This is a genomic window from Hydrogenophaga sp. (genome assembly GCF_030158645.1).
Classification (GTDB): Bacteria; Pseudomonadota; Gammaproteobacteria; order Burkholderiales; family Burkholderiaceae_C; genus Hydrogenophaga.
The window spans coordinates 1-45095 of the sequence record NZ_JAOASO010000092.1 but is presented as its reverse complement, the minus strand read 5'-3'; the positions used below and the strand labels follow the sequence as shown (position 1 = coordinate 45095).

Genomic DNA, 45095 nt, shown 5'->3' with positions numbered 1-45095 from the left:
CGACCACGGTGGAGATGACGACCTTGCCGCTGCGGATGTCTTCGGCCATCACCAGGATTTCGGCGATGGTGGCCGGGCTCTCGCTGATGGCGGCCATCATGTCGTTCAAGCCACCTTCGATGCGCTTGGCGATTTCGATCTCGCCTTCGCGCGTCAGCAGCTCCACGGTGCCCATCTCGCGCATGTACATGCGCACGGGGTCGGTGGTGCGGCCGAATTCGCTGTCCACGGTGGACAGGGCGGCTTCGGCTTCTTCTTCGGCTTCTTCTTCAGTGGCGGCGGTGGGGCCGGTGTTGTTCAGCAGCAGGGTTTCGGCATCAGGCGTCTGTTCATACACCGCCACGCCCATGTCGTTGAGCAAGGACACCACCACTTCCAGCGTCTCGGCTTCCACCAGCTTGTCGGGCAGGTGGTCGTTGATCTCGCCGTGCGTGAGGTAGCCGCGCGTCTTGCCCAGCTTGATCAGGGTCTTGAGGCGTTCGCGGCGGTTGCGCGCTTCTTCTTCGGACAGGACGGTTTCGTCCAGACCGAATTCCTTCATCAGCGCGCGCTCTTTCGCCTTGCTGATCTTCATGCGCAGCGGCTTGACCTTCTCGGTCGTGGTCGACGTGGCGTCGACCGTTTCGGCTTCGACTTCACCCGCCAGGTCGTCTTCGATGTCGCTCAGGTCGGCGTCGTCCATGTCGCCACCGGACGATTTGCTGTCGGCTTTGGGCTTGCGGCCGCGTTTGGCGGCGGGCTTGTCGTCGCCAGCGGCTTTGGCCGGGCGACCAGGTTTTTTCTTGGCCGGTGCGTCGTCGAGCAGTTCGGTGTCGAGCGCTTCGGGCTTCGCCTTGGCAACGGTCTTTTTGGCGGGAGCGGCCTTGGCGGCGGCTTTGGCGGGGGTCTTGTCGGTCACTGCAGGGGCTTTCTTCGGAGGCAAAGCCGGGGCGGCACGTGTGGCGGCTTTCTTGGCGGGTTTTGTGCTGGACGAGACGGGCGTGCTGGATTTCTTCGCGGGCATGAGGACCTCAGAAAAATGTCGAACTGGAACCGGCAGAACACACAAAAAACGCCTGAAGGCCGCGCAACGCGGTCCACCCCGGTGATTTTGTTGGGCACAACGCCTGCACTACACCCGCTCTTCGCCGGAAAGGGCAGGCCTGCAAGCTGTTGGGGCGAACATTTGGTGTGCAGTCCTTGCGGGAGTTCCGTCAGGCCCAGGGCGGGTCGCTGAGGTGGCCAGGAGGAGTGTCCATGTAGCCCTTCTCAAAGGGCCGGGCCGGTGCCGGAGGTGCTGCTGTCGCGCTTGCGGTGCAAAGCCGTGGATTATACCGCGCTGCCCGTATTTCGCTAGGCCGCTGCGCTGGCCTTCAGGGCAGCGAGCTGGGCGCTGACGCGCTTGTAGTCGTCCATGGCGCCGGCGTCGCCCCGGGCCACGCCCTCGGCCAGCAGGCGCGCTTGTGCTTCCAGGCCGTCCCGGCGCAGGCGGTTCATCACATCGCTCAGCTCCGACAGCTCGGAGGCGGGGTCGTCGCTGGGTGGCACCTGTTCCACCTGCGTGCAGGCAAACACCTCGTGCTCGTGGCCGCGCAAGGCCTCGCGCAGGGCGGCCCACGGCTGTGCGCCGTGTTCGTGCAACTGCGCTTCCAGCCAGGCGAACAGCGGTCCGTGGGGCGCGGGCAGGTGGGCGAGCAGGCTGTGGTCGTCGGCCGAGAGGCTGTCCCAGGCCTGGGCGTTGGCCAGCAGCAGGCCCACGGCGCGGTCGGCGCGGCTGCCGCCCGCGCGGCGTGTGCCCAGCATGCGAGGCGGCGGTGGCGGGCCCTTGCGCCACTTGCTGTAGCCCTTTTTGCCGCTGCCGCTGCCGCTGTCGCTGCGGTAGCTGCCGGCGCTGGATTCGTAAGCGCTGCCCGACGACTCATAGGAGGTGCCGCCGTCGTAGCCCGCGTCGTGCGACGGCGGGGCGGGCGCTGTCCCCGCCGAGCGCGGCGCGCGCGATCCACCGGCCTGCTGCCACAGCTGCAGCAGGTCGGCGCTGCCGATGCCGATGCCGGTGGACAGTTCGCCGATCAGCTGGCGCTTCAAGGCGCCGTCGGGCAGGGCGCTCCAGAGCGGGCGCGCCTGGCTGGCCATGCGGGCGCGCCCTTCGGCGCTGGTGAGGTCGCAGTCGGCGCCGGCCGCTTCGATCAAAAAGCGCGACAGCGGCACGGCGTCCTTCACGCACTGGGCGAACGCGGCTTCGCCGTTGGCGCGGATGAAACTGTCGGGGTCGTGTTCGGCGGGCAAAAAGAGGAACTTCACGCTGCGTGTGTCGGTGGCCAGGGGCAGGGCGGCGTCCAGCGCCTTGCGCGCTGCGCGCCGCCCGGCGTTGTCGCCGTCGAAGCTGAAGACCACACTGTCGGTGAAGCGGAAGAGCTTTTGCACATGGTCGGGCGTGCAGGCTGTGCCCAGCGTGGCCACGGCGTTGGCAAAACCGAGCTGGGCCAGGGCCACCACGTCCATGTAGCCCTCGGTCACCAGCGCGTAGCCCGCCACGCGGATGGCGGTGCGGCCTTCGAACAGGCCGTAGAGTTCGCGGCCCTTGCTGAACACCGGCGTTTCGGGTGAGTTCAGGTACTTGGGTTCGCCCTTGTCGAGCACACGCCCGCCGAAGCCGATGCACTCGCCCTTGACGTTGCGGATCGGGAACATGATGCGGTCGCGGAAGCGGTCGTAGCGCTTGGACTGGCCATCCGCGCCTTTTTCGTCTTCGTGCTCGATCACCATGCCGGACTCGACCAGCAGAGGGTCCTGGTAGTCGGGGAACACGCTGGCCAGCGCGCGCCAGCCTTCGGGCGCGTAGCCCAGACCGAAGGTCTTGGCGATCTGGCCCGAGAGGCCGCGGCCCTTGAGGTAGTCAATAGCGCGGGGCGTTGCCTTGAGGTGTTTGGCGTAGGCCAGGGCGGCCTTCTCCAGCACGTCGGTGAGGGTGACCTGCTTTTGGCGCTGCTGCGCGGCGCGCTCGCGGTCCTGCGGCGAGGCGTCGTCTTCCGGGATCTGCATGCCGGTTTGTTGCGCCAGGTCTTTCACCGCCTCGATGAAGCTCATGCCGGCGTGTTCCATCAGGAAGCCGATGGCGTTGCCGTTGGCCCCGCAGCCGAAGCAGTGATAGAACTGTTTGGTCGGGCTGACGCTGAACGAAGGCGACTTCTCGCCATGGAACGGGCACAGGCCCATCAGGTTGGCACCGCCCTTCTTGAGCTGCACGTAGCGGCCCACCACGTCGACCACGTCCACGCGGTTGAGCAGTTCCTGGATGAAGGTCTGGGGGATGGCCACGGGGGTATTCTCTCGCACAGGCCCAAAGAGCCATTCCCACCAGGAGACAACCGCCATGACCAGCATCTTCGACCGGGACCTCCCGCGCACCGAGGCCAACTTCGCGCCTTTCTCACCGCTGTCGTTCATCGAGCGAACCGCCGAGGTCTACCCCGACCGGCTGGCGGTGGTGCATGGCGAGCTGCGCCAGACCTGGGGCGAGACCTACGCCCGCTGCCGGCGCCTGGCCAGTGCCTTGCAGCGCGCGGGCATCGGCAAGAACGACACGGTGGCGGTGATGCTCCCCAACACACCGCCGATGGTGGAGGCGCATTTCGGTGTGCCCATGGCCGGGGCGGTGCTCAACGCACTCAACACCCGGCTGGACCCGGAGGCCATCGCCTTCATGCTCGACCACGGCGAGGCCAAGGTGGTGATCGTGGACCCGGAGTTCTCACCCACGCTGAAGAAGGCGCTGGCGCTGCGACAGGCGGGCACGCCGCTGCTGGTGATCGATGTGGAAGACTCCATGTTCACCGGCACCACCGAGCGCATTGGCAGCGGCACTTACGAAGAGTTCCTGGCCGGTGGCGACCCGGCCTTTGCCTGGAGCCTGCCGGCCGACGAGTGGGACGCGATCGCGCTGAACTACACCAGTGGCACCACCGGCAACCCCAAGGGCGTGGTCTACCACCACCGGGGCGCCGCGATGAACGCGGTCTCCAACGTGATGGAGTGGGACATGCCCAAGCACGCGGTGTACCTGTGGACGCTGCCCATGTTTCACTGCAATGGCTGGTGTTTTCCCTGGACCGTGGCGGCTCGCGCGGGTGTGAACGTGTGCCTGCGCCGCGTGGAAGCGCAGGCGATCTTTGACGCCATGCGCAACCACGGCGTGACGCATTACTGCGGCGCACCCATCGTGCACGGCCTGCTGGTCAATTCATCCCCCGCCATGAAGGTGGGGCTGCCCGCGGGCGTGAAGGCCATGGTGGCGGGCGCGGCGCCGCCGGCGTCGATGATCGAAGGCATGGAGCAGATGGGCTTCGACCTCACGCACGTGTACGGTCTGACCGAGGTGTACGGCCCGGCCACGGTGTGTGCGAAACACGAAGCCTGGGACTCACTGGAGATCGGTGAACGCGCGCGCCTCAACGCGCGCCAGGGTGTGCGTTACCACCTGCAGCGCGACGTGCGCGTGCTCGACCCGGAGACCATGCTGCCCGTGCCGCAGGACGGCGAGACCATGGGCGAGATCATGTTCAAGGGCAACATCGCGATGAAGGGCTATCTGAAGAACCCGAAGGCCACCGCCGAGGCGTTTGCGGGCGGCTGGTTCCACAGCGGCGACCTCGCGGTGCAGTACGCCGACGGCTATTTCAAGATCAAGGACCGCAGCAAGGACATCATCATTTCGGGCGGCGAGAACATTTCGTCGATCGAGGTGGAGGACGTGCTGTACCGGCACCCCGCCGTGCTGGCCGCCGCGGTGGTGGCCAAGGCCGACGCGAAGTGGGGCGAGACGCCGTGTGCCTTCATTGAACTCAAGGCTGGGGCCGACACCACGGCCGAGGCCATCGTGGCGCATTGCAAGCAACACCTCGCCGGCTTCAAGGTGCCCCGTGCGGTGGTGTTTGGCGAACTGCCCAAGACCAGCACGGGGAAGATCCAGAAGTTCGAATTGCGCAAGCTGGCGGGCTCGGCCGCCGCCATCGACGTCTAGTCGCCCGCGACGATGCCCTCGCGCCGCGGGTCGGCGCCGCCCAGCCACGCGCCGCCGCTGCGCACCAGGGCTTGCGCGCCGCTCGTGAGTTCGCCCTGCTGCACGGTGTGGCCGCGTTGCTGCAGCGCTTGCACCGTCGCCAGCGGGAAGCGCCCTTGCTCCAGAACCAGCGGCCCGCCGAGCGTGCCGAAGTTGGGCAGGTCCACAGCGGCCTGCGGCGACAAGCCCCACTGCAGCACGCCGTGCAGCACCTTGGCCGTGTAGTGAACGATGAACGCGCCGCCCGGGCTGCCGGTGCTCATGAGCAGCTCGCCGGTGCTCTTGTCGAACACCAGCGTGGGCGACATCGACGAGCGCGGGCGCTTGCCGGGCTCGACCCGGTTCGCCACCGGTTGGCCTCGGGCATCGCGCGGCGCGAAGCTGAAGTCGGTGAGTTCGTTGTTGAGCAGGAAGCCGCCGGGCCGCCCCGGGTCGGTGCTGACCATGAGGCGCGATCCGAAGGCCGATTCGATGGTGGTGGTCATGGCCAGCGCGTTGCCGAAACCGTCCACGATGCTGATGTGGCTGGTGCCGTGCTCGGGCTGCTCGGGCATGGGTGCCCAACCGCTCTGCACGCCGCCCGGTTGGCCAGCGGGGGACTGGGGCATTCGGGTCGGGCCGATGAGGCGCGCGCGATCGTCGAGGTAGCGCGCATCCAGAAGGCTTGACCAACTTCCTGCGGGGGACGCCACGAAGTCCGGGTCGGCCAGGTATTGGGCGCGGTCGGCCATCGCCAGCCGCGACGCCTCGTTGTAGCTGTGCAGCCAGTCGGACGACGGCAGATCGTTGACCAGTGGCGCCGATGCCTGAAGCGTGCGCGCGAGCAAGCCCAAGGTCTGACCGATGGCGATGGCACCCGAGCTGGGCGGCGGAAAACCGCAGATGCGCAGCGCACGCAGTGCGGCCGTGTGATCAAAGCAGAGCGCCTCGCGTTCGCGCGGCTGGTATCGCTTCAGGTCTTCAAGGGTGAGCGCGCCGGGCAGGGCGGGGTGCTGGCGCACCTTGTTCACGATGGCGCGCGCTACCGGGCCTTCGTGCAAGGCGCTGGGACCCGCCGCAGCGATGTTGCGCAGCACCTGCGCCAGCTCGGGGTTGCGCAGCACATGGCCCACGGGGTGGGGCTGGCCATCGGCACGGTAGAAGTAGGCGGCGGCCACCGGGTCGGATTTGAGCGCCACGTCGGCCGCCAGCAGCGTGTGCAGGCGCGGGCTGATCGGGAAACCTTCTTCGGCGAGCTGGATGGCGGGATCGAACAACCGCGCCCAGGACAACTTGCCGTGTTGGCGGTGCGCCAGGGCCAGCATCATCACCGCGCCGGGGACACCCACGGAACGACCGCTGTTCACCGCCGTGGCGAAGGGCAGGGGTTCATCCTGCGCGTTCAAAAACAGCTTCTCGCCAACCGCCGCTGGCGCGGTTTCCCGGCCGTCAAACGCCTGCAGCTTGCGCCCGTCGTGGTGCAGCAAAAAGGCCCCGCCCCCAATGCCGCTGGACTGCGGCTCCACCAGCGTGAGCACCATCTGCACCGCGATCGCTGCGTCCACCGCGCTGCCGCCGGCACGCAAAATCTCCGCGCCCGCTTCGGTGGCCAGCGGGTTGGCAGCGGCCACCGCCTGGCGCTGGAAGGTCCAGCCGGGTTTGGCGGTGAAGCCCGATGCGGCTTCTGGCTGCACCAGCCCCGGCGGTGCGGCGCAGGCACCCAGCAGCCCCACACCCAGCCCGGCGAGCAGGTGCTTCAGGCCTTTCACGCGCGGACCTTTCGCAATCAGCGCGGCGCCAGGCGGATGGCGCCGTCGAGGCGGATCACCTCGCCATTGAGCATGTCGTTCTCAATGATGTGCTTGGCCAGCTTGGCGTAGTCGGCGGGCGTGCCCAGGCGGCTGGGGAAAGGCACGCTGGCGGCCAGCGCGTCCTGCACCTCCTGTGGCATGCCGAACAACATGGGCGTGCCGAAAATGCCGGGGGCAATCGTCATGTTGCGGATGCCGTTGCGCGAGAGGTCGCGCGCGATCGGCAGCGTCATGCCGACGATGCCACCCTTGCTCGCCGCGTAGGCCGCCTGGCCGATCTGGCCGTCGTAGGCGGCCACGCTGGCGGTGCTGATCATCACGCCGCGTTCGCCCGTGGACTCGGGCTCGTTCTTGCACATGGCGTCGGCCGCGAGACGGATCATGTTGAAGCTGCCCACCAGGTTGACCATGATGGTCTTGGTGTACACGCCCAGGTTGTGCGCGCCGTTCTTGCCCACGGTCTTTTCGGCGGGCGCGATGCCCGCGCAGTTCACCAGGCCCATGAGTTTGCCCATGGACAAGGCTTGCGCCACCACGGCCTGGCCGTCGGCTTCGCTGCTCACATCACACTTCACGAAGGCGCCACCGATCGCTTGGGCCACGGCTTCGCCTTTCTCCACCTGCATGTCGGCAATGACGACTTTGCCGCCGTTGGCCGCCAGCATGCGCGCCGTGCCTTCGCCCAGACCCGATGCGCCGCCGGTGACGATGAATACCTTGCCTTGAATGTCCATGGTGTGCTCCTGTGAGGTGAGGGGGTGTTTGACGTTGACGTAAACGTCAATCAGTGGGCGATTATGCGGCAGCGCGTCGTCACGGGGCTGTCACCGTCCGGGCATAGTCTGAAGGCTTTGCCCTCCGGAGTCTCCCCATGTTCGACAGTCAGGACGAGTTGCTGCGCCGCATTCACACCGATGTGATGGACGGTTACGACGAAGAGTTGGAAATGGAGATGGAGGACCGGGTCGACGAGTCGCAGGACGCCGAGGCCCTGAAGCAGCACAAGGCCGAACGTCAACAGTACTTTCGGGAATTGTTCCGCTTGCAGGCCGAGCTGGTGAAGCTGCAGGACTGGGTCGTGGCCACCGGGCACAAGGTGGTGATCGTCTTCGAGGGCCGCGATGCGGCGGGCAAGGGCGGCGTGATCAAACGCATCACCCAGCGCCTGAACCCGCGCGTGTGTCGCGTGGCTGCGCTGCCCGCGCCCAACGACCGCGAGCGCACGCAGTGGTACTTCCAGCGCTACGCGGCGCACTTGCCGGCCGCGGGCGAGATGGTCCTGTTTGACCGCAGCTGGTACAACCGCGCCGGCGTCGAGCGGGTCATGGGCTTCTGCAGCGACGAGCAGTACGAGGAGTTCTTCCGCTCGGTGCCCGAGTTCGAGAAGATGCTGGTGCGCTCGGGCATCCAGCTCATCAAGTACTGGTTCTCCATCTCCGACGAAGAGCAGCACCTGCGCTTTCTGGGTCGCATTCACGATCCACTCAAACAGTGGAAGCTCAGCCCCATGGACCTGGAAAGCCGCCGTCGCTGGGAGCTCTACACCAAGGCGAAAGAAGTGATGCTGGAGCGCACCCACATTCCCGAGTCACCGTGGTGGGTGGTGCAGGCCGACGACAAGAAAAAGGCGCGGCTGAACTGCATCCACCACCTGCTGCACCAGATGCCCTACGGCGAGGTGGAGCGCCCCACCATCACGCTGCCCGAGCGCGTGCGGCACGAAGGCTACCGACGCCACCAGGTGCCCGGCGAAATTCACGTGCCCCGGATTTACTGACACACCCAGCAAAAAGGCCCGCGATGGCGGGCCTTTGAGTTGAAGAGGCGGGGGTTACTTGTAGCCAACGCGGTCCAGCATCTGCTGAACTTTCGTCATGTTTTTTGCCACCACGCCCAGCGGCACGGTCTCGGCCTTGAAGTTGTCACCCCCCATGGCCTTGATGGCCGGGTTGGCCACTTTCAGCCCCTTGACGGCCGGGAACTCGTTGTTGCCGTTGGCAAAGTAGTCCTGCGCGAACGGGCTGGCCAGGAACTCCATGAACTGCACCGCGTTGTCTCGGTTCTTGGCGTGTTTGGCCACAGCCGCGCCAGCGATGTTCACGTGCGTGCCGGTGGTCGCCTGGTTGGGAAAGACGATGCGCACTTTCTCCATGACGGCGCGGTCCTCCGGCTTGTCGGACTTGATGAGACGGGCGATGTAATACGTGTTGCTCAGCGCCACGCCACATTCGCCGGAGGCCACGGCTTTGATCTGGTCGGTGTCGCCGCCCTTGGGTGCGCGCGCCATGTTGTCCACCACGCCTTTGAGCCAGGCTTCACCCTTCTGGTCGCCCAGTCGCTCGACCACCGTGGCGAACAACGAGAGGTTGTAGGGGTGCGAGCCTGAGCGCGTGCAGACCATGCCCTTGAGCTTGGGGTCGGCGAGTTGTTCGTAGGTCGCCACATCGGCGGCTTTCACGCGCATCGGGTCGTACACGATCACGCGGGCGCGGGTGGAGAAGCCGGTCCAGGTCACGCCGCCTTCGCTGGGTGTGGCGCGCAGGTTGGCGGGAATGGCCGCGTCGAGTTTGGCCGACTGGAACGGTTGGAAGAGGCCCTGGCTGTCGGCCGAAGCCATGCGGGCAGCGTCCACGAGCAGGATCACGTCGGCCGGTGAAGCCGCACCTTCGGCGCGCAGGCGCGCCACAATGCCGGCGTCGTCAGCGTCCACGCGGTTGATCTTGATGCCGGTTGTTTTGGTGAAGGTGTCGTACATCACCTCGTCGGTCTGGTAGTGGCGTGCGGAGTAGAGGTTGAGCACCTTCTCCTGGGCTTGCGCCTGTCCTTGCAGGCCGATCGTGGCGGCGATGGCGGCCACGGCAATCGAGAGTTTGCGGAACGGAGTCATGGAGATCCTCGGGAGTTGAAATGAAGGAAACAAGGTCGGTGGCTTCACAGGGCGCCTGCAGGGCTTGCCGGATAATGCACGTGATGCTAACACTAACGCGAATTGTTCTCAATAAGTATTGCAAGGCTTGGGGCTTTGTCTTTTGCCTGACCGCTCTGACAGCGTGTTCCACCGTGCAGGGGCCGGTGGCGGTCTCGCCGGTGCCGACGCCACAGGTTCAGCCGATGGGGGTGGCGCCGGTCATGCGAGCCCCACGGCTGGGGCTGGCGCTCGGTGGCGGCGCAGCGCGCGGATTCGCCCATGTGGGCGTGATCCAGGTGCTGGAGGAAAACGGCATCCGCCCCGATTTGCTGGCCGGTACCTCGGCCGGCAGCCTCGTCGCCGCGCTCTACGCCAGTGGCAAAACCCCCACCGAACTGGAGCGGGTCGCCATGAGCATGGATGAGGTCACGCTGACCGACTGGGCATTGCCTATCCTGGGCCGAGGCCTGTTGCGCGGCGACGCGCTGGCTCGTTACGTGAGCCAGGCGGTGGATGGGCGCACGATCGAAAGCATGGCGTTGCCCCTGGGCGTGCTGGCGACCGACCTGGGCACGGGGCAGGGGGTCTTGTTCCGGCGGGGCGACGTGGCGCAGGCGGTGCGCGCGTCGAGCGCGGTACCTGGGCTGTTTGCCCCGGTGGGCATCGCCGGGCGCGAGTATGTAGACGGTGGCCTGGTGGCACCCGTGCCGGTGCAGCAGGCGCGCGACATGGGGGCCGAGGTGGTGCTGGCGGTGGACATTTCCAGCGCGCCCGAGGGCAATCTGGCGGTGGGCAACATCCGCGTGCTGCTGCAGACCTTTGCCATCATGGGCCAGAGCATCAACCGGCACGAACTCGCCACCGCCGATGTCGTGGTGCGTCCGGCACTCACCGGTGTGGGCAGTGCCGATTTTGCGTCGCGCAAGCGCTCGATCGAGGCGGGCCGGGCAGCGATGCTCGCGGCTCTGCCGCAGCTCAAGACCCAGCTGGCCCGGTTGAAACCGGTGAACGGCACGCGCCCATAAAAAAAGCCCCTGCCTTGCGGCGGGGGCTTAAGGGGTCCGATGAAATCGAATTTCGAAAAGGACCCGAGGAGACAACCAGAGAAACGGGTTTGATCTGGAACCCGTTCCTGTGAAGGTCGGGCAGATCGTGGATTGATGCTAGTTTGCGGCCTGGATGAAAAATCCAAGACGCCGATCAACGGCACGATCAGCCGCTTGTTCAGCGCTTTTTGGCGACCGACTTCGAAGCGTTGACGGCGGAGGCCGTCACGGTGTTGAAGTTGGCTTCGGCCATTTCGGTGGCTTGCTTGACAGCCTTCTGCACCGATTCCATGGCGTTGTTGGCGGCGGACACGGCGCTCTTCATGACGGCCACGGCGGTTTCCGAACCGGCTGGGGCGTTCTTGGAGGCGTTGTCGACGACAGCCATGAATTTCTTCTGGGTGTCGCTGGCTTGCGCTTCCGCGGCCTTGCCGAATTCGGCGGTCGTGCCCTGGGCGATGTCGTACAGGTGGCGGCTGTAAGCCACGGTCTTTTCAGCCAGCGGCTGCATCAGGCTGGCTTGCAGCGTCAGCAGTTCCTGGGCGTCTTTGACGCTGAGGAGGGCCTGGGTGCTGTTGGCGGACTCGGACAGGGCGGCCTTGGTGGCTTGCACGTTGAGTTCAACCAGCTTTTCCACGCCTTCGAAGGCTTTCTGGGTCAGACCGAAAATGGTCTCGATGTTGGCTTTCTGGGCGGCAATCATTTGTTCGGCGGTCAGCATATTCGTACTCCTAAACTTGGTGAAACAGGGTTTAGTTGAAGGCTGCTGGGAACAGGGCGCTGTCTGGACGCTTTTGCTTTTTGTTCACATTGCTGCACTGCAACATAACCGCGATTATAGGGATAACCCGCAATGGCGCAAGCGGTTTTTGCTGCGCCGCACCATTCTAGGTGGGGTGACCTAAATGGGCGCATGCGCCCATTGAATACCCGAGCCGGACACAATCCCACGTCCCCCTTGACCACGGTGCGTGCCCCTTGCAAGCCTTCTACGCCGACCACTTCGTTCTCCCCTTGCCCACGGGCCACCGTTTCCCCATGGCCAAGTACGCCCGGTTGCGCGAGCGCCTCGCCGCGGAGCTGCCACAGGTGCTGCTGCGCGAGGCCCAGCCGGCCAGCGACGGTGAACTGGCGTTGGTGCACACCCCCGCCTACATCGAGGCGGTGCACACCGGCACCTTGTCGTCCGCCGCGCAGCGCGAGATCGGCTTCCCTTGGAGCCCTGCCATGGCAGAGCGGGCGCGCCGCTCGGTGGGTGCCACGGTTCAGGCGTGTCGCCAGGCGATGCATGGCGGCGGTCTGGCCGCCAACCTGGCCGGCGGCACCCACCACGCTTACGCCGACAAAGGCAGTGGCTTCTGCGTTTTCAATGACGCTGCGGTCGCTGCGCGCCTGATGCAGGCTGAGCACGCCCGTGCACACAGGGCGCGCGGCATGTTGCGGGTGGCCATCATCGACCTGGACGTGCACCAGGGCAATGGCACGGCGAAGATCTTTGCCCAAGACGATTCGGTGTTCACCCTGTCACTGCACGGCGCGAAGAACTTTCCGTTCCGCAAGGAGCCGAGCGACCTCGACGTGGAACTGGCCGACGGTTGCGGGGATGCAGAGTATCTGGAGTCCCTGGAATGGGCGCTGGAAGAGCTGGAGCGCCGCTTCGAGCCCGGCCTCGTGATCTACCTGGCCGGGGCCGATCCGCACGAAGGCGACCGGCTCGGGCGTCTCAAGCTCACGTTTGACGGCATGGAGGCGCGCGACCGCCGCGTGATGGACTGGGCCTGGAGCCGTCGCCTGCCGCTGGCCTTCGTGATGGCGGGTGGCTACGGCACCGACATGGAGGCGACGGTGCAGGTGCAGATGAACACCTACCGCACGGCGTTGGCGTACCAGGCGCGCTGGCAAGCCACGACCGCATTGGACGTGACAGCCGCGACAGCTCGCCCGGCCACCCGCTGGCACAATGCCGCGCCATGAGCAACCCAGCACCGGCCACACGCCCGCAACCTTTGCCGCGCAGCGCCTACCGGGTGCTGCGTTCCATCACCACCCGCTGGGCCGACAACGACGTCTACGGTCATGTGAACAACGTGGTGTACTACAGCTGGTTTGACACCGCCGTGAACGCCCACCTGATCGAGCAGGGTGCATTGGATATCCACCACGGTCCGGTGATCGGTCTCGTGATCGAGACGCAATGCAACTACTTCGCGCCCCTGGCCTTTCCACAAACCGTGTGGGCAGGCTTGCGCGTGGCGCACCTGGGCACGTCGAGCGTGCGCTACGAGGTGGGCCTGTTTGCCGATGGCGAAGACCTGGCCGCGGCGTGTGGGCACTTCGTGCACGTCTATGTGGATCGCCACACGCGCCGGCCCGTGCCCTTGCCCGAGCCTTTGAAGACAACCCTGGAGACCCTGCTATGAGCCACAACCCCACCGCGCCCGTGATCGATCCGGTCAGCGTGGACGCCGCGATCACCAGCCGAATGTCGGCTCGCGCCTTTTTGCCCCAACCGGTGCCGCGCGCCACGCTGGAGCACCTGCTGGAGGTGGCCAGCCGCGCGCCGTCGGGTACCAATACCCAGCCCTGGAAGGTGTATGTCTTGCAGGGTCAGAGCCGCGACACACTGGTGGACAAGGTCTGTGCCGCACACGACGCCTTGCGCGCCGACCCGGCGCTGGCCGCCGAGTACCGCGAGGAATACGACTATTACCCCGAGAAGTGGGTCAGCCCCTTCATCGACCGCCGGCGTGAAAACGGCTGGAGCCTGTACGGCCTGCTCGGCATCACCAAGGGCGACAAGGACAAGATGCACGCGCAGCACCAGCGCAACTTCCGCTTCTTCGATGCGCCGGTGGGCCTGATGTTCACGCTGGACCGCGTGATGGGCCGTGGCTCGCTGGTGGACTACGGCATGTTCCTGCAAAGCATCATGGTCGCCGCGCGCGGTCACGGCCTGCACACCTGCCCGCAGGCCGCGTGGAACGGTTTTGCCAAGATCATCCTGCCGCACATCGGCGCCGGTGAGAACGAAATGCTGGTCTGCGGCATGGCCCTGGGTTACGCCGATCCCGCCGACAAGGTCAATGGCTTTCACACGCCGCGCGAGACGGTCGAGTCGTTCACGACCTGGCTGGAATAATCGCGCCTCTTTTACTTTTTTCCCATCCATCACAGGAGACACCATGATCACCACCCCCAGCGGCCTGCAATACGAAGACACCGTGGTCGGCAACGGCGACATCGCCAAAGCCGGGCGCCCGGTTCAGGTGCACTACACCGGCTGGCTGTTCAACGACGGCGTGCAGGGTTCCAAGTTCGATTCGAGCAAGGACCGCGGCCAGCCGTTCGAGTTTCCGCTGGGTGCCGGCCACGTCATCAAGGGCTGGGACGAGGGCGTGCAGGGCATGGCCGTGGGTGGCACGCGCCGCCTGGTGATCCCGGCCGCGCTGGGTTACGGTGCCCGCGGTGCCGGTGGCGTGATTCCGCCCAACGCCACGCTGCTGTTCGAAGTCGACCTGCTCGCGGTCTGAGCAGCTTCGCTGCGGAGGCGCCCATGAACACAAGAAGCGTGCAGGCGCTGGCCTTGGCCAGCGCACTGCTGCCGGGCCTTGCGCACGCGGCCGAACTCGACGGCGCGCAGTTGTCCGTGCTGTGGGGCGTTCCGTTTGCGGGCGTGTTGTTGTCCATCGCGCTGATGCCCTTGGTGGCCCCGATTTTCTGGCACCACCACTTCGGCAAGGTGGCGGCGGCCTGGGGCCTGGCCTTCCTGATTCCGTTTGCCGTCACCTTCGGTCCGGCGGCCACGGGTGTGGCGGTGGCGCACGCAGCGCTGGCCGAGTACATCCCCTTCATCATCTTGCTCACCGCGCTGTTCACCGTGGCCGGCGGCATCTTCGTGCGGGGCAACCTGCACGGAGGCCCGGGGTTGAACACGGGTTTGCTGGCCATCGGTGCGGTGCTGGCCAGTTTCATGGGCACCACCGGTGCATCGATGCTGCTGATCCGCCCGCTGATCCGGGCCAACGACAACCGCAAGCACCAGGCGCACGTGGTGGTGTTCTTCATCTTCATCGTGTCCAACGCTGGCGGTGCGCTCACGCCGTTGGGGGATCCACCGTTGTTCCTGGGCTTCCTCAAGGGCGTGGACTTTTTCTGGACCGTCACCCACCTCTGGAGCCACACGCTGTTCCTGATCGGCACGTTGCTGGTGATCTTTTATGCCATCGATTGGTGGTACCACCACCGCCATGAGGAACTTCGCCCGGTGGACCCCACACCCGACACGCAGCGCCTCGGCTTCGATGGCAGCGTCAACTTCGTGCTGCTGGGCGTGGTGGTGTTTCTCGTGTTGCTCAGCGGGTTGTGGAAGTCGGGCGTGGTGTTCAAAATCGCCGGCACCGAGGTCGGTCTGCCGGGGATCGTGCGCGACATCGGACTGATCGTCGTCACGCTCGTCTCGCTCAAGATCACGCCAACCAGCGCGCACGAGAGCAACCAGTTCGGCTGGGGTCCGATGCAGGAAGTCGCCAAGCTGTTTGCGGCCATCTTCCTCACCATCATCCCGGTGATCGCCATGCTCAAGGCGGGTGTGGACGGTCCGTTTGGTGCGGTGGTGAACGCGGTGACGAATCCCGACGGCACACCCAACCCGGCCATGTACTTCTGGGCCACGGGCGTCCTCAGTTCTTTCCTCGACAACGCGCCGACCTACCTGGTGTTCTTCAACACCGCCGGCGGTGATCCGCAGCTGCTGATGAACGCGCTGGCGCCCACGTTGGTCGCCATCTCGGCCGGTGCGGTGTTCATGGGCGCCAACACCTACATCGGCAACGCGCCCAACCTCATGGTCAAGGCCATCGCCGAAGACCGCGGCGTGAAGATGCCGAGCTTCTTTGGTTACATGGTCTGGTCGTTCGGCATCCTGGTGCCGCTGTTCGCCCTCATGACCTGGATCTGGTTCATCTGATTCTCTGGAGACACACACATGACAAAACCTTCCATCCTCGTCAGCCGCAAGATCTTCCCCGAGGTGGTTGAACACCTGCGTCAGCATTTCGACGTTGACACCAACGACAACGACGGCGTGCTCGCACCCGCCGAGCTCATCGCCCGCCTGCAAGGCAAGGTGGGTGCACTCACCACCGGCAGCGAGCGCATCGACGGCGCGGTGGCCGCTGCCTGCCCGCAGCTGCGCGTGGTGGCCAACATCGCGGTGGGTTTCAACAACTTCGACGTGCCCGCGCTCAGCGCGGCGGGCGTGCTGGCCACCAACACGCCCGATGTGTTGACCGAAACCACCGCCGACTTCGGTTTTGCGCTGATCATGGCCACGGCGCGGCGCCTCACCGAGAGCGAACATTTCCTGCGCGCCGGCGAATGGAACAAATGGGCGCTGGACATGTTTGCCGGCGCCGAGGTGCACGGCAGCACGCTGGGCATCCTGGGCATGGGCCGCATCGGTCAGGCCATCGCGCGCCGCGGCGCCCATGGCTTCGGCATGAACGTGATCTACCACAACCGCTCCCGGCTCGATGCCGCGCTCGAGGCCGAATGCAAGGCCAGCTATGTGGACAAGACCACGCTGCTCAAGACCGCCGACCACCTGATCCTGGTGCTGCCTTACAGCCCCGAAAACCACCACACCATCGGTGCGGCCGAGATCGCGCAGATGAAGCCCACCGCCACGCTGGTCAACATCGCGCGCGGCGGCATCGTGGACGACGCCGCACTCGCGCAGGCCTTGCGCAACCGCGTGATCGCCGCCGCTGGTCTGGATGTGTTTGAAGGCGAGCCCCAGGTGCACCCCGACTTGCTGACCGTGCCCAACGTGGTGCTCACGCCGCACATCGCCAGCGCCACGCTCAAGACGCGCCGCGCCATGGCCCAGCTCGCGGCCGACAACGTGATCGCTTACCTCACCCAAGGCAAGCCGCTGACACCGCTCAACGCCGAAATCATCGGCAAGAGCGCGCGCTGATGTCCGATGCCGCGCTGCTCATCGCGCTGCTGGTGCTCGCCGCCATTGGTGTGCTCCTGCAGGTGGCGCTGTGGCTGCGCAAGCCGGTGGTGGACGCCGACGAACTCGCGCACCGCCAGACCCTGCTGAACCAGCTGCAACAGACCACGGCGCGCGTGGAGCGGGTCGAGAGCGAACTGCGTCGTGAGATGGCCGACGGTTCGCGCACCGCGCGCCAGGAGCTGCAGCAAACCCTGGCCACCTTTCAGGAAGCGCTCACCAGCCAGGGGGCGGAGGCCACCCGCACGCAGAACGCGCAGATCGACGCCTTTGCGCAGCAACTCGTGCAACTGCGCGGCACGCTGGGCGACACGCTCACGCGCCAGCTGCAAGACCTGAGTGAAGCCAACTCGCGCCGCCTGGCCGAGGTGCGCGCCACGCTGGAGGCGCAGCTGATGCAGCTGCAGCAGGGCAACGCGGCCAAGCTCGACGAGATGCGCGCCACGGTGGACGAAAAGCTGCAAAGCACGCTGCAGGCGCGTCTGGGTGAAAGCTTCAAGCAGGTGGCCGACCGGCTGGAGCAGGTGCACAAGGGTCTGGGCGAAATGCAGACGCTGGCCCAGGGTGTGGGCGACCTCAAGCACCTGCTGACCAACGTGAAGACGCGCGGCATGTTCGGCGAGGCGCAGCTCGCGGCCTTGCTCGAACAGGTGTTTGCGCCCGACCAGTACGCCACGCAGGTCATGACCAAACCGGGCAGCCGCTTCACGGTGGATTTCGCCATCAAGATGCCCGGCCGCAGCGACGACGGCGCGCCGTGCTGGCTGCCCATCGACGCGAAGTTTCCCAACGAAGACTACGAGCGCCTGCTCGACGCACAACAGCGCGCCGACGCCGATGGCGCGGAGATGGCCGCTCGCGGGCTGGAGCAGCGCATCAAGCTCGAGGCCAAGTCCATGGCCGACAAGTACCTGGAGCCGCCGCACACGACCGACTTCGCCATCCTGTTCCTGCCCACCGAAGGGCTGTACGCCGAAGTGCTGCGCCGGCCGGGGCTGATGGAGGTGCTGCAGCGCGAATACCGTGTGACGCTGGCCGGGCCGACCACGCTCATGGCCATGCTCAATTCGCTGCAAATGGGCTTTCGCACGCTGGCGCTGGAGAAGCGCTCCAGCGAGGTCTGGCAGGTGCTGGGCGCGGTCAAGACCGAGTTCGGCAAATTCGGTGATGTGCTGGCCCGCGTGAAGAGCCAGACGCAGACCGTGCTCAACACGCTGGACAGTGCCGAGACGCGCAGCCGCGCCATGGGCCGCGCGCTCAAGGCGGTGGAGGCGCTGCCGCAGGAGCAGGCCAGTGCGCTGCTGCCGCTGGACCCCAACGACACCGGGGACGCTTGAACCCCGGGTTGCGGTCCAACCTGGCACGTCTGATCGCTGCTCAGATCTGCCTGCATGCCTGCATGACCGGCTTTCGCATGGCAGCGCCCTTGATGGCGCTGCGCGAGGGTTACAGCCCGGCCGCCGTGGGCATGCTGCTGGCGTTGTTCGCGTTGGCACCGGTGTTCATGGCCTTGCCGGCCGGGCGCTACGCGGACCGGCGCGGTCTGAAGAAGCCGGTGGCGATGGCGGTGGGTGTGGCGTCGGCGGGCGCGGCCATCGCCGTGGCCTTCCCCGTGTTCGGCGTGTTGTGCCTCACTGCGCTGAGCTGCGGGGCCGCCACGGGGCTGGCCATGATCGCACTGCAGCGCCACGTGGGGCGCCTCGCCAACGGCGCCACCGAGCTGCGGCAGGTGTTCAGCTGGATGGCCATCGGCCCGTCCATTTCCAACTTCCTGGGGCCGTTTGCTGCCGGCGTGATGATCGACAGCTTCGGTTTTCGTGCGGCGTTCCTGTTGCTCGCGTTGCTTCCTTCGATGGCCTGGATCTGGGTGCGCCACACGGTCGAACACGAGCCGGTGGCGCCCGGGTTGCGACAGTCCAGTGGTTCGTCGTGGAACCTGCTCAAGGACGCGGGTTTTCGCAAGCTGATGCTCATCAACTGGATGCTCTCGTCGTGCTGGGACGTGCACACCTTCCTGGTGCCGGTGCTCGGCCACGAGCGCGGCCTGAGCGCCACGGTGATCGGCTCCATCCTCGGGGCGTTTGCGCTGGCGGCCACCGCGATCCGCGTGCTCATGCCCTGGCTGGCCGCGCGCTTGCGCGAGTCGGTCGTCATCGGCACGGCCATGGTTGCCACAGCGCTGCTGTTCGCTGTGTACCCGCTGGTGCAAGCGGCGTGGGCCATGGCAGCGTTGTCGATCCTGTTGGGTCTGGCGCTGGGCTCGGTGCAGCCCATGATCATGAGCACGCTGCACCAGATGACGCCGCACCACCGCCACGGCGAGGCGCTGGGTCTGCGCGCCATGGCGATCAACGGATCGAGTGTGGTGATGCCCTTGCTGTTCGGCTCCGTGGGCGCCCTGGTGGGCGTGGGTGCGGTGTTCTGGGCCGTCGGTGCCGTGGTGGGGATGGGCTCACCGCTGGCCTGGTCCTTGCGTGCCGAGCACCGAGACGCGCCCGAGCGGACCGGGTCATGAACCCGTGGAGCCGTGTTGCAGGCGGCGTTTGGAACTCAGGCGCCTGTCAGCGCTCCCTTGTAAAGTTGTCGATTCACTAGAGAGACTTGCCGTGCTGTTGACCATCGTCCTGCTGCCCCTCCTGCTGGGTACCCTGGCCACCTTGTGGCTCGGCTCCAGGTCCCGTTTGCTCGCAGCCCTCGCGGCGGGCTTGGTCACCCTGGCCAGCTTGATGATGCTCGTGGCCCACGCGCCGACCGTGATGGCCGGCGGTGTCGTGATGAACAGCTGGCAGTGGGTGCCCGAGATCGGACTGAACCTGGTGTTCAAGCTCGACGGCCTGTCGATGATGTTCGCCGGACTCATCCTGTTCATCGGCCTGCTCATCGTCATCTACGCGCACTTCTACCTGAGCCCCAAGGACTCGGTGGCCAAGTTCTACAGCGAGATGATGCTGTTCATGGCCGCCATGCTGGGCGTGGTGCTGTCCGACAACCTGCTGCTGCTGGTGGTGTTCTGGGAGCTCACCAGCCTGTCGTCTTTCCTGCTGGTGGGTTTCTGGAGCCACCGCGCCGACGCGCGCGCCGGCGCTCGCCAGGCGCTGGCCGTCACCGGCGGTGGTGGTCTGGCCATGCTGGGCGGTTTCGTGCTGCTGGGGCAGATCGCCGGCACCTACGAGATCAGCGCCATGCTCGGGCAGGTGGCGCAGATCCAGGCCGATCCGATGTTCGTGCCCGCGCTGCTGCTCATCTTGCTGGGCTGCTTCACCAAAAGCGCGCAGTTCCCGTTCCACTTCTGGCTGCCCGACGCCATGGCCGCGCCCACACCGGTCTCGGCCTATCTGCACTCGGCCACCATGGTGAAGGCCGGTGTGTTCCTGCTCATGCGGCTCTACCCCATCCTCGCGGGCTCGGGCTGGTTCGAGGTGATCGTCACCACCACCGGCCTGGTGACCATGATCTTCGCGGCCTTCATCGCCATCTTCAAACACGACCTCAAGGGCCTGCTCGCGTATTCCACCGTGAGCCACCTGGGTCTCATCACTTTCCTGGTGGGCCTGGGCTCGCCGCTGGCCGCGGTGGCAGCCGTGTTCCATGTGCTCAACCACGCGACCTTCAAGGCCTCGCTCTTCATGATCGCGGGCATCGTCGACCACGAGACCCATTCCCGCGACATGCGCCAGCTCGGCGGCCTCTTCAAGCTCATGCCCTGGGTCGCCACGCTGTCCATGGTGGCGGCCGCCTCCATGGCCGGCGTGCCGCTCACCAACGGCTTCCTGTCGAAGGAAATGTTCCTCACCGAAGCGGTGGTGGGCACGGCCGGTGTGTGGGCCTGGCTGGTGCCGGTGGCGGTCACGCTGGGCAGCGTCTTCAGCGTGGCGTATTCGGTGCGCTTCGTCCACGACACGTATTTCAACGGACCCATCGGTGATGTGCCGAACCAGCACCCCCATGAGCCGCCGCTGGGCATGAAGCTGCCGTCGATGCTGCTGGTGACCCTGTGCATCGTGGTCGGCCTGTTGCCCGCGGCCACCTTCGGTCCGCTGGTCGATGTGGCCGCCACCGCACTGGCAGGCCAGCCACTGCCGGAATACAAGCTTTCGATCTGGCACGGTTTCAACCTGCCGCTGCTCATGAGCGTGATGGCGCTGGTCGCCGGTGCCGGTCTGTACTTCTGGCTCGCGCGCGGCAGGTGGCTGCACCGCATCGGCTCCGAAGACTGGTTCGGCCCGGCCACCGGGCGCCAGATGTTCGAGGGCTTGATCGACGGCCTGTTTGCAACGGCGGGCCGCATCTCGATCCGGTTGGAAAACGGTTCGCTGCAGCGGTATGTGGCCTGGCTGCTGGGGGCCGCGCTGGTGATGGCCGCCGTTCCGCTGGCCAGCAGCAACATCGGCACCGGTGACCGTGAATTGATGGCCGCCCCGCCACTGGCCATCGCGGTCTGGTTGCTGCTGCTGGCCACCTGTGTGGCGATCGCGCTCACGCACCGCGAGCGCTTCCAGACCGTGGTGCTGGTGGGCGTGGTGGGGCTGGTCACGGCGCTCACCTTTGTGAGCCTGTCGGCGCCCGACCTGGCCTTGACGCAGCTCTCGGTCGAGGTGGTCTCCACCGTGCTGCTGCTCATGGGCCTGGCCTTGCTGCCGCAGCGTTCACCGAAAGAGACGAAGTCGGTCCACCGCCTGGGCCACGTGGCGCTGGCCTTGACCGCCGGTGCGGCCATGGCTGGCCTGGCCTGGCTGGTGCTCACGCGCGACTTCGAGTCCATCTCCTGGTACTTCCTCGAGCAATCCATCCCGCTGGGTGGGGGCACCAACGTGGTCAACGTGATCCTGGTGGACTTCCGCGGCTACGACACCTTTGGCGAGATCACCGTGCTGGGCATCGCCGCCCTGGGCGTGCTGGCGCTCATGGAAGGCATGCGCACGCGCCGCGCCACCGTGGACCCCGATGGCCGCCACTGGACCTTTGCGGCGCAACCGCTGTTGCTGCGCGTGGCGGCATCGGTGGTGCTGCCGCTGGCGCTCGTCTTCACCGTGTACATCTTCATGCGCGGCCACAACCTGCCTGGCGGCGGCTTCATTGCTGGCTTGATCACCGCGGTGGCGCTGGTGCTGCAGTTCATGGCGTTGGGGCAGACCCGGGCCGAGGCGCTGCTGCGGGCCGATGGTGGTCGCCGCTTCGTGGTCTGGATCGGCGCGGGTGTGGGCATTGCCGGGTTGACCGGTGTGGGCGCCTTCCTGTTCGGCCGGCCCTTCCTCACCAGCGCGCACGGCCATCCCCATGTGCCTTTGCTGGGGGAGCTGCCGTTCGCCTCTGCCGCGCTGTTCGACCTGGGTGTTTACCTCACCGTGGTGGGCGCCACGCTGCTGACCATTTCGGTGCTGGGCACCGTGTCGCGGGAAACGTCCGCGCCTGTTCAATCTTCCGGGAGTGCCGCATGAGCATGGAATTTCTTTTGGCCAGCGGCATCGGTTTTGTCACCGCCTGCGCGGCCTACCTGATGCTGCGCGGGCGCACCTTTTCGGTGGTGCTGGGCCTGTCGCTGTTCGGTTATGCCGTCAACGTCTTCCTGTTTGCCATGGGCAGGCTGTGGACCAACGCCCAGCCCATTCTGGTGGGCGAAGGGCCCGTGGCCGATCCGCTGCCGCAGGCGCTGGTGCTCACCGCCATCGTGATCGGCTTTGCCACCACCGGTTTCGTGATCGAACTCGCCCTGCGCAGCCGGCACGAGAGCGGTACCGACCACGTGGATGGCCGTGAGCCCGGAGGGCATCACTGATGTGGGATGTGACCAGTGCTTTCTGGCTGCAGCACGCACCCGTGCTGTCGGTGCTGTTGCCCGTTTTCACCGCCGTGGTGCTGCTGCTCATCGGCGATCCGTCGGGCGTGTCGGCGCAAGGGGGTGGGCACGACGACACCCGCCTGCGCTGGCGGCGGCGCCTGTCCATGGCTTCCATGCTGCTCGGCGCCTTCATGGCCGCCAGCCTGGTGTGGCACGCTGCCCAGGGCGAACTGCTGGTGTACCAAGTGGGTGAGTGGCCCGCGCCGTTCGGGATCGTGCTGGTGGTGGACCGTCTCTCGGCATTGATGGTGCTGCTCACCTACGCCGTGGCGGTGCCCGCCATGTGGTACGCCACCGGCGGCTGGGACACCCGGGGCCGGCACTTTCACGCGCTGTTCCAGTTCCAGCTCATGGGCCTGTGTGGCGCGTTCCTCACGGGTGACCTGTTCAACCTCTTCGTGTTCTTCGAGGTGCTGCTCATCGCCTCGTATGTGCTGCTGGTGCACGGGCAGGGCAGGGAGCGCTTCCGCATGGGCGTGCATTACGTGGTGCTCAACCTCGTGGCTTCGGGCCTGTTCCTGATCGGCCTGGGCATGGTGTACGCGGTCACTGGCACGCTCAACATGGCCGACGTGGGGCTGCGCGTCGGACAGCTCACGGGCGATGCCGCGCTGATCGCCCGCGCTGCGGCGCTGGTGCTGCTGGTGGTGTTCGGCTTGAAGGCGGCGATCGTCCCGCTGTACTTCTGGCTGCCCGCCACCTACGCCGCAGCCAGCGCGCCGGTGGCCGCGCTTTTTGCCATCATGACCAAGGTCGGTGTCTACAGCATCATCCGCGTGCACTGGGGTGTGTTCGGCGTGGAGGCGGGTGAAGCCGCGCTGGCGGTGCAGGGCTGGCTGCTGCCGCTGGCGCTGACCACCAGCGTGCTGGGTGTGCTCGGCGCCCTGGCGGCGCACAGCATGGCCCGTCTGGTGGCCTACCTCACCGTGTCGTCGGTCGGCACCATCCTGGCGAGCGTGGGCCTTTTCACCCCGGCCAGTCTGTCGGCCTCGCTGTACTACACCTTGCACAGCACGGTGGTGATCGCCGGTTTGTTCCTGCTGGTGGAGCTGATGGCCTCGCAGCGCGGCGATGCGCGCGACAAGCTGCAGCCCGCCGTGGCGCTGCGTGAGCCGCTGCTGCTCGGTTTGATGATGATCTTCGGCGCCGCTTCGGCCGCCGGACTGCCGCCGTTGCCCGGTTTTCTGGGCAAGCTGATGGTGCTGGAAAGCAGCTCGGGCCTGCCGGCCCAGGCCTGGGTCTGGACGGTGGTGCTGCTGGTGGGCTTCTTCTCCATCGTGGGCCTGGCCCGCGCCGGCGTCGTGGTGTTCTGGCACGTGCAACCCGAGCAGGACGGCGCCGTCACGTCCGGCACCAGCCTCAAATTGCTCAGCGCGGTGTGGGCCATCATGTTGATGACGGTGGTCATGGCCGTGCTGGCCTCGCCCATCAAGCGTTACACCGACGCGACCGCCGCCCAGCTGGCCGATCCGGCGGCGTATGTGCGCGCGGTGTTGGGACCTGACCGGGCAACCACACCGACCACGCGAACCTACGACGGCGTGCGGCCCGCGCCCATCGTCAAGCCCCAGGAGGAACGCCCATGACCGCCCCCCACCCAGATCGCCTGCCTGCCCGCAAGGCGGGCTGGTTCGACCACCCGGTGCTCTCGGTGCTGCTGGGGTTGAGCTGGCTCGCGCTGTCGCACAGCGTGGAACTGGTGCACCTGCTCTCGGCCTTGCTCATCGGGCTGATCCTGCCGCGCCTGTTGCACCCCTTTCTGATGCCGGCAGACCACATCGACTGGATGGCTGCGCTGCGCCTGACGGTGGTGGTGCTCAAGGACATCGTGCTGTCCAACATCACGGTGGCCCGGTTGGTGCTGGGTCCCATGAGCACACCGAAGCCGGCCTGGCTGCCCGTGCCGCTGGCCACCGACCATCCCCGCATCAACGCGCTGTTTGCCACCATCATCACCACCACGCCGGGCACGGTGTCGTGCGTGGTCGACGAGCAGCGCCACGAGATCCTGGTGCACGCGCTCAACTGCGACGACGCGCAGGCCATGATCGACGACATGAAGAACCGCTATGAAGCGCCGCTGATGCAGATCTTCGGCCAGCAGGCCCGCACCGGGAGCGCAGCATGAACATCCTCGAGATCGCCCTGAACATCGCGCTGGCCGCAGTCACCGTGTCCATGCTGCTGTGCGGCTGGCGCCTGCTGCTCGGGCCCGAAACCACCGATCGCCTGCTCGCGCTCGACACGCTTTACCTCAACACCGTGGCGCTCATCGTGGTGCTGGGCATGCGCTGGAACACCGCCTTGCTGTTCGAGGCCGCCTTGCTGGTGGCCATGCTCGGATTTGCATCCACCGTGGCGCTGGCGCGCTACCTCAGCCGCGGCGACGTGGTCGAATAAGGAGACACACCATGCATCCCGTCATCGAATGGACCGCCGCGATCCTCATCGTGATCGCCGCCTGCTTCCTGCTGGTGGGCGCCATCGGTCTGGTGCGCCTGCCCGACTTCTACATGCGACTGCACGCCCCCACCAAAGCGTCCACGCTGGGCGTGGGGGGTGTGCTGATTGCGTCCATGCTGGTCGCGGCGGTCCAGGGCCGTGCCGGTGTGGCCGAGCTGCTGATCACGCTCTTTGTGTTCATCACCGCGCCGGTCTCGGCCAACCTCATGGCCCAGGCCGCGCTGCACCTCAAGCTGGCATCGCGCGCACCGGTGCCGCGCGGCGCGGTGCCCGAGCGGCGGGAAGGCTGAAGCCCAGGCCGGTGAGGTAGGCGTCCATGGTTTGACGCCCGCTTTTCTCCAGGTCAAACGCCAGCGGGTCGAGCAGCCAGTTCTGGATCAGGCCGTCCATGATCACGTGCAGGCCGAGGGCTGCCGTGGGCAGCGGCATGGCCAGCTTGACGTTTTCGCGGCGCACCACTTCGCGCAGTGCCTTTTCGGTCATGGCCATGCACTGGTTGCGCACCCGCAGGTGCCGGTCGCGCACCGCCTGCATTTCGCTCACGTATTCCACCTTGTGCGTGGCCACCTCGAACACGCGGCGCGTCTGTTCGTCGGTGGCGGTCTGTCGGAGCGCGTTCATCATGGAATCGCGCAGCGAGAGCAGGGGGTTGTCGGCGGCCTCCGCCTTGCCCGCCGCGCAGGCCAGTGCGCCCTCCAGCGGCATGGTCACACGCTCCATCATGGCGTTGAACAGGTCCGCCTTGTCCTTGAAGTGCCAATAGATGGCGCCGCGCGTGGTGCCGGCGGCGGTGGCGATGTCGTTGAGCGATGTGCGCGAAACGCCATGCGCCTGGAACAAATGCTCTGCAGCATCGAGCAGGGTGTTGCGGGTCACCAGCGCATCGGCTTTGGTGCGTCGAACCATGATGTTTGTCTCCAGAAAGCAAGCCCTTGGGGCAGGTCAGGACTATACATACATTCTTGGATGTATGTATACTTCGCCGCTTTGCGACGGATCGAGCAGCGAGGTCATGGCCCGCTGCCGCACCTCGCCCCTCATTCATCCCAAGGATTCCCATGCCCGCCTTGAGCCCCATCAAGTCTGCGCCTGTTTCGCGCATCCGGTTTGTTCCGTTCCCCCCGAACCACCTGTTGCGAGGCCTGTCGGTGCTGACGCTGGCGGCGGTGTTGAGCGCTTGCGGCAAGTCCGAAGTCCCCGCCGCTGCGGCCGCCGGCGGCATGCCCCCGCCCGAGGTCGGCGTGATCACGGTGGCGCCGGGTGACGTGGGGCTGGTGACCGAATTGCCGGGCCGGCTGGAAGCTTCGCGCGTGGCCCAGGTGCGGGCGCGGGCGGCGGGCATCCTGCAGGAGCGTTTGTTCCGCGAAGGCAGTGATGTCAAGGCGGGCCAACCGCTGTTCCGCATCGACGCTGCGCCGTATGCCGCGGCCTTGCAGAGCGCCCAGGCGGGCCTGGCCCGCTCGCAGGCCAACCTCACGCAGGCCACCGCGCTGGCCGAACGTTACGCACCGCTGGTGAAGGAAAACGCCATCAGCCAGCAGGAATACGCGAGCGCCGTGGCGGCGCAGAAGCAGGCCGAGGCCGATGTGGCTGCTGGCCGTGCTTCGGTGCAGACCGCCAACATCACGCTGGGCTATGCCCGCGTGACCGCGCCCATTTCGGGCCGCATCGGCCGCTCGCTGGTGACCGAGGGTGCGCTGGTGGGTCAAGGTGAGGCCACGCAGCTGGCCGTCATCCAGCAGATCAACCCGATGTATGTGAACTTCACCCAGTCTGCCGCCGAGGTGTACCGACTCCGCAAGGCCATGGAAGGCGGTCAGCTCAAGGGCGCAGGCGCGCAAGCCGCTGCGGTGCAGGTGGTGATGGAAGACGGCAGCGTGTACGAGCAGCCGGGCCGCTTGCTGTTCTCCGACCTCACCGTGGACAGTGCCACCGGCCAGGTGACCTTGCGCGCCGAGGTGCCCAACCCCCGGGGCACGTTGCTGCCGGGTCTGTATGTGCGCGTGCGTCTGGAGCAGGCCACTGCCGGCAATGCGATCACCTTGCCGCAGCAGGCGGTGACGCGTTCGGCCCAGGGCGACAAGGTGTCGGTGGTGGGTACCGACGGAAAAGTGACCCAGCGCAACGTGAAGGTGGGCGGTCAGCAAAACGGCCGCTGGGTGATCCTGGACGGTCTGAAGACCGGCGAACAGGTCATGGTCGACGGCTTCCAGAAGCTGCAGATGGTGCCGCCGGGCACACCCGTGAAAGCCGTGCCGTGGCAGGCGCCTGGCAGTGCACCGGCCGCGCCGGCTGCCGCTGCGCCGGCGCCCGAGGCTGCGAAGTAAGGAGCGCCCGACATGGCGAAATTTTTCATTGACCGGCCCATCTTCGCGTGGGTGATCGCGCTCTTCATCATGGTGATGGGCGGCGTGTCCATCACGCAGCTGCCGATTGCGCAGTACCCACCGGTGGCGCCTCCGTCCATCGTCATCAACGCCACCTACCCCGGTGCATCGGCTGCCACGCTGGAGAACAGCGTGCTCTCGGTGATCGAGCAGGAAATGAACGGCTCGCCCGGCCTGATCTACATGGAGTCGGTGGCGCAGGCCAACGGCACCGGCAGCATCACGCTGAGCTTCGAGACCGGCACCGACGCCGCTCTGGCGCAGGTGGATGTGCAGAACCGGCTCTCGCGCGCGTCGCCACGCCTGCCCGCTGCCGTGACGCAGCAAGGCGTGCGCGTGGACCGCTCGCGCAGCAACTTCCTGCTGTTCGCCATCCTCTCCAGCGACGACCCGGCCTGGGACCCGGTGGCGCTCGGCGATTACGCCTCGCGCAGCGTGGTGCCCGAGTTGCAACGCCTGCCCGGTGTGGGCCAGGCGCAGCTGTTCGGCACCGAGCGCGCCATGCGCATCTGGATCGATCCGGCCAAGCTGCTGGGCTTCAACCTGAGTGCAGCCGACGTCACCAACGCCATCCGCGCACAGAATGCGCAGGTCTCGGCGGGCGAAATCGGCGCCTTGCCCAACGTGGGTGGCCAGAGCATCGCGGCCACCGTGGTGGTCAACGGCCAGCTCGCCAGCACCGAACAGTTCGGCAACATCGTGCTGCGCGCCAGCCCCGACGGGGCGACCGTTCGCCTCAAGGACGTGGCCCGCATCGAGCTCGGTGCCCAGGCCTACGCCACCTCGGCGCGTCTGAACGGCAAACCCTCCACCGGCATCGGCGTGCAGCTCTCGCCCAGTGGCAATGCGCTGGCCACGGCCGACGCGGTGCGCGCGAAGATGACCGAGCTCGAGCGCTTCTTCCCCGCCGGCATGACCTGGTCGATTCCCTACGACAGCTCGCGCTTCGTGAAGATCTCCATTCAGCAAGTCGCCATCACACTGGGTGAAGCCATGCTGCTGGTGTTCCTGGTGATGTTCCTGTTTCTGCAGAACATCCGGTACACCATCATCCCCACCATCGTGGTGCCGGTGGCATTGCTCGGTACCTTCGCCACGCTGCTGGCCATGGGTTTCTCCATCAACGTGCTGACCATGTTCGGCATGGTGCTGGTGATCGGTATCGTGGTGGATGATGCGATCGTGGTGGTGGAGAACGTCGAACGCATCATGAGCGAGGAGGGCCTCCCGCCACTGGAGGCCACCCGCAAAGCCATGACCCAGATCTCGGGCGCCATCATCGGCATCACCGTGGTGCTCATCTCGGTGTTTGTGCCGCTGGCCTTCTTTGCCGGTTCGGTGGGCAACATCTACCGCCAGTTCTCCGCCGTCATGGGCGTGTCGATCGCGTTCTCGGCTTTCCTCGCGCTCTCGCTCACGCCCGCGCTCTGCGCCACCTTGCTCAAGCCGGTGGAGGCTGGTCACCACCACGAAAAGAAAGGCTTCTTCGGCTGGTTCAACCGCAGCTTTGCACGCACCGCCAAGGGCTACGAAGGTGGTGTGGCCGCGCTGCTGCCGCGCGCTGGTCGCACGCTCGTCATTTACCTGGCCATCGTGGCCGCGGCGGTGGTGGTCTACATGCGGCTTCCCACGTCGTTCCTGCCCGGTGAAGACCAGGGCACGATGCTGGTCAACGTGCAGCTGCCCCCCGGCGCCACCCAGGGCCGCACGCTGGAGGTGATCAAGCAGGTGGAAGACTTCATCCTCAAGCAGCCCGAGGTGCAGAGCATGGTCGGTGTGCTGGGCTTCAGCTTCTCTGGCCAGGGTCAGAACGCCGCGCTGGCCTTCATCACGCTCAAGGACTGGAAGGAGCGGACGGCCGAGGGCAGTTCGGCGCAAGACCTGGCCGGTCGGGCGTTTGGTGCGCTCTCGGGTGTGCGCGATGCCTTCATCTTCCCGCTGAGCCCGCCGCCCATTCCCGAGCTGGGCTCGTCGTCCGGCTTCAGCTTCCGGCTGCAAGACCGTGGCGGTCTGGGTCGCGACGCGCTGCTCAGCGCGCGCAACCAGCTCCTTGGGTTGGTCTCGCAGAGCAAGGTGCTCACCCAGGTGCGCCCCGATGGCCTGGAAGACGCGCCCCAGTTGCAGATCGACATCGACCGCGACAAGGCGAATGCGCTGGGCGTGGGGTTCGATGCGATCAATGCCGCCATCGGCACCGCGCTGGGCTCGACTTACGTGAACGACTTTCCCAACGCGGGTCGCCTGCAGCGGGTGGTGGTGCAAGCCGATGCGCCCGCGCGCATGCAGCCCGAAGACCTGTTGCGCATCAACGTGGTGAACAGCAAGGCACAGGCCGTGCCGCTTTCAGCGTTTGCCACCACGCAGTGGATCACCGGCCCGATGCAGACCGTGCGCTACAACGGTTACCCGTCCATGCGCATCAGCGGCAGCGCGGCGCCCGGTGCCAGCACGGGTGACGCCATCGCCGAGATGGAGCGGCTCGCTGCGCAGTTGCCGCAGGGCATCGGCTACGAGTGGACCGGTCAGACGCGCGAGGAAAAACTCGCCGGCTCCCAGGCCATCATCCTGTACGCCTTCGCCATCCTGGCGGTGTTCTTGTGCCTGGCCGCGCTGTACGAGAGCTGGACGATCCCGCTGTCGGTGATCCTGGTGGTGCCGCTGGGCGTGATCGGGGTGCTGCTCGCCACGCTGATGCGCGGGTATTCCAACGACGTGTACTTCCAGGTCGGCCTGATCACCATCATCGGTCTGTCCGCGAAGAACGCGATCCTGATCATCGAGTTTGCGAAGGACCTGCAGGCACAGGGCAAGGGCGTGATCGAGTCTGCGCTGGCCGCCGCCCACCTGCGTTTCCGTCCCATCGTCATGACCTCGCTGGCGTTCACGCTGGGTGTCTTGCCGCTGGCCCTGGCCTCCGGCGCCGGCTCGGCCAGCCAGCGCGCCATCGGCACCGGCGTGATCGGCGGCATGCTCACCGGCACGGTGTTGGCGGTGGTGTTTGTGCCGATCTTTTTTGTGGTGGTGCGCACGCTGTTCAAAGGCAGCGCGCGACAGCACCAGCGTGATGCCGAGCAGGCACAACAACACGGAGTGCACTGAAATGACCCACCTTCGCTTTGGAGCCCTGAGCCTCGCGGTGCTGGCGCTCTCCGCCTGCTCGTTCACGCCCAAGTACGAGCGCCCGGCCGCCCCCGTGGCCGCCACCTTCCCCGACCAAGTCGCACCCGTCGCGGCGCAGGCCGACAACCTGGCCTGGCGCGAGTTCGTGGGCGATGCCCGCCTGCGCGATCTGATCGCGCTGGCGCTGGCCAACAACCGCGACCTGCGCGTGGCCACGCTCAACATCGAGCAGGTGCGCGCGCAGTACCAGATCCGCCGCGCCGACCAGTTCCCTTCGGTGGGGCTGGCGGCGGCCGGCAACCGCCAGCCCGACGCCAATGGCGGCATCGCCAGCACCTACAGCGTGGGCCTCGCCTTGAGCAGTTGGGAGATCGATTTCTTCGGCCGCCTCGGCAGCCTCAAGGAAGCGGCGCTCGCCCAGTACCTCGCCAGCGAAGAAGCGCGCCACGCCGCGCAGACCAGCCTGGTGGCGGCGGTGGCCAGCAGCTGGCTGAGCCTGCAGACCAACGACGAGTTGCTGGCCCTGACCCAGCGCACCGTGGCCACGCGCGAAGACTCCCTGCGCCTGAGCAAGCTGCGCTTCGACAACGGCGCCACCTCGGCGCTGGACCTGCGCCAGGCCGAGTCGCTCACCGCGGCTGCGCAGTCCGCGCTGGCTCAGCAGCGCAGGGCGCGTGCGCTCGACCTGAACGCGCTCACGCTGCTGGTGGGGCAAACGCCGCCGGCCGGGCTGCTGCCTGCGCCACCCACCATGCCCCAGGCCACCACGGCCAATGGGGTGGTGGTTCCCGTGGCGCCGGTGCCTGCGGCGGCGATGCTGCGCGATGTGCCGGCCGGCCTGCCGTCCGATCTTCTCGCGCGCCGCCCGGACATCCGCCAGGCCGAGCAGCAGCTGATCGCGGCCAACGCCAACATCGGCGCCGCGCGCGCTGCCTTCTTCCCGCGCATCTCGCTCACCGCCAGCGCAGGCACCGCCAGCAGCAGCCTCTCGGGCCTGTTCGAAAGTGGCTCGTGGGGTTTCACGCTGGCGCCGCAGGCGTTGCTGCCGATCTTCGATGCGGGACGCAACAACGCCAACCTCGGATCCGCCAAGGCCGCGCGCGACATCGCGGTGGCGCAGTACGAAAAATCGATCCAGACCGCGTTCCGCGAAGTGGCCGATGCGCTGGCCGGCAGCGCCACGCTGGGCGACCAGCTCACGGCGCAGCAGGTGCAGGCCACGGCAGAGGCCGAGCGTTTCCGGCTGGCCGAGCTGCGTTACCGCAACGGCGTGTCGAGCTTCCTGGACGTGCTGGACGCACAGCGTTCGCTGTTCACAACGCAGCAGGCGCTGGCACAGACGCGACTGGCGCAGCAGCAAAACCAGGTGGCCTTGTACAAAGCCTTGGGTGGTGGCTGGACAGAGTGAGGGTGGATCCACTCCGCAGCGCTTTGTGAGCCTTTCCGGAGCGTGATGTCTTGCTCAGGGCACCCGAGGATCTGGCTCTGCCGGTCCCAGGGTGCGCCCCCCTTTCAAGGGGGGACGCGCGAAGCGCGGCGGGGGGTTATGTCTTCAAATCGTAAAACTTGACGATCGCGTCCCACGCGACCTTGGGATCGTCCACGTACTGGAACAGGTTCAGGTCCTCGGGCGAGATCGCGCCTTCTTCCACCAGCACATCGAGGTTGATCAGGCGCTTCCAGTAGTCCGAGCCGAACAGCAGGATCGGCACCGGCTTGGCCTTCTTGCACTGCACCAGCGTGATCACCTCGAACAGCTCGTCGAGCGTGCCGAAGCCGCCCGGGAAGGCCAGCAGGGCCTTGGCGCGCATCATGAAATGCATCTTGCGCAGCGCGAAGTAGTGGAACTTGAAGCTCAGCTCGGGTGAGACGTACGGGTTCGCCGCCTGCTCGTGCGGCAGTGCGATGTTCAGGCCCACGTTGAGCGCGCCTTCGTCGTGCGCGCCGCGGCTGGCGGCCTCCATGATGCCGGGGCCGCCGCCGGTGCAGATGTAGAGCTGGTCGGCCTTGGGGCAGCTGGCGCTGTAGCGCGCCACCGTGCGGGCGAATTCGCGGGCGTGGTCGTAGTAGGGTGCGTTGCGCACCATGGCTTTGGCGCGCGCAATGTCGGCCGCTTCGCCGCTGCGTTCGGCGCGCACCAGCATCTCTTGCGCTTCGCTGGCTTCGCGAAAGCGCGCGCTGCCGAATACCACCACGGTGTTCTCGATGCCCGCGTCGCGCTGCGCCAGGTCGGGCTTGAGCATCTCCAGCTGAAAGCGGATGCCGCGCGTTTCGCGGCGCAGCAGGAATTCGGGGTCCGCAAAGGCCAGGCGGTAGGCGTCGGCGTGCAGGGGGTTGCCTTCGTTGGCGTGCGTTTGAAGCTCGGCCCAGGCATCGGCCAGGCGGCGTTCGTTGAGGTTCTGTTTGGTTTCCATGAGAGGCTCCTTGAATCGTCAGTGTGACCGGCTTGTGTGACTACAGCCCGAGTGCCAGGGCCAGCGGCACGAACAGGATGGCCAGTGCATTGCCCAGCATGATCATGGCGCCCACTTTGTCGGGCTCCTGCTGGTAGCGCTCGGCGAGCATGAACTGCATCACGGCCGGGGGCAGGGCGGCGAACAGCAGCAGCTGACCCCTTGCAGCACCCTCCAGGCCGAGCGCCCAGGCCAGTGGGATGCCCACGGCCAGCCCGATGACGGGTCGTGCCAGTGCGCCCAGCAAACCCAGCGCCAGACCCGAGCGGGTGAGGGCAGTGAGCCGCACACCCAGGGCGAACAGCATCATGGGCAGCAGCGCGTCGCCCAGCAGCTTCAGACCGGAGAGCACCACGTCCGGCGGGCGCACCTCGGTGAGCGCGCTGATGAAGCCCAGTGCGGTGCCGATCATGAGCGGGCTGGTGAGCAGGTCGCGTGTGCGCGCCAGGCGGCTGGTGATGCGCGCGCCGAGCGAAAAATGCAGCAGGTTGCTCACCGAAAAGAGCGCCACGGCCGCGCCGAAGTTCGCCGGGCCGAAGGCCAGCAAGGCCAGCGGCAGGCCCATGTTGCCGCAGTTGTTGAACATGACCACCGGCACCAGGGTGCGAGGCTGTGCGCCAAAGGCGCGCGCCAGCGGCCAGGCCAGCAGCCCGGAGCCCAGGATGAGCACCGTGCCGCCGATCAGCAGGGCGGTGTGGTCGGCCATGCGGAAATCGCGCGAGGCCAGCGCCGAATACACCAGCACGGGCGCCAGCACGTCGAGCGCGATGCGGTTGAACACCGACATGTCGGGCACGGCCCGGCGCGCGTAGCCGTAGCCGATGGCCACGATCAGGAAGACCGGGATGATGACGTCGGAGATGCGGGCGAGCAGGTCCATGGCGCGATGTGTTGAATACAAACGAAAGAGGCTCCCGCAGGAGCCTCTTGAACCGGACGATCGGAGCGTGATCAGACCCGTTTGCGGTATTCGCCGGTGCGCGTGTCGATCTCGATCTTGTCGTCTTGCGCCACGAACAAGGGCACGGCGACTTCGAAGCCGGTGGCGATCTTCGCGGGCTTGAGCACCTTGCCGGACGTGTCGCCCTTCACGGCGGGTTCGGTCCAGGTGATCACGCGTTCGACGCTGGTGGGCAGTTCCACCGAGATGGCCTTGCCGTCGTAGAACACCACTTCCACGGTCATGCCGTCTTCGAGGTAGTTCAGCGCGTCGCCCATGTTCTCGGCTTCGACTTCGTACTGGTTGAAGTCGGCGTCCATGCAGACGTACATCGGGTCGGCGAAGTAGGAGTAGGTGCACTCCTTCTTGTCGAGGATGATCTGGTCCATCTTGTCGTCGGCCTTGCAGACGACTTCGGTGGCCATGTTGTTGAGCAGGGCCTTGAGCTTCAGGCGCACGGTGGCGGCACCACGGCCACCGCGGCTGTATTCGGTTTTCAGGACGATCATCGGGTCCTTGCCGTGCATGATGACGTTGCCGGCGCGGAGTTCTTGAGCGATTTTCATAGGGGTTCCAACGGTTGGGCCGCGTGCTCCCGGCGTGGGCTGGACACCCGGGAACTGAGCTGATGGCTGCGATCTGTGCGGCGAGGCAGACGGCTGGCGGAAGCGGTGACCGGCGTGTTGCCCGGGCCGGATTTCCGCAAAGCCTCGAATTTTATCGCCTTTTCCCTATCGCTTCCCCTGCACGAAGTCGCCCAGCTGGGTGACCAGATCGGTCTGGGTCAGCAGGCGTTGGCGCGCAGACTGCACGCAGCCGCGCCAGTCGTCCAGCGTGGCGGCGTCCGGCCACACCGGGGCGGCACTGCCGATCCCGTTCCAGGCGCGGTGAAACACGCGAAGCGTGGCGGGGGCTTGAAGCCAGTCCAGGAAGGCCTCCAGCTTGGCGTGGTGAGCGTCATCGTGCTGTGGGTAGATGTGCCACACGAGGGGCTGGCCGGCCCAGAGCCCACGCACCAGCGAGTCTTCGCCGCGCACAAAATTGAGATCGCAGGCCCAGAGCAGGTGGTCGAAGTCGACTTGGGTGAGCAAGGGCAGGGCGTGCAGCTGGCCGCTCGGGGATGCCTGTGCCGCGCGCCAGGCGCGCCCGGGCGTGACCAGCCACTGCCAGGACGCCTGCGCTGCCTGGCGCAGCACCTCGGGTAGGGCCGCGGGTTCGTAGCAGAACAGGCTGGCCCGGCGTGATGACGGTGACAGCCCCAGGCCGCGCAGCCAGGCTTCAGCGTCGAACGCGGCCTGGCGCTGCAGCAGGTCCGCCTCGCGCAGCAGCCCCCCGGTGCGTTCGGTGAAGCCGGGGTAGAAAAACCACTTGGTGAGTCCGCGAAGGGGCCCGCTCATGACCGGCGAGGGCAGGCGGTGCGACCGTTCCACGTAGGTCTCGGCGCTCAGGTATTCCAGGTTGATCCACACCGGCGGGCGCTCGCCCCCGGTCAGGCGCGTGGCGAGGTCGTGGATGCATTCGGGCGGGGGCTCGCAGCCGAAAGCTTCAATCCAGACGTCCGCCAAAGGTGGGCTGGCCACCTGGTCGGCGTGCAGTGGTGTGGTCCAGTGCACCACCTCGATGCCCTCCACCTGGCCTTCAAGCGCACCGGGCGCCATCCAGGCCAGCGCCAGTGGGTCGTCCAGCCACAGGCGCACCCGTTCGCCGCGCCGCGCGAGCTCGGCCGAGAGCCGCCAGCACACGCCCACGTCGCCGAAGTTGTCGATCACCCTGCAGAAAATGTCCCAACGCATGGGCGCCATTGTCGGGCCAAGGCTTTTCAGGCCGCGCACAATACGCGCCCATGTCCAGCACGCCCACCCCAGCCAGCCATCCCGACCAATTGCTCAGCGAAGTGGCCGCTCTGCCCGGGCTGCCCGGCGTCTACCGCTATTTCGACGCCCAGGGCCAGCTGCTCTACGTGGGCAAGGCGCGCAACCTGAAGAAGCGCGTGTCGAGCTATTTCCAGAAGAGCCACGACGGCACGCGCATCGGCCACATGATCAGCAAGATCGTGCGCATGGAGACCACCGTCGTGCGCTCCGAGGCCGAGGCGCTCCTGCTGGAGAACAACCTCATCAAGACGTTGAACCCCAAGTTCAACATCCTGTTCCGCGACGACAAGAGCTACCCCTACCTCAAGATCACCGGCACGCGCGAGACCTTCCGCACCTCGGCCAGGATGCCGGTGCCCTCACTCGCGTTTCCGCGCATGGCTTACTACCGCGGTGTGGTGGATCGGCGCCACAGTTACTACGGGCCGTACCCCAGCGCCTGGGCGGTCAAGGAGTCCATCACGCTGCTGCAGAAGGTGTTTCGCCTGCGCACCTGCGAAGACACGGTGTTTGCCAACCGCACGCGGCCTTGCCTGCTGTACCAGATCAAGCGCTGCAGCGGCCCCTGTGTGGACCTGGTCGACAGCGAGGACTACGCACGCGACGTGCAGGACGCCGAGCGCTTCCTGCGTGGCGAGACGCAGGCCGTGCTCGATGCGCTGGAGCAGCGCATGCTGGGGCACGCCGAAAGACTCGAATTCGAACAGGCCGCCGAGCTGCGCAACCAGATGACCGCGCTCTCGCGCGTGCTGCACCAGCAGACCATGGACAACCTGTCCGACAAGGACGTGGACGTGCTCGCGGTCAAGGTGCACGGCGGTCGCGCCTGCGTGAACCTGGCCATGGTGCGCGGCGGGCGCCACCTGGGCGACCGGCCGTACTTCCCTGCGCACGTGGACGATGCGACCGCGATCGACAACGCGCTCTCCGAAGAAGGCGATGCGCCCACCGGCGACCCGGCTGAGCGCGTGGCGGTGCAGGTGCTCGAAGCTTTCATTGCTCAGCACTACCTGGGGATCGCCATGCCGCAAATCCTGGTGACCAGCCACGCGGTGGGCCGGCCGCTGCTGGATGCGCTGTCCGAACAAACGGGCAACAAGGTGAACGCGGTGCACAACCCGCGCGAGCACCGCCGCATCTGGCTGGAGATGGCGCAGAAAAACGCCGACATCGCGCTGGCCCGCTTGCTGGCCGAGGAGGGCAGTCAGCAGGCGCGCACCCGGGCACTGGCCGACGCGCTGCAACTGCCCGACGACCAGCTCGACACCCTGCGCATCGAGTGCTTCGACATCTCGCACACGGCTGGTGAGTCCACCCAGGCGTCTTGTGTGGTGTTCGAAGGCCACAAGATGCAGAACAGCCAGTACCGCCGCTACAAGATCGAGGGCATCACCGGGGGCGACGACTACGCGGCCATGAAGCAGGTGCTGCTGCGGCGCTACGGCAAGATCGCCGAGGCCATGCGATCAGAGGACACCCAGGCGCCGAACCTCGCAGTTTCTGAATCTGCCCAGGCTCTCAACGGTGAGGCGCTGGAGCCCGTGGCAGAGCCCACCGCCGAGTCGATCACCGGCCCGCGCATGCCGGACCTGGTGCTCATCGACGGTGGCAAGGGCCAGGTGAGCGTGGCGCGCGAGGTGTTCCAGCAACTGGGCCTGGACCTCTCGATCATCGTGGGTGTGGAAAAGGGCGAAGGGCGCAAGGTCGGCCTGGAAGAACTGGTGTTTGCCGATGGCCGGGAGAAGGTCTACCTGGGCCACGACTCTGCGGCGCTGATGCTGGTGGCCCAGATCCGGGACGAGGCCCACCGCTTTGCCATCACCGGCATGCGCGCCCAGCGGGCCAAGGTGCGCACCGGGGGCAGCAAGCTCGAGGACATTCCCGGCGTGGGTCCGAAGAAGCGGGCGCGCCTGCTGCAGCGGTTTGGGGGAGTGCGCGGCGTGGCTTCAGCCAGTGTCGACGACCTCTGCACCGTGGAAGGCATCTCGGCCGAGCTGGCCGACGCGATTTACCGAGCGCTGCATTGAGCGGGGTTCAGGCGAACGCGCCGCCTTGAAGGCCGTGGTGCAAGAGTTCGGCGGGCACGGTGGGCTCCCAGGGCGATGCGCTGGGCCATGACGGAGTGCTGCGCGGTCCGCTCAGGATCGGGCGTTCAGCCCACCAGGCGCGAGCGGCATCGGCTGAGCAGGTGTCGCCCAACCAGGTCTTGACCCGGCTGCCGTTCCAGTGCGGGTGGCGGTGCAAGCTGCGTGCGGTTTGCCGCGCGAACAGCTCCAGCATGCGGTGGCGCAGTTGCAGCGATTGACCAAAAGGAGATACCCAGTCGATCAACCAGAGCCGGTCGCCGCTGCGCCAGTCGGCGGGCGCCAGTGGACTGGTGGGGTCCTTGATGTAGCGGCTCTCGGCGCGTGCATTCAAACACGCGTAGAGCAGCAAGGCCACGGGGTCTCGCTGGCGCTCGTGCTGACCTGTGCAGACCAGCACGTACTGTCCCTGGCGGATGGGCTCCAGCAAGCGCTTTTCAAGGTTCTTGATGGTGAGCTGGCGGTGGCGAGGCAGTTGCATCCACAACCACACGGCGGCACCGAACGCCTCGCTGGTTCGATTGGCCTGTCCGGTGAGTTGTGGGGCTTGGAGGTGGTTGGTGTGGTGCATGGTCGGGCTGTTGCTCCGGTTCACGGTCTTCGTTGAGAAGTAGATATGAAAGTTGTATTTGAACGCGTCAAAACAGCTTGAAATTGTCTTTCATGTAGTTGTTTAGATTTCATTGAGTGGCAAGAAACCCGGTACGAAACAGACGTCTTCGTGAGAAAGTCCGCGAGCCTGTTCCCGGGCTTGCCCCGCGCCCCGTGCGCCGTCGGTGGGCCGCCCGACCCAGCCCGCATAATCGCGCCATGTTTTTCAACCTCCCCACCCTGCTCACCTGGGCACGCATCGTGGCCATCCCGCTGATCGTGGGGGTGTTCTATCTGGAAGGCATGAGCGTGGCGCAGCAGAACCTGATCGCCACGGTCATGTTTGTCGTGTTCGCGCTGACCGACTGGGCCGACGGTTACCTGGCGCGAAAGCTCAACCAGACCTCGGCCTTCGGCGCCTTCCTCGATCCGGTGGCGGACAAGTTCCTGGTGTGTGCGGCGCTGCTCGTGCTGGTGCACCTGGACCGCGCCGACGTGTTCGTGGCGCTGATCATCATCGGACGTGAAATCGCCATCTCGTCGCTGCGGGAGTGGATGGCGATCATCGGCGCCACCAAGAGCGTGGCGGTGCACATGATCGGCAAGGTCAAGACCACCGTTCAGATGGTGGCCATTCCCTTCCTGCTGTTCGACGGCACCCTGTTCCAGCTGATCGATACCCATGTCTGGGGCACCTGGCTGATCTGGATTTCGGCGGTGCTCACCATCTGGTCGATGGTCTATTACCTGCAGAAGGCCATTCCCGAGATTCGCGCCAAATCCCGCTGACGGCGCAGACGGTCCATGCATTCTCCGACGCAAGACAACGCGTGGCTTCGTGCCATGCCCTGGGTGTTCGTGCTGATCTGGAGCACCGGCTTCATCGTCGCGCGCTACGGCATGCCTTACGCGCCGCCAATGAAGTTCCTCGCGGTGCGCTACGCGCTGTCCATCGCCTGCTTCCTGCCGTGGATTCTCCTGGCCGGTGTGAAATGGCCGACCTCCCGCGCGCAGTGGGTGCATCTCGCGGTCACGGGCGTGTTCATGCACGCGGGCTATCTGGGCGGTGTCTGGGTGGCGGTCAAGGCGGGGATGGGCTCGGGCCTGTCATCGCTCATCGTTGGTTTGCAGCCGGTGCTCACCGCCATCTGGCTTTCGGGCACCGGCTCCCGAGTCAGCAAGCGGCAATGGCTGGGTCTCGTGCTGGGTTTTACCGGGCTGGTACTGGTGGTGTCGCGCAAGTTCGGGGCCGGAGGCCCGGGGGACCAGGCCACCTGGTTCAACCTGTCGCTGGCGGTCATGGCGCTGTTCTCCATCACCATCGGCACGCTGTACCAGAAGCGTTTTGTGGCAGCCTGTGACGTGCGCACCGCCAACGCGGTGCAACTGCTCGCGGCCTTGCTCGTCACGCTGCCCCTGACCTTGCTGGAAACCGAGGTCATGCAATGGAACGGCCAGCTCATGGGGGCCATGGCCTGGTCGGTGCTCGGGCTGACGCTGGGTGGCAGTTCGCTGCTCTACATGCTCATCCAGCGCGGTGCGGCGACCTCGGTCACGAGCCTGATGTACCTGGTGCCACCGTGCACCGCGCTGATCGCCTGGGTGTTGTTTGCAGAGCCCATCACGGCGGTCACGCTGGCGGGCACGGCCATCACCGCTTTTGGCGTGAGCCTGGTGGTCCGCGCTTCACGGTAACGGCGCGCCGCGCTGGCTTCCACGGTTCGTGGCGGAAGCGTTCGACCAGAAAATCCACCAGCAGGCGAATGCGCCGCGGCGTCTGCGCGCGGTAGGGCGCGAGCCAGTGGATGTCGGCGTCCGTCATCGCGTGGTCGGGCAGCACGCGCACCAGTTCGCCGCCGGCCAGTTGCGGTGCCACGTCCCACAGGCTGCGCAGCATGATGCCGTGGCCGCCCAAACACCAATCGCGCACCAACTCGCCCGAATTGCTGGAGAGCGGACCGTTCACCGGCACGTGATGGACCCGCGCCTCGCCTGCGCGCTGCAGCCGCCAATGGTCAAACCGCTGGCCCGGCCCGCCGCCGTTTTCGCGCACCACCAGACAGCGGTGATCGCCGAGTTCTGGCAGCGTGTGCGGCGTGCCGTGCCGCGCCAGGTAGGCCGGCGCGGCCACCAGGACACGCTGGTTGCTGGCCAGCCGCCTCGATGCCCATTCCGCTGCGCGCTCGTTCGGTGCGTTCCAGAGCCAGATGGCGCCGTCAAATCCTTCCACGGCGAGATCGGGCAGCTGTTCGGTGAGCTGCAACTGCACCTGCACGCCCGGGTGCAGGGCCTGGAACTCGGCCAGCGCCGGCCCGACCCACAGGCGACCAAAGCCGAAGGTGGCCGCCAGCCGAATCGGTCCGGCCGGCTCGACCTGACGTTCGCGCAGCTCGGCTTCCACATCCTCGAAGGCACGCAGCAGGGGCGCGGCCCGCTCGCACAAGGCATCGCCTTCGGCTGTGGGACTCACGCGCCGGGTGGTGCGCTGGAACAGTTTCAGGCCCAGGCCCGCTTCCAGCGCGGCCAGGCGTTTGGTGACCACCGAAGGCGCCACCCGCATCGCTCGGGCAGCCATCACGAGGCTGTGATGCTGGCGCACGGCGAGCACAAGTTCCAGATCGGCACGGTCCAATTGCTTCCTTTTTGGCTCGAATCAATTGCCGAATTATTGCTGAGAAGCGGGCTATGCTGGCGACCTCCAACGACCCTTGCGAAAGTACACCCATGAGCCAACACCGCATCGCCGTCATCGCCGGAGACGGCATCGGCACCGAAGTCATGCCCGAGGGCATCCGCGTGCTCGAAGCCGCCGCGACGAAGTTCGGCATCGACCTGCAGTTCGACCACTTCGACTTCTCCAGTTGCGACTATTTCGAACGCCACGGCAAGATGTTGCCGGACGACTGGAAAGACCAGATCGGGGGCCACGAGGCGATTTACTTTGGTGCGGTGGGCTGGCCCGACAAGGTGCCCGACCACATCTCGCTCTGGGGTTCGCTGCTGCTGTTCCGCCGCGAGTTCGACCAGTACGTCAACGTGCGGCCCGCGCGCCTCATGCCCGGCGTGATCGCCCCGGTGGTGCGGCGCGACGGCAGCGCGCGTGCGCCCGGCGAGATCGACATGGTGATCGTGCGCGAGAACACCGAAGGCGAGTACTCCAGCATCGGCGGGCGCATGTACCCCGGTACCGAGCGCGAGATCGTGATGCAGGAGACGGTGATGTCGCGCATCGGCGTGGACCGTGTGTTGCGCTACGCCTTCGAGACCGCGCGCTCGCGCCCCAAGAAGCACCTGACGAGTGCCACCAAGAGCAACGGCATCGCCATCACCATGCCGTACTGGGACGAACGCGTGGCCGAGATGGCCAAGGAGTACCCGGACGTGCGGGTCGACAAATTCCACATCGACATCCTCACCGCACACTTTGTGCAGCGCCCCGACTTCTTCGACGTGGTGGTCGGCAGCAACCTGTTCGGCGACATCCTCTCCGACCTGGGGCCGGCCTGCACCGGCACCATCGGCATCGCACCCAGCGCCAACCTCAACCCCACGCGCCAGCACCCGTCTTTGTTCGAACCCGTACACGGATCGGCGCCCGACATCGCCGGCCAGGGCATTGCCAATCCGATCGGCCAGATCTGGTGCGGCGCGCTCATGCTCGACTTCCTGGGGCACCGCGCAGCGCACGATGCGGTGATGAACGCCATCGAAGCGGTGCTGCAGCCCGGCAGTGGCGCGCCCCGAACCGCCGATCTCGGCGGGATGGCGGGCACCGCCGACGTGGGACGAGCGATTGCGCAGGCCATCAAGGCTTGATCCCGGGCGTGGCGCGCGGCAGCGCAGCGGGTGAAAACGTCTAGAATCTCGCCTCTTGTGCCGTCGGGAAGGGGCATGCTCTCCCTGTGTATTGACAGGGTTCGCAGCCCATGGGTCTAATCCAATGCGTTCGACACGGTCATCACCGTGTCCAGCGATCAACAAGACCCGTCCCACGGCCGCCAACCGCGCCGTTCCAGGACAAGCTTTGTACCAACGGAACACTCATCTCAATCCAAGAGGGGCCATTTGTGAACAAAACAGAACTCGTCGAACACATTGCCAAGAACGCCGACATCTCCAAGGCAGCCGCCACGCGCGCACTCGATTCGACCATCACCGCCATCCGCACCACGCTCAAGAAGGGCGGCACCGTGTCCCTCGTGGGTTTCGGTTCTTTCGCGGTGACCAAGCGCCCTGCCCGCAAGGGTCGCAACCCCCGCACCGGCGACGAGATTAAAATCAAGGCCGCCAAGGTGCCGAAGTTCCGTCCGGGCAAAGCGCTCAAAGACGCACTGAACTGAGGCCATCGCCCACTTTCCGGTGGGGTGCTTAGCTCAGTTGGCAGAGCGGCTCCTTTACACGGAGTAGGTCGGCGGTTCGACCCCGTCAGCACCCACCACCATCGAAAAGGCGAACCAGGGTTCGCCTTTTTTGTTGTCCTCCAGACAACGTTCCACATCCCTTTTGAAGCAGCAGGGTCCCAGGCATGTTCGATACCATCCGCAACCACAAGAAGTACCTCATGGGCTTCTTGCTGATCCTGATCATTCCCTCGTTCGTGCTCTTCGGCATCGAGGGGTACACCCGGTTCAATGAAAGCGGTGAACCCGTTGCCTCGGTGGACGGACAGGAGATCACCAAAGCCGAATGGGACCAGGCCCACCAGGTCGAGTCACAGCGCTTGCGCGAGGCCATGCCCACGCTGGACGCCAAGCTGCTGGAGAGCGACGAAGCGCGCTACGCCACGCTGGAGCGGCTGGTGCGCGACCGCGTGCTGGCCACGGCGGCGCAAAAACTCAACCTCTTCACCAGCGACCAGCGTCTGGCCAGCGAGCTGCAACAAAACGAAGCCATCGCTGCCTTGCGCAAACCCGACGGTTCGCTGGATGTGGAGGCTTACCGCGCGCTGGTGGCCCGCCAGGGCATGACGCCCGAGATGTTCGAGGCGCGCGTGCGCGCGGACCTGTCGCAGCGGCAGGTGGCACAGAACATCCTCGGATCGGGTTTCGCACCCGTGGGCCTGGCCACCGTGTCGCTCAACGCCTTTTTTGAACGCCGCGAAGTTCAGATCGCCCGTTTCAACGCAGCCGACTTTGCCGCCCGCGTGAAGCCGACCGATGCCGAGATCGAGACGTTCTACAACGCCAACGGGCCGTTGTTCCAGGCGCCCGAACAAGCCGATATCGAGTACCTTGTGCTGGACGCGGCTTCGCTGCAAGCGTCTTTGGCGCTCAACGAGGCCGACGTGCGCGCCTATTACGACCAGAACGCCGGGCGACTGGCCGGTGCCGAGGAGCGTCGCGCCCGCCACATCCTGTTGACGGTGCCCGCTGGAGCCGCCGCAGCCGACAAGGAAGCCGTGCGCGCCAAGGCGGCGGCCCTGCTGGAGCAACTGCGCAAGAGCCCGGAGACGTTTGCCGACGTGGCCAAGGCACAGTCGCAAGACCCCGGCTCTGCCGCCAACGGTGGTGACCTGGATTTCTTCGCGCGTGGCGCCATGGTCAAACCGTTCGAGGACGTGGCGTTCTCGCTGTCCAAGGGTGGCATCTCCGATCTGGTGGAGACCGAGTTCGGCTTCCACATCATCCAGCTCACCGACATCAAGACACCGCCACAGAAAAGCTTCGAGTCCATGCGGCCCGAGATCGAAGCCGAGCTCAAGCAACAACAGGCGCAGAAGCAGTTCGCAGAAGCAGCGGAGACCTTCAGCAACCTCGTGTACGAACAGGCCGACAGCCTCCAGCCCGCAGCCGATCGTCTGAAGCTCGACATCCGCACGGCCCAGGGTGTCCAGCGCCAGCCACAAGGTGCGCCCGGCGTCCTGGCCAACGAGCGGCTCCTGGCTGCACTGTTCGCGCCCGACGCGATCGACAAGAAGCGCAACACCGAAGCCATCGAGACCGGCTCCAACCAACTGGTGGCTGCACGGGTGGTGAAGCACTCGCCCGCCCGCACCCGCCCGCTGGACGAGGTGCGCGAAACGGTGCGGGCCCGCCTGGTGGCTCAGCGCTCGGCCGAACTGGCGCGCGAAGAGGGCGAGAAGCAGCTCCAGGCCTGGAAATCCGGCGGCGCTGCGACGGGCCTCTCCGCCGCGCAGACGCTGTCGCGCGAGAACACGCAAGGCCTCGCCCAGCCGGTGTTGACCGCCGCACTCAGTGCCGACCCCAAGAGCTTGCCGGCCTGGGTCGGTGTGCCGCTGGGCGACGCAGGTTATGCCGTCGTGAAGGTTGAAAAAGTGCTGCCTCGTGAGGCCCGACCCCCTCAGGCCTTGACCCAGGAAGTGCAGCAGTACAGCCAATGGTGGGCCGGCGCAGAGAGCCTGGCTTACTACGAAACGCTCAAAACGCGCTTCAAGGCCCGCATTCTGGTGAACGAGCCCAAGCCCGCTGTGCCCGTGGCAGCCTCCCGCTGAGGTTTATCCGCGGCTGGCCGGAAGGCGCTGCGCGACTTCCGGCTATAATCTGCGGCTTGCGGTGGCTGTAGCTCAGTTGGTAGAGTCCAGGATTG

The 45095-nt window shown here is 66.3% G+C and carries 39 protein-coding genes and 1 tRNA gene; 27 read left to right on the top strand and 13 right to left on the bottom strand.

Going from position 1 to position 45095, the window contains the following annotated elements:
- A partial coding sequence (locus Q1W68_RS10500; RefSeq protein ID WP_300716556.1) for an RNA polymerase sigma factor region1.1 domain-containing protein occupies positions 1 to 1003 on the bottom strand: 1003 nt, incomplete at its 3' end.
- Between the two features lie 329 nt (positions 1004 to 1332).
- Positions 1333 to 3297 carry a DNA primase gene (gene dnaG, locus Q1W68_RS10495; protein ID WP_300649203.1) on the bottom strand — a complete coding sequence of 655 codons (1965 nt, stop codon included), beginning with the start codon at positions 3295 to 3297 and terminating at the stop codon, positions 1333 to 1335.
- Positions 3298 to 3352: 55 nt separating this feature from the next.
- Between dnaG and Q1W68_RS10490 the strand changes: the two genes are divergently transcribed.
- A complete protein-coding gene (locus tag Q1W68_RS10490; RefSeq protein WP_300649201.1) occupies positions 3353 to 4999 on the top strand; it encodes an acyl-CoA synthetase in 1647 nt (548 codons plus the stop codon).
- On the opposite strand, the gene Q1W68_RS10485 is transcribed toward Q1W68_RS10490, so the two are convergent.
- Positions 4996 to 6777, bottom strand: coding sequence for a gamma-glutamyltransferase family protein (locus Q1W68_RS10485; protein WP_300649208.1), 1782 nt, complete (start codon positions 6775 to 6777; stop codon positions 4996 to 4998). The two genes, Q1W68_RS10490 and Q1W68_RS10485, sit on opposite strands and share 4 nt — an antisense overlap.
- Before the next feature lie 26 nt (positions 6778 to 6803).
- Positions 6804 to 7562 carry a 3-hydroxyacyl-CoA dehydrogenase gene (locus tag Q1W68_RS10480; protein ID WP_300649200.1) on the bottom strand — a complete coding sequence of 253 codons (759 nt, stop codon included), beginning with the start codon at positions 7560 to 7562 and terminating at the stop codon, positions 6804 to 6806.
- Positions 7563 to 7699: 137 nt separating this feature from the next.
- On the opposite strand from Q1W68_RS10480, the gene ppk2 reads away from it, so the two are divergent.
- Positions 7700 to 8605: a polyphosphate kinase 2 gene (gene ppk2, locus Q1W68_RS10475; protein WP_291520138.1), complete on the top strand. Its 906-nt coding sequence runs from the start codon at positions 7700 to 7702 to the stop codon at positions 8603 to 8605.
- Between the two features lie 54 nt (positions 8606 to 8659).
- Here the strand turns inward: ppk2 and Q1W68_RS10470 are convergent, their stop codons facing one another.
- On the bottom strand, positions 8660 to 9715 hold the full coding sequence (locus Q1W68_RS10470) for an extracellular solute-binding protein (RefSeq protein ID WP_300649199.1): 1056 nt from the start codon (positions 9713 to 9715) through the stop codon (positions 8660 to 8662).
- 242 nt (positions 9716 to 9957) lie between these two features.
- On the opposite strand from Q1W68_RS10470, the gene Q1W68_RS10465 reads away from it, so the two are divergent.
- The gene (locus tag Q1W68_RS10465) at positions 9958 to 10761 is read left to right on the top strand and encodes a patatin-like phospholipase family protein (RefSeq protein WP_366146701.1); all 804 of its coding nucleotides are present in this window, start codon (positions 9958 to 9960) and stop codon (positions 10759 to 10761) included.
- A gap of 199 nt (positions 10762 to 10960) precedes the next feature.
- On the opposite strand, the gene Q1W68_RS10460 is transcribed toward Q1W68_RS10465, so the two are convergent.
- Positions 10961 to 11503 carry a phasin family protein gene (locus Q1W68_RS10460; protein ID WP_069046868.1) on the bottom strand — a complete coding sequence of 181 codons (543 nt, stop codon included), beginning with the start codon at positions 11501 to 11503 and terminating at the stop codon, positions 10961 to 10963.
- Positions 11504 to 11760: 257 nt separating this feature from the next.
- Here Q1W68_RS10460 and Q1W68_RS10455 point away from each other — a divergent pair, with 257 nt between their 5' ends.
- The 14 genes from Q1W68_RS10455 to Q1W68_RS10390 all read left to right on the top strand — a co-directional run bounded on the left by Q1W68_RS10455 (position 11761) and on the right by Q1W68_RS10390 (position 25390).
- Entirely contained in the window at positions 11761 to 12756 is a 996-nt protein-coding gene (locus Q1W68_RS10455) for a histone deacetylase (RefSeq protein WP_300649197.1), read from the top strand.
- Positions 12753 to 13202, top strand: coding sequence for a thioesterase family protein (locus tag Q1W68_RS10450; RefSeq protein ID WP_300649195.1), 450 nt, complete (start codon positions 12753 to 12755; stop codon positions 13200 to 13202). The genes Q1W68_RS10455 and Q1W68_RS10450 overlap by 4 nt, the downstream gene beginning before the upstream one ends.
- Entirely contained in the window at positions 13199 to 13921 is a 723-nt protein-coding gene (locus tag Q1W68_RS10445) for a nitroreductase (protein ID WP_300716549.1), read from the top strand. Before Q1W68_RS10450 ends, Q1W68_RS10445 begins: the two co-directional genes overlap by 4 nt.
- A 43-nt stretch (positions 13922 to 13964) precedes the next feature.
- Entirely contained in the window at positions 13965 to 14312 is a 348-nt protein-coding gene (locus Q1W68_RS10440; protein ID WP_300716545.1) for an FKBP-type peptidyl-prolyl cis-trans isomerase, read from the top strand.
- A 23-nt stretch (positions 14313 to 14335) separates the two neighbouring features.
- Positions 14336 to 15748 (top strand): sodium:proton antiporter, encoded by a 1413-nt coding sequence (locus Q1W68_RS10435; protein WP_300716543.1) that lies wholly within the window; start codon positions 14336 to 14338, stop codon positions 15746 to 15748.
- An 18-nt stretch (positions 15749 to 15766) separates the two neighbouring features.
- Positions 15767 to 16759, top strand: a complete 993-nt coding sequence (locus tag Q1W68_RS10430) for a D-glycerate dehydrogenase (protein WP_300649191.1) — start codon at positions 15767 to 15769, stop codon at positions 16757 to 16759.
- Positions 16759 to 18135 carry a DNA recombination protein RmuC gene (rmuC, locus tag Q1W68_RS10425; RefSeq protein WP_300649190.1) on the top strand — a complete coding sequence of 459 codons (1377 nt, stop codon included), beginning with the start codon at positions 16759 to 16761 and terminating at the stop codon, positions 18133 to 18135. Before Q1W68_RS10430 ends, rmuC begins: the two co-directional genes overlap by 1 nt.
- Before the next feature lie 8 nt (positions 18136 to 18143).
- Positions 18144 to 19313 carry an MFS transporter gene (locus Q1W68_RS10420; protein ID WP_300649189.1) on the top strand — a complete coding sequence of 390 codons (1170 nt, stop codon included), beginning with the start codon at positions 18144 to 18146 and terminating at the stop codon, positions 19311 to 19313.
- A 91-nt stretch (positions 19314 to 19404) separates the two neighbouring features.
- Positions 19405 to 22236: a monovalent cation/H+ antiporter subunit A gene (locus Q1W68_RS10415; protein ID WP_300649187.1), complete on the top strand. Its 2832-nt coding sequence runs from the start codon at positions 19405 to 19407 to the stop codon at positions 22234 to 22236.
- A 2-nt stretch (positions 22237 to 22238) separates the two neighbouring features.
- On the top strand, positions 22239 to 22574 hold the full coding sequence (locus Q1W68_RS10410) for a Na+/H+ antiporter subunit C (protein WP_300649206.1): 336 nt from the start codon (positions 22239 to 22241) through the stop codon (positions 22572 to 22574).
- Positions 22574 to 24223 (top strand): monovalent cation/H+ antiporter subunit D, encoded by a 1650-nt coding sequence (locus tag Q1W68_RS10405; protein ID WP_300649185.1) that lies wholly within the window; start codon positions 22574 to 22576, stop codon positions 24221 to 24223. Before Q1W68_RS10410 ends, Q1W68_RS10405 begins: the two co-directional genes overlap by 1 nt.
- A complete protein-coding gene (locus Q1W68_RS10400) occupies positions 24220 to 24765 on the top strand; it encodes a Na+/H+ antiporter subunit E (RefSeq protein WP_300649183.1) in 546 nt (181 codons plus the stop codon). The genes Q1W68_RS10405 and Q1W68_RS10400 overlap by 4 nt, the downstream gene beginning before the upstream one ends.
- On the top strand, positions 24762 to 25037 hold the full coding sequence (locus Q1W68_RS10395; RefSeq protein ID WP_300716537.1) for a K+/H+ antiporter subunit F: 276 nt from the start codon (positions 24762 to 24764) through the stop codon (positions 25035 to 25037). Before Q1W68_RS10400 ends, Q1W68_RS10395 begins: the two co-directional genes overlap by 4 nt.
- Before the next feature lie 11 nt (positions 25038 to 25048).
- Entirely contained in the window at positions 25049 to 25390 is a 342-nt protein-coding gene (locus Q1W68_RS10390; RefSeq protein WP_300649179.1) for a Na+/H+ antiporter subunit G, read from the top strand.
- Here the strand turns inward: Q1W68_RS10390 and Q1W68_RS10385 are convergent.
- Positions 25329 to 26006: a TetR family transcriptional regulator gene (locus tag Q1W68_RS10385; protein WP_300649177.1), complete on the bottom strand. Its 678-nt coding sequence runs from the start codon at positions 26004 to 26006 to the stop codon at positions 25329 to 25331. The genes Q1W68_RS10390 and Q1W68_RS10385 overlap by 62 nt on opposite strands.
- Before the next feature lie 152 nt (positions 26007 to 26158).
- Here Q1W68_RS10385 and Q1W68_RS10380 point away from each other — a divergent pair, with 152 nt between their 5' ends.
- From Q1W68_RS10380 to Q1W68_RS10370, 3 genes are read left to right on the top strand one after another with little or no spacing between them, the layout of a single operon-like run.
- Positions 26159 to 27427: an efflux RND transporter periplasmic adaptor subunit gene (locus tag Q1W68_RS10380; RefSeq protein WP_300716534.1), complete on the top strand. Its 1269-nt coding sequence runs from the start codon at positions 26159 to 26161 to the stop codon at positions 27425 to 27427.
- Between the two features lie 12 nt (positions 27428 to 27439).
- Positions 27440 to 30586 (top strand): efflux RND transporter permease subunit, encoded by a 3147-nt coding sequence (locus tag Q1W68_RS10375; RefSeq protein ID WP_300658050.1) that lies wholly within the window; start codon positions 27440 to 27442, stop codon positions 30584 to 30586.
- A 1-nt stretch (position 30587) separates the two neighbouring features.
- Positions 30588 to 32015, top strand: coding sequence for an efflux transporter outer membrane subunit (locus tag Q1W68_RS10370; RefSeq protein WP_300655531.1), 1428 nt, complete (start codon positions 30588 to 30590; stop codon positions 32013 to 32015).
- 136 nt (positions 32016 to 32151) lie between these two features.
- Here Q1W68_RS10370 and Q1W68_RS10365 read toward each other — a convergent pair whose 3' ends face one another.
- The 4 genes from Q1W68_RS10365 to earP form a co-directional block, all read right to left on the bottom strand.
- A complete protein-coding gene (locus Q1W68_RS10365) occupies positions 32152 to 33021 on the bottom strand; it encodes a TIGR00730 family Rossman fold protein (RefSeq protein WP_300716530.1) in 870 nt (289 codons plus the stop codon).
- Positions 33022 to 33061: 40 nt separating this feature from the next.
- On the bottom strand, positions 33062 to 33940 hold the full coding sequence (locus Q1W68_RS10360; RefSeq protein WP_300716528.1) for an AEC family transporter: 879 nt from the start codon (positions 33938 to 33940) through the stop codon (positions 33062 to 33064).
- A gap of 71 nt (positions 33941 to 34011) precedes the next feature.
- On the bottom strand, positions 34012 to 34566 hold the full coding sequence (gene efp / locus Q1W68_RS10355) for an elongation factor P (protein ID WP_300716525.1): 555 nt from the start codon (positions 34564 to 34566) through the stop codon (positions 34012 to 34014).
- Between the two features lie 165 nt (positions 34567 to 34731).
- Complete coding sequence (gene earP, locus Q1W68_RS10350; protein WP_300658052.1) at positions 34732 to 35793, bottom strand: elongation factor P maturation arginine rhamnosyltransferase EarP; 1062 nt, start codon at positions 35791 to 35793, stop codon at positions 34732 to 34734.
- A 50-nt stretch (positions 35794 to 35843) separates the two neighbouring features.
- On the opposite strand from earP, the gene uvrC reads away from it, so the two are divergent.
- Positions 35844 to 37901 (top strand): excinuclease ABC subunit UvrC, encoded by a 2058-nt coding sequence (gene uvrC / locus Q1W68_RS10345; RefSeq protein WP_300716521.1) that lies wholly within the window; start codon positions 35844 to 35846, stop codon positions 37899 to 37901.
- A 7-nt stretch (positions 37902 to 37908) separates the two neighbouring features.
- On the opposite strand, the gene Q1W68_RS10340 is transcribed toward uvrC, so the two are convergent.
- On the bottom strand, positions 37909 to 38529 hold the full coding sequence (locus tag Q1W68_RS10340; RefSeq protein WP_300716519.1) for a toxin-activating lysine-acyltransferase: 621 nt from the start codon (positions 38527 to 38529) through the stop codon (positions 37909 to 37911).
- A gap of 239 nt (positions 38530 to 38768) precedes the next feature.
- Between Q1W68_RS10340 and pgsA the strand changes: the two genes are divergently transcribed.
- Together pgsA and Q1W68_RS10330 are read left to right on the top strand one after the other, a co-directional pair.
- Positions 38769 to 39338 (top strand): CDP-diacylglycerol--glycerol-3-phosphate 3-phosphatidyltransferase, encoded by a 570-nt coding sequence (gene pgsA / locus Q1W68_RS10335; protein WP_300656083.1) that lies wholly within the window; start codon positions 38769 to 38771, stop codon positions 39336 to 39338.
- A 15-nt stretch (positions 39339 to 39353) separates the two neighbouring features.
- Positions 39354 to 40244: a DMT family transporter gene (locus tag Q1W68_RS10330; protein ID WP_300656081.1), complete on the top strand. Its 891-nt coding sequence runs from the start codon at positions 39354 to 39356 to the stop codon at positions 40242 to 40244.
- Here Q1W68_RS10330 and Q1W68_RS10325 read toward each other — a convergent pair.
- The gene (locus Q1W68_RS10325; RefSeq protein WP_300656079.1) at positions 40201 to 41181 is read right to left on the bottom strand and encodes a LysR family transcriptional regulator; all 981 of its coding nucleotides are present in this window, start codon (positions 41179 to 41181) and stop codon (positions 40201 to 40203) included. The two genes, Q1W68_RS10330 and Q1W68_RS10325, sit on opposite strands and share 44 nt — an antisense overlap.
- 92 nt (positions 41182 to 41273) lie before the next feature.
- On the opposite strand from Q1W68_RS10325, the gene Q1W68_RS10320 reads away from it, so the two are divergent.
- The 4 genes from Q1W68_RS10320 (at position 41274) to Q1W68_RS10305 (ending at position 45000) form a co-directional block, all read left to right on the top strand.
- Positions 41274 to 42365 carry a tartrate dehydrogenase gene (locus Q1W68_RS10320; protein WP_300656078.1) on the top strand — a complete coding sequence of 364 codons (1092 nt, stop codon included), beginning with the start codon at positions 41274 to 41276 and terminating at the stop codon, positions 42363 to 42365.
- 233 nt (positions 42366 to 42598) lie between these two features.
- Positions 42599 to 42889, top strand: a complete 291-nt coding sequence (locus Q1W68_RS10315; RefSeq protein WP_268766309.1) for an HU family DNA-binding protein — start codon at positions 42599 to 42601, stop codon at positions 42887 to 42889.
- 22 nt (positions 42890 to 42911) lie between these two features.
- Positions 42912 to 42987 (top strand) — tRNA-Val (locus Q1W68_RS10310).
- Positions 42988 to 43074: 87 nt separating this feature from the next.
- Entirely contained in the window at positions 43075 to 45000 is a 1926-nt protein-coding gene (locus tag Q1W68_RS10305) for a SurA N-terminal domain-containing protein (protein WP_300656076.1), read from the top strand.
- Positions 45001 to 45095: the final 95 nt, after the last annotated feature.

Coding starts and splice junctions, on each gene's coding strand:
- Q1W68_RS10305 (WP_300656076.1), top strand. CDS start 43,075: ATGTTCGATACCATCCGCAACCACAAGAAGTACCTCATGGGCTTCTTG.
- Q1W68_RS10370 (WP_300655531.1), top strand. CDS start 30,588: ATGACCCACCTTCGCTTTGGAGCCCTGAGCCTCGCGGTGCTGGCGCTC.
- Q1W68_RS10405 (WP_300649185.1), top strand. CDS start 22,574: ATGTGGGATGTGACCAGTGCTTTCTGGCTGCAGCACGCACCCGTGCTG.
- Q1W68_RS10430 (WP_300649191.1), top strand. CDS start 15,767: ATGACAAAACCTTCCATCCTCGTCAGCCGCAAGATCTTCCCCGAGGTG.
- Q1W68_RS10360 (WP_300716528.1), bottom strand. CDS start 33,940: ATGGACCTGCTCGCCCGCATCTCCGACGTCATCATCCCGGTCTTCCTG.
- Q1W68_RS10330 (WP_300656081.1), top strand. CDS start 39,354: ATGCATTCTCCGACGCAAGACAACGCGTGGCTTCGTGCCATGCCCTGG.
- Q1W68_RS10375 (WP_300658050.1), top strand. CDS start 27,440: ATGGCGAAATTTTTCATTGACCGGCCCATCTTCGCGTGGGTGATCGCG.
- Q1W68_RS10465 (WP_366146701.1), top strand. CDS start 9,958: ATGCGAGCCCCACGGCTGGGGCTGGCGCTCGGTGGCGGCGCAGCGCGC.
- Q1W68_RS10385 (WP_300649177.1), bottom strand. CDS start 26,006: ATGGTTCGACGCACCAAAGCCGATGCGCTGGTGACCCGCAACACCCTG.
- Q1W68_RS10320 (WP_300656078.1), top strand. CDS start 41,274: ATGAGCCAACACCGCATCGCCGTCATCGCCGGAGACGGCATCGGCACC.
- Q1W68_RS10490 (WP_300649201.1), top strand. CDS start 3,353: ATGACCAGCATCTTCGACCGGGACCTCCCGCGCACCGAGGCCAACTTC.
- Q1W68_RS10410 (WP_300649206.1), top strand. CDS start 22,239: ATGGAATTTCTTTTGGCCAGCGGCATCGGTTTTGTCACCGCCTGCGCG.
- Q1W68_RS10400 (WP_300649183.1), top strand. CDS start 24,220: ATGACCGCCCCCCACCCAGATCGCCTGCCTGCCCGCAAGGCGGGCTGG.
- uvrC (WP_300716521.1), top strand. CDS start 35,844: ATGTCCAGCACGCCCACCCCAGCCAGCCATCCCGACCAATTGCTCAGC.
- efp (WP_300716525.1), bottom strand. CDS start 34,566: ATGAAAATCGCTCAAGAACTCCGCGCCGGCAACGTCATCATGCACGGC.
- Q1W68_RS10460 (WP_069046868.1), bottom strand. CDS start 11,503: ATGCTGACCGCCGAACAAATGATTGCCGCCCAGAAAGCCAACATCGAG.
- rmuC (WP_300649190.1), top strand. CDS start 16,759: ATGTCCGATGCCGCGCTGCTCATCGCGCTGCTGGTGCTCGCCGCCATT.
- Q1W68_RS10450 (WP_300649195.1), top strand. CDS start 12,753: ATGAGCAACCCAGCACCGGCCACACGCCCGCAACCTTTGCCGCGCAGC.
- Q1W68_RS10380 (WP_300716534.1), top strand. CDS start 26,159: ATGCCCGCCTTGAGCCCCATCAAGTCTGCGCCTGTTTCGCGCATCCGG.
- pgsA (WP_300656083.1), top strand. CDS start 38,769: ATGTTTTTCAACCTCCCCACCCTGCTCACCTGGGCACGCATCGTGGCC.
- Q1W68_RS10395 (WP_300716537.1), top strand. CDS start 24,762: ATGAACATCCTCGAGATCGCCCTGAACATCGCGCTGGCCGCAGTCACC.
- earP (WP_300658052.1), bottom strand. CDS start 35,793: ATGCGTTGGGACATTTTCTGCAGGGTGATCGACAACTTCGGCGACGTG.
- Q1W68_RS10365 (WP_300716530.1), bottom strand. CDS start 33,021: ATGGAAACCAAACAGAACCTCAACGAACGCCGCCTGGCCGATGCCTGG.
- Q1W68_RS10440 (WP_300716545.1), top strand. CDS start 13,965: ATGATCACCACCCCCAGCGGCCTGCAATACGAAGACACCGTGGTCGGC.
- Q1W68_RS10340 (WP_300716519.1), bottom strand. CDS start 38,529: ATGCACCACACCAACCACCTCCAAGCCCCACAACTCACCGGACAGGCC.
- ppk2 (WP_291520138.1), top strand. CDS start 7,700: ATGTTCGACAGTCAGGACGAGTTGCTGCGCCGCATTCACACCGATGTG.
- Q1W68_RS10470 (WP_300649199.1), bottom strand. CDS start 9,715: ATGACTCCGTTCCGCAAACTCTCGATTGCCGTGGCCGCCATCGCCGCC.
- Q1W68_RS10390 (WP_300649179.1), top strand. CDS start 25,049: ATGCATCCCGTCATCGAATGGACCGCCGCGATCCTCATCGTGATCGCC.
- Q1W68_RS10445 (WP_300716549.1), top strand. CDS start 13,199: ATGAGCCACAACCCCACCGCGCCCGTGATCGATCCGGTCAGCGTGGAC.
- Q1W68_RS10435 (WP_300716543.1), top strand. CDS start 14,336: ATGAACACAAGAAGCGTGCAGGCGCTGGCCTTGGCCAGCGCACTGCTG.
- Q1W68_RS10480 (WP_300649200.1), bottom strand. CDS start 7,562: ATGGACATTCAAGGCAAGGTATTCATCGTCACCGGCGGCGCATCGGGT.